Here is a 54180-nt window from a genome sequence, read left to right on the forward strand (position 1 = left end):
GTGAGTCTCAAGTTTACTTAGCGTCTAGTCGATTGTTGCTTCGCCAAATTTGCAATAATCAAGTTCGCTATAAATTAGCCGCTGGCTAGAAAAAAACTGATTTGCCAGTTTCTAGACAGCCTCTCAAGAAAAAATGAATTATTTATATTACGGCGATAATCTCGATATTTTGCGGACAAAAATTCCCACTGAAAGTGTTGATCTATGTTATATAGATCCGCCATTTAATTCTAAGCGTAATTATTTTCAAATTTATAATAATCAAGGTACTGAAGATCGCGCACAGTCACAAGCATTTATTGATACGTGGGAATGGGGTGAGGAAGCGATTGCTGGATTTGATTATATTAACGATATTAGTAATCAAACAAAATTTACATCACAAACAGTCGCGCTGATTCGTGGCTTAGAACCCGTTTTAGGACGTGGAGATTTGTTTGCGTATCTTGTTCACATGACATTGCGCATCGTTGAAATTCATCGAGTTTTAAAAAGAACAGGAAGCTTTTTCTTGCATTGCGATGCGACAGCATCACATTATCTCAAACTAATATTAGATAGTGTTTTTTGTGGAAATGGTGGCGAATATCGCAACGAAATTATTTGGGCTTACGATACAGGCGCTACTCCAAAAGGCACAAAATTTTTAAAAAAACACGATATTATATTCTGGTACTCGAAATCCGTAAAAGATGTATGCGTAAACGAACTATTCCGCAAGCATGTTATTCCACAAGAAGATTTAAAACGATATAAAAAAGATCAAGATGGCCGACTATGGCGCGACAACCCTGTTGGCGATTACAGTCAAAACAGCATTGAAGCACTAGAAAAAAAGGGATTGATTCACTATACAAAAAATGGAAAACCTCGGATAAAAATGTATCTTGAATGTGAAAATGGTGTGTATTTTAAATACAAGAAAATTCCAGATTATTGGGATGATATTGATGCGTTAAACGCTAATGCTGCTGAACGTTTAGGCTATCCTACGCAAAAACCAGAATTGTTGTTAGAGCGCATTATTAGTGCATGCAGTAATGAAGGCGATACCATTCTCGACGCCTATTGCGGTTGCGGAACAACTATAGCTGTTGCTCAAAAATTAAAAAGACGCTGGATTGGGATAGATATTACCTATCAAAGCATCAGTTTAATACTAAAAAGGCTACAGGATACATATCCTAAAAAATTGAAAAAAATCGAATCTTCACTAATACTAGATGGTGTGCCACGCGATCTAAATAGTGCTATCGCTTTAGCGAATCGCAAAGACGATAAAACGCGCAAGGAGTTTGAAAAATGGGCTATTCTCACTTATTCCAATAATCAAGCACGAATTAACGACAAAAAAGGCGCAGATGGTGGAATTGATGGCGTTTCTTTGTTTGTAGTTTATTCTAGCAAAAACGGTAAAGCTGTTTTTCAAGTTAAATCAGGAAGCGTTAATCGAGCTACTATTGCAACATTAAATAGCGATAGATTACGAGAGAAAGCTGAAATAGGGATTCTGATTTGTTTAAATTCACCGACAAAACCCATGCAGCAAGAAGCGATTGCCGCCGGTATATATAAGCATCCACTATTAAATCGTCAAGACAATTGCATTCAAATTGTGACTGTGCCGGAAATTTTAGCTGGTAAGCGTCTGGATTTACCAATGGGACGAACGGATACGATCAAAACCGCAATGGCTACAAACGATCAAGATCAACAAATAATCTCTTTCGATTAAATTAAAGATTTTCGTAGTTTAGCGCATAAAAAACCGCCGCATTTCAGGAAGAAGTACGGCGGTTTAATCAAAAAAGAAGATACGTAAAAAATACATATCAGCTTTTTATTGTCAAACAGCTACCACCCACCCGCCTTATTGCTGGAAGCTGGTGGCTGACCGCTGGAAGCGGCTACCGCCCCCCGATCCACCCACAGCATGGGCTGCGCAAAGCCCTGCCAGCCCCAGCGCAACCAATCAAGCAGGCGCACCGCTAACCACAGCGCCCACGCCAACATCAGGGCGCGATAGACCCACAGCGGCACCGAGATTACCCAGATTTCCGGTAACTGCGGGCCACCTCGATCCTGATACCAATTTAAGATCGTCGCGCTGGAACCGTGACCGCGAATCCACATTTCGGGATGGCCGAGTAAGCCTTGCTGCACCGCGCCGATCAACGCTGAGAGCGCCAGCAGCGTCAGCAGCACTAGCCCGATTTGCAGCAGATTGAACTGCCACCAGCGTAGCGGCGTGGTGTCCAAGCGTTGCCGCCAACCGAGCGCAAACAGCCAGCCGCCAATTAGCACCGCAACCACCACTTCCGACAGTGCCAGCCCAATACCTAGCAATAGCCAGTCGTACCAGCGCAGCGGCGTTAATTGCACCCGTCCGAGCAGCAGTGCGACCGCAATCAGCACGATCAACAGGCCCCAAAACAGCACCGCTGGCCCAATCCCCGCGCCGCTGGCCCACAGCACCCAGCGATCATCCGGCAGGCGCACCTGTTGCGTGAGATTGACGGCGCTCTGTCCCAGATCGGGACTCAGTGGTCGAAAACTGGTTAGCAATGGGGTCGGTGAGCGCCACGCGAGGCGCATGTCTTGCGTGCCCGGAAGCAGCGGCAGTTCAATCTGGATACTCTGGCTACTCGGCAGCGGCAGCGTGCGCCCATCAATGCTCAGGGAGCGCAATTCAGCGCCATCCGGTAGCGAAATCGTGTGTACACCACCCTGCGTACTGCGGGCCGTGAGCGTCAGCGTCGTATCGGTGCCGCGCCGTCCGGGGGCGATCTGCACGGCCACCCGATCTAACGTCAGCGTCGGCCCGGGTACACCTTCAGGACGGCTGATGCGCAGTCGTAACCGCTCGCCGGGCAGCGGTCGCCACTGCGGGAGCCAACGGCTACCCTGACCCTGATGATGCACTGGCGCGAGATCCATTGCGTCTAAATGCCACAGCGGACTGAGATCGAGCCACCAGGATTCAGTCAGACGCGGATCGCTGCTCGCGGTCAATTCCAGTTCATCGACTGGCGTGAGACTCGATACCCAGTGCAGCGCGGTTTGCCCGGGCGCAAGGACGACCTGCAGCCGTTGCCCGTCGCTTTGCAGTCCAGCGGTTTGCACCGATTCTCCGGGCAGCAGCGGTACCGCGATCAATACCGGAAATTCGGGCGCAGACAGGCGGCTAACTTGCGTGGTCACGCGCCAATCGCGGCCAAAGTCCAAACGCCGTTCGACTAACAGCAGCGGCGGCAGTGCTTCTTGCGTCAGTGGTTGCTCGCCGCTAGATTCGGTCGCGGCCAGCCGCAATAACTGAAGCTGTTGCCCGAGACGACCATCGGCATTGACCCCTTCGATCCGCCAGCCCTCGGCATCGGTCGTGAGCTGACGCGGTGGCAGCGCCAGTCGCACATCAACGCGGGTTTCAGTGCCCAGCGTGCCAGTGAGCTGCACCTGATGGCGACCGCGTGGCAGCGCGAGCAACAGCCGTCCATCGGGATCACGGCGCAGGGTTTCGAGCGCCACACCATCGACCCGCACCGCACTCGGCGACCAGCCGGAGCGCGTTTCCAGCAGCGGCGCAGCCAGTGCGGTCGCGGCATCGAGCGTGAGATCGAGCGTCAACTGTTCCGCTGTCGCCTGTACCGCGAGATCGGCCAGCGTCAGGCAATCGGGCAGACACTCCGGCGGAGCCAAGAGCCGCGTGCGCAAGTCATCGAGCAATTCTGGATTCGGAAATTCAGCAGCCAGCGTCGAGCGTGGCGTGAACAGTGCCGTGAGCGCGACGGCCAGCATCAGCACGGCGAGCGATGTCGGCAATTTGCTCGGCAGTTGGAGCGTCCAGCGCGATAGCGAGACATCCGCCACGCGCCAGCCGAGCGCCAGCAGCAGCGCCCCGCCGATGAGCACGCACACCAAGCGCCAACGCGGAGTCAGCCACCACAGCCGCGCCCCATCCTGCGGGCCAACCGGCGCACTCCAACTGAACTCGACCTGCCGCCACTGCCAATCGGGAATGCCGGGGCCGGTCTGGATCAAGGCTTTAGGATCAAAACGCTCCAGCGGTGAAATGGGCGCGGCGGGTACAGGTTCTGAGAGGCTGGATGCACGGGCTTTACGCTCAGGCTGCATCGCGCCCATTTCATCCATTTCCGCCGGAGCTGGCGCTTCCATCAGTTGCGCGTTGAAGGAAAAGTGCGGCGCTGACCGGGGCGGAGCTGCACCGACCCGCGCACCGGTGGCGCTCCAATACGGCTGCGCCAGTTGTGGATAGAGTCCGTGCCGCACTTCAGTGACCAAAAACGGCAAGCTGATCGTCAGCAGCGCCAAAATTGCCAGCCGTTGATACCAGCGCACCAGCCCGCGCCACCGCGCCAGCCCGCGTGCGTCGGTCTGTTGCGGTAGCAATCGCAACAGCGCCGCCGCTGCCAGCAGATGCAGCCACACCAGACGCGGTGCGCCGGGTTCGAGCCAAATCAACGTCAAAGTGACCAGCGCCAACGCGCCCCAGCCCACGCCCCAGAGTCGCCCGACGCCGAGCGTGAGAATCAGCACTAAAAATAGATCGAGCAGTGTCCAGCGCGTCAGCCAGGTATCGGGGCGATTATCGACGCCAGAGACAGCCAGTAACGCCCAGCCCGGCGGCAGATGCAGTCGGCTGGTCGCGCCGTCGAGCGTCAATGACCAACCCGAAGCCGGAATCCAATCAGCAGGCGCGGATTCGAGCCGACTATCAGCAACTAGGTTTAACTGTCCGCGTCGCACCTCGATGCCGGGCGGCGCATCGGCGGTCAAGCGCGTAATCAGCGCCGGTTGTTCGGCGATCCGCGCCTGACCGAGTGCCAATTCGGGCGCGGTTTCGAGCCGCCAACTGCGCGTCACCTCACCGTTGAGACGGTCGCGCACGCTGTACCCCTGACCATCGAAATCGAGCCACAATTCACGCGCCAAGCGCAGGCGATTCGGCTCAGGATCGGTCTCGCCGCGTCCCTGTTCATTTAATAGCAGCACCGCGCCCGGCCCAGCGGCATACACCGGCAACCGCGCCCAGTCGCTCGGAATGCCGGTTTGATTCGGGTCGAGGCGTTCTAAGCCGGTCAGCTCGACGCGCCGCCGCTCCGGTTGCGCCGCAAATGCCCAGACCTCGCGCTCCGGCCAGGGTGCGGCCAGTTCTTCGGGTCGCCGTAATTCGCTGATCGCGCCGACATGATGACTGGTGATTTCCACCACCCAACGCCCCGGACGCACCTGCACGCGCAAGGTTCCATCCAGATCTAAGCGGGTCGGCAACGGACTAACAATCTGTGATGGCTGACCACCGGGCAACAGCACCGGGCCGAGTTCCAGCGCCCGTGTGCGGCCCGAGACCTCTAATTCCAGCCGCGTCAACACGCGCAACGGTACCTCATCATCTAGGCGACGATAGACATCTAAACGCAGTTGATCGCCCTCGGTTGCGGTGCGTGCTGATCCGGGATCACGCAGCCATAATCGCGCCTCGCGATCCAAACGCGGCACCAGCGGTGCGCCACCATCGAGCGCCAGCGTGACCAGTCCGGTTTGCGGCGGTAGTGCCAGCGATTCGGGACGGTCGCGCCACTGAAAACGCCCGCTGAGTTGATATTGACCGGCAGCCAGTTGCACCGCCGGACGCCCATCCCGAAGCATCACCGGCAGCGGATGATTATCCGCCTGCACCGCCTGCGGCCAGTGCTCGACATCGCCGGGCAGCATCACCCAATCGGCGGCATTCAGCGTCCAGCGTTGCGTAAACCGCCCGCCGCTGGCATCGAGTTCAAGCTGCAAGCGTCCGGGCCAAGCGCACAGCCGTTGCGCACCATCAGCGGCCAGCGGACAGACGCGAGGATCGCGGCCCGGTGGTTCCTGCTCCAACACCCAGGGCACCCAGGGCGCGAGTGCCTCGGGGATGGTGTAACCCTCAGCCGTCGCGTGCGCCGCGAGCAGCGCCAACCCACCGCCCAACAGCCAAACCGCGAAGCGAATGCGCATGAAATGGGACATAACTGTGCCTCGTGAGTGGGAAAGGACAGCGGCATCAAGAACGACCCGAACGACTGGTCAGACGATCCGCGCTATATCGTCGATCTGCTCCGGCGCGTGGTGCAGATGAGTCTGAAAACTGTGCGGGATGAAGCCGACGCTTCCACCAAAAAAGCTATTCCTCAGCCTCTGACGGCACAATAACAGCGACTGTCGCCTGTACATAGCGAGCAATAGATTCCAAAGCGGTGGTGATGGCTGTCTGCAACGGTTCCACTGAACTATCACCGCCTTCCGCTAAATGCCTTTCTAAGCGACTCGCTTGCTCCGCCACCTCAAGCAGGCCCATATTGCCCGCCGTTCCCTTGAGTTTATGGGCGAGTTGTCGCGCGGCTTCCGGTTCAGCGTTCGCAATGATCTGCGCACTATCAGCATAGTCATGTGCGAAGCGTTGCAAATATTGGCAATACAGATCGGGTTTCCGCCAAATAGCCAGTCCCTGATCGAGGGCCAGACCGGGTAGCGCCGTGCAGGATTGTTGCGCATCCGCAGCCGCGTCCGTAGTCTGGGTTGACGCGATCACCGCCGCAGTTGGCAGCTTCACCAGCGAGAGAATCAAGGCCACCGCTTCCGTCACATCGAACGGTTTTGACAGAAAGGCGTTCATCCCCGCCTCAAGTGCAGCGCGGTGCTGCTCACCAACGGTGTCGGCAGTCAGGGCAACAATCGGTAACTGCGACAGGCCCGCGTGTTGCGAATCAGGCGCGTAGCCGTGCGCCCATCCATCACCGGCATCTGCACATCCATCAACACCAGATCGACCGCTTCAGGATGCGCGATCAGCCAATTCACCGCTTCCTGACCATCGCTGGCAAGCTGCACCGTCGCGCCCTCATCGCTAAAAATGCGTTGCGCAACATCGCGGTTAATATCACTGTCATCGACGACGAACAGACGCAGACCGACTAAACGACGGGCGTTGACCGGCGTCGCGGGGGTCTGCGGCAAGCGACCCAAGCGCCGCTGACGTTCACGGATCACCGCATCATAGAACGATGAAGGCGTCAGCGGCTGCGTGAGCACCGCGTCCATCGCCTGAACATGCGGCAGCTCTAATAAGCTGGTGCTGTTATGGGCGGTGAGCAGAAACAGCAGCGGTCGCGCCGCAGTCGGGAGCGCGTGACGAATCGTGTTTGCGATGCCAAAAACATCGGATCCGGGTTCGCGCCAATCCAAGAGCACCACCGCCTCAGTTCCCTGAAATGCCGCATCACCCAAAACATAGCGTAGTGCTTGCTGTCCCGACGCCACCTGCGTCGCCGTCCAGCCGAGTGCCGCAACCGTAGCGGCTGCCCCTCGCGCACAACGGGATTGTCATCGACGATGAGCACGCGAATCCGTGCGCTCTCATCTTCCGTGTACTGTGTGGGCGTGGTCTCTAGGACATCAAATATCAGCTCAAACCAGAAGGTGCTACCAACCCCCAGCGTGCTATTGAGCTTCAGCGAACCGCCCATCAGTTCCACGAAGCGTCGGGAAATCGCCAACCCAAGCCCCGATCCGCCAAAGCGCCGCGTGGTGGACGCATCCGCTTGCGCAACAGGTGTTTTGATGACCTGTACCCATTCACGGTGTCCATCACTGGCAAAAGTCAGCTCTTCTTCATTTGATCGCGGTTGACCAGCGGCAATCACCGCTTGATCATTAGCACGGAAAAAATCGGCCTGCTCAGATGAGGTAAAATCATAGTCAGTCCGACCGACGATCTGCGTTTTGCTTAAACCATAAAGGTTTTCAAAACGTCGATTACAGGTTATATAAACCCCGTCAGGATCTTTCAGCCAGACGAGATCGGGAATATTGCTAAACAGCGTTTCGAGCAGTTGTTGGCTATCGCGCAGTGCAATTTCTGCCAGTCGTTTTTCCGTGACATCCCCATCTAAACCGCGATAGCCAATAATCCGGCCGTCGTCATCATGAATGGGCATACCCGTGCTATAGACATAGAGTAAACGCCCATCGCGATGCTGATTGATATTCTCAAGGTCGCGGAATGATGCACCGCGTGCAACGATATCGCTAAATTCCGCCGCCACGCGCACGGCTTCATTCGCTGGCATTAAATCAAAAGCCGAGCGTCCGAGAATTTCAGCGGGTGTGTAGCCAAGCACGGTTTGCACGCCTTCGGAAGCATAGGTATAGCGGGCCTGTGAATCGACTTCCCAAACCCAATCGGCAGAGGCATCAACGATGTCTTGAAAGCGTTGGCGACTGGCGTTGAGTGCTTGCTCGGCTTTTTTGCGGGTAGTAATGTCTTGCACGGTGCCGCGCAACAGGATGACTTGTCCAGTCGCGTCAAATACCGGCTCGCCACGCGCCGTAATCCAACGGGTGCTACCATCGGGACACACAACCTCGGCATCACACTGATAAGCCGCGCCATGCGTCAGCGCCTCTTGAACATATTGCGTTAAATTGCTCCAGCTCTTCGCGGTGAAATACTGCATTACCTCTGGATATAAGGCCGCCGGTAATGTCGGATCGCGGCCATAAATTCGATAGACTTCTTCTGACCAATGATGGGTATTAGTGGGAATATCCCATTCCCAGTGCCCAATTCCGGCAATGCGTTGCGCTTCACGCAAACGCGCTTCGCTGTCGCGTAGGGCGGCGGTGGCGGCTTTATGGGCGCTAATATCCAAAGCATAAACAATCCGCATTGCCGAGCGACTATCATCGGTCTGCGTCACAGTCACATCTAATAGCACTGGGAAACGCTCACCATCCTTGCTCAGATGTTCGGTCTCAAAAACACAATGCCCAGTCGCATCCGCCTGCTGTAATGCCATTAGCGTTTCAGCCACGCGGTCAGCCGGAAACAATGCCGCGACCGGCATCCCGATTAGCTCTTCAGGACGATAGCCGCGCCGCTTGGCAAAAGCCGGATTGACCGCGACGAGTCGCTGATGTACCGGATCGCCGATGGCCAAATTCAATTCAGCTTTGATAAAGGCATCATTCCAGAGCGCCAGCCGTAATTCCGCTGCCTTGCGTGCCGAAATATCCTCAATAACGGAAATAAAATAATCCGGCGCACCGTTCGGCTGGCGAACCAGTGAAACGGTCAAATGCCCCCAAATCAGATCCCCATTTTGACGGATGTAGCGTTTATCGAGCGCATAGGTCTCAATATCGCCATTGAGCAAGCGTTCAACTAAAATCAAATCGTGATTGATGTCATCGGGATGACTGATGTCTTGAAAGCGCAAGTTGAGCAGTTCAGTCTCGGCATAGCCAAGTAAGGCGCAGAGCCGTTTATTGACCCGCAACCACTGACCATTCGGAACCACTAACGCAATACCAACGGCGGCTTGTTCAAAGGTCGCCAAAAAGCGTTGCTCGCTTGCATGTAATTGTTCTAGCGCCGCAAGGCGTTCAGTTTGAGCGTCATGAATGGCAGTCGCCAGTGCCATTTGCTGACGATGGCGTAATAATAATGAGCCGACGAATAGCGTGAGTAAAATAAATCCGCTGATCAATCCCAGCAGCGCAATTTTTGGTAAAGCCAAAGCGCGAATTTCCGCTTGATCGAGCTTGGCAATCAGGAACCAATCGGTTCCTGGAATGGCTTTAGCGACACCAAGAACCGGAACATCACGATAATCAACGCCCTCAATCACATCATTGGCGGCAACCTCACCGCGCAGCCATTGCGCCGCCAGCAGCCGGACGCTGGAAACAGGCCGACTGGTCTGGGTCGTATCGTCCAGATAACGCAGCGGACAGAGATAGCGCACATGCTCGCCATCACGACGAAATAGGAAGGTTTCACCGCTGCTAATGTTGCTTGACCACGCACTCAGCGTCGGGCACAGCCAATCCTGCGCATCAATGCGCAGAATGACCTAGGGTGACGGCCCCGCGCCGATGAGTGGAATTGCATAATCGAGATGGATATGCCCTAGCCGATCCAAATATGGATCAATTCGCTGGATGTGGTTTGCGGTAGGATTCGCGGCAAGTAATTGCGTTAATTCCGGCGGGATGTCATGGGAGACCTCATCGGTACTCCAAATCAATTGCCGTTCGGCATCATAAAGCGAAACACTCGCTACACTTTTTTTAACACTGAGCCGAGCCAATCGTGCCTGAAGCTGCTGTGCTGCCGCAAGATCATGTTGATTGATCCAGCGTTGATATTCATCCAACAAATTAGGATTGAGGCCGACGATTTCGGCATCACTGCGCCGCTCATCTAACCAATCGGTGATTTGGTGTGCCTGAAGATCAACAATGGCACGCAGACGGTCACTCTCATAACGCTTCTTTTCTTTCAGAACCGAGTCAATGCCAAATCCACATAGACCAATAATAATGAGCGTAATCAGTAGCTCTAATAGTCGGTGCATCCAGCTATAACGCACAAGCGTAATCACTTTATTCATGAAGTTGACCTCACAATCGTCAATCCTTACACTGAGCAGCGCAATCAGTTGCCGCTTTTATCCAGATTTACTACCGACGACACGGAGCGCCTGTTAGTCGCACAACGGGCTGCCGTAACCTTCTATTTCTAATCGAAATAATAGCTTAACCTGCAACGCTTTTAGGCGTGTAACGTTGGGGCGAGGCTGCTTGCAGCCAGACAATGAGAAACGCCAGCCAGCTTCGTGATTGCACGCAATCGGATGATCGCCGTGACGAAGTTGGTAGCTAAGGGGGGCGGGAGAGTGAAAATTCCAATTCATCCGCCCGTGACGGGCGGAAAAAAGGCTACTTCTTGACCATCCTGAATCTGGGTATCGGGTCGCGCCAGCTCTTGCGCAACGGCGGCCAGCACGGTTTGTTCCGCGCCGAGCGCCTCAGCCCAGACGCCCCCGCGTGTACACAACTGCTCGCGCAGTGCCGCGACAGTAGCGATCTCGGCTGACCATACAAGCTGTTCTTCGCTGGTGGCTAACTGTTCGCGTAGACGGGCGAAATAACGTAGGTGAATCATGGTGTTATCGTGTGATACGGCGTGCAGTGTCGTTAGATTATGTGCCAGCGGTAAGCTTGACGGTGAATGATCCAATTCAACTGGCACACAACCCAACGCCAGACTTAAAAGTGACGAAGCCAACGCTTCGTCACCAGATCAACGGAATTAACCGTCCGCCATCATCATATTCAGCATCAGCTTATTGAGCCGTCCGACAAATGCTGCCGGATCGTCAAGCTGACCGCCCTCTGCTAATTGCGCCTGATCGAATAAAATCGACGCCAGATCATTAAAATGCACGTCGTCCGACTCGGATTCCAAACGCCGCACTAATAAATGATCCAGATTGACTTCTAAGATCGGCTTGGTCGCAGGCGCACTCTGCCCGACCGCCTTGAGCACGCGGGCGAGATTGGCGCTCATGTCATCCGCGCCGACCACCAGACAGGCCGGTGAATCAACCAACCGCGTGCTCGGGCGCACGTCTTCGACCTGCTCAGCGAGGGCAGTTTTGAGCCGATCCAACAGCGGCTTGTGCTCGGTAGCGGCTTTTTCTTTGGCTTCCTGCTCGTCTTTGTCAGCCAATTCGCCGAGATCCAGATCACCCTTTGCGACCGATTGCAGCGACTTGCCTTTGTATTCGTGCAGATGACTGACCAGCCATTCATCAACCCGATCTGACAATAGCAGCACTTCGACGCCTTTTTTGCGGAACACTTCCAGATGCGGGCTGTGACGCGCTGCCGCCGGACTGTCAGCGGTGATGTAATAGATCTTGTCCTGACCGTCTTTCATGCGCTCGATATAGGCATCCAGCGATTCGCGCTGCTCGCTGCTTTCGCTGTGCGTGGTCGAGAAGCGCAATAAACCAGCGAGCCGTTCTTTATTGGCGAAGTCCTCGGCTGGGCCTTCTTTAAGCACCTTGCCGAATTCATCCCAAAAAGTCGCGTATTTTTCCGGCTCATCATTAGCCAGGGTTTCGAGCAGACCGAGCACGCGCTTGGTATTGGCTTGGCGAATAGTGTCGATCTTGCGATTATGCTGAAGAATCTCACGCGAGACATTCAGCGGCAGATCGTCGGAATCAACGATGCCTTTTACAAATCGCAGATAATGCGGCAGCAGCTTGTCGGCTTCATCCATGATGAAGACGCGCCGCACATAGAGTTTAACGCCATGTTTTTGGTCGCGGTCGAATAGATCCCAGGGCGCTTTACTTGGTACATAGAGCAGCGTGGTGTATTCGTTGGTGCCCTCGACGCGATTGTGCGCATAGGCTAACGGCGGCTGGAAATCGTGCGAAACGTGTTTATAGAAATCGTGGTATTCCTCTTCCGTGATGTCGGATTTATTGCGCATCCAGAGCGCGGTACCGCGATTAACTTGCTCAAATTCCGGTGGCTCGCCTTTTTTCTGCTCGGCCTCTTCGCCATAATAGTCTTTGGCCATTTCGACCGGAATCGCCAGATGATCGGAGAATTTGCCGATAATTGAGCGCAAGCGCCAGCTATCTAAAAACTCTTTTTCATCGTCTTTCAAATGCAGCGTGACATCGGTGCCGCGTTCGGCTTTTACGACGGTTTCGAGCGTATAGCTGCCGCGTCCGTCGGATTCCCAGCGCACGCCGTGTTCGGCTCCAAGTCCGGCGCGGCGTGAGGTCAGTGTGACGGTATCGGCGACGATATAGGCCGAATAAAAGCCGACGCCGAATTGACCAATGAGCGTGCTGTCTTTGGCTTGATCGCCGGACAAGCTCTCGATAAAGCGGCGCGTGCCGGAGCTGGCAATACTGCCGATGGTCTCGACGACTTCGTTGCGGCTCAACCCAATGCCATTGTCGGAAATGGTGATGGTGCCGGCGTCGCGGTCAACGGTGACGCGGATGCGCAGTGCCGAATCGCCCTCGTAAAGTCCATCGTCGCTCAGGGCTTCAAAACGGAGTTTTTCGGCAGCATCTGAGGCGTTAGAGACCAGTTCGCGCAGAAAGATCTCTTTGTTCGAGTAGAGCGAGCGGATCACCAGATCCAGCACCTGACTCACTTCGGCCTTGAACTCCAGTGTTTCCTTATGCGCTTCGACTGTCATCTTGAATCTGTACCCTGTGTAGAGAAAAAAGTATGGGAGAAGAGTGGATCAAACCCGCTGGCCGACGCAGCAGCGCCCGCGCAGCGGATCAGCTATTGTCGCACGGGCGACGGCGGCTACAATGCCGCGTTCGGTCTGGGTGTCTGCGCGGTCGGTTCCGCCGTCGCACGCTGGCCGCTGAGTGAAGACTATTCAACCATAATTCAAGGGTTTGAAGATGGAAACGATCCGCATCGCCACCACGCCATTCGACGGCCAGCGCCCGGGAACGTCCGGGTTGCGCAAAAAAGTGAAGGTCTTTCAGCAGCCGGGCTATCTGGAAAACTTTGTTCAAGCCATTTTTGACACCCTGCCCGAATTGCGCGGCGGCAGTTTGGTCGTCGGCGGCGATGGGCGCTATTTCAACCGCGAGGCCATTCAGATAATCTTGCGGCTGGCGGCAGCGAATGGCGTGCAGCGGCTGATTGTCGGGCGCGGCGGGTTGTTTTCGACGCCAGCGGTGTCGTGCGTGATCCGCAAATCTAAAACGCAGGGCGGCATTGTGCTCTCGGCCAGCCATAACCCGGGCGGGCCGGATGAAGATTTCGGCATCAAGTTCAACGCCGCCAATGGTGGCCCCGCGCCCGAGTCTGTCACCGAGGCGATCTTTGCCCGCACCCAAACCATCGACGGGTATCTGACGCTCGACACGCCGCCGCTCGATCTCGATCAGCTTGGGACGTTCCAGCTTGGCGCGGCTACGGTTGAGATCATCGATCCAGTGAGCGATTACGCCAATCTGATGGAAGCATTGTTTGATTTCGATGCTATTCATCAGTTGTTCAATTCTGGCCAGTTCCAGATGCGCTTTGACGCCATGCACGCGATCACTGGCCCCTATGCGGTCGAGATTCTGGAAAATCGCCTCGGCGCGGCTCCGGGCACGGTGATGAACGGTGTGCCGCTGGAAGATTTCGGCGGCGGTCATCCCGATCCCAATCTTGCCCACGCGCAGGAATTAGTCGCGCTGACGCAGGGCGCAGACGGACTCGACTTCGGCGCAGCCTCGGATGGCGATGGTGACCGTAATATGATTCTCGGACGCGACTGTTTTGTCACGCCGAGTGATAGTTTGGCGATTCTCGCCGCCAATGCGCATCGTCTGCCGGGCTATCGGCAGGGGATTCGCGGCATCGCCCGCTCGATGCCGACCAGTCAGGCGGCCAATCGCGTCGCGGATTTTTTGGGGATCGAATGTTTTGAGACGCCGACCGGCTGGAAATTCTTCGGCAATCTGCTCGACGCCGGACGCATCACGCTCTGCGGCGAAGAGAGCTTCGGCACCGGCTCGGATCATGTGCGCGAAAAAGACGGGCTGTGGGCGGTGCTGTTCTGGCTCAATCTGCTGGCGGTGCGGCAGCAATCGGTGGCAGAAATTCTGACCGATCATTGGCGACGCTTTGGGCGCAACTTCTATACGCGGCATGATTATGAAGGCGTGGATCTCGCCGCTGCGGAAGGGCTGGTCGATCATCTGCGCCGCTTGCTGCCCGATCTGCCAGGGCGTCAGCTTGGCGCGGAGACGGTGAGCTATGCCGACGATTTCGCTTACACCGATCCGATTGATGGCAGTGTGTCCGCGCAACAAGGCATCCGCATCGGCTTTGCCAGCGGGGCGCGGATTGTTTATCGGCTGTCGGGCACCGGCACCTCGGGTGCAACGCTGCGCGTGTATCTCGAATATTTCGAGCCAAATCCGGCACTACATCAGCAGGATACGCAGGACGCGATGCGCCCGCTGGTGCTCATCGCCCGTGAATTGGCGCAGATCGAAGCGCGTACCGGACGGGCGGAACCGGATGTGGTGACCTGAGACGGGGGCAGAGTGCTGGCCGCTGGCAGCAACCCCCTACTCCCCCCGCACTACCCGCCAAAACCCCTGATGCGTCTGGTGGCTGACATCACGAATAGCACGAATAGGTGTCTGACCCCTATTTCCTCCTATTTCCTACTATTTCCTACGGGACGCAACAGGTAATCAAGATATTCACAATACGAGGGTTCAGTATGTCACTCGACAATGTCTCTGAACGTATGATGGGCTGCTTCATTGGTTTGGTTGTCGGCGATGCCTTTGGGGCTCCTTATGAGTTTTTTCCACGCGGAAAGCTGATCGTACAAGAGACGTTCACTGAAATTGTGAATAGTAAATTGCAAATCAAAAAAGGTGAATGGACGGATGATTCCTCTATGGCGCTGGCATTGGCCGACAGCCTGCTCAGTTGTGGCGGTTTCGATCCGAAAGATCAGATGCAACGCTATCGTCGCTGGGTTTTTACGGACGAAGGATATTGTTCGTCTAGGGCGACGGCATTCGGTTTTGGTCAAACTTTTTTGCATGCTTTATGGTGCTCGAAAAAAAACGATATACCCTATCCCGGCAGCATCAATCCCAAGCGCCCCGGCAATGGATCATTGATGCGTCTGGCGCCGATTCCGATTTATTTTTTGAGTGATCTCGAACAAACCATAAACTATGCCGGTCTTTCAAGCATGGTGACTCACGGTCATCCTGAATCTGTTTATGGCGCGCGACTGTTTGCCCGTATTCTTCATCAAGCCCTCAAGGGGCGGGAGAAAGCCGAGATTTTGCAGCAAACGCCGGAGTCGGATGCGCCTGAGCGTATTCAGGCGATCGCTAATGGCGCTTATCTCGACAAGCCTATGGAGGAAATTGATGGTACATTTTTTGCTGCGCAATCTCTGGAAGCGGCTATGTGGTGCTTTGCGCGAACTGATAGCTTCAAGGATGCAATCCGGCTGGCTGTTGCGCTTGGCGGGGACACGGACAGTACGGCGGCCGTTTGTGGCCAGGTGGCTGGGGCTTACTATGGTCTTTCGGCGATTCCAGAGCCTTGGACAACCGAGCTGGTGAAGCGGGATGAGGTGTTTGCAGTAGCGGAGCGTTTGTGCCAGGCGGGATGCGCCGACAAGTAAACGGCCATGCCAGGCGTCCTTTTTTAGTGCAGATCAAATTGATCTGATGTCGCTTAGCGGAACCGCTCCGGCCTCAGTCCGTATCGCCCTGTAGGAAATAGGGGTCTGCCCCTATTTCAATGATTAGACAGGATTAACAAGATGGTTCAGGATTTACAGGATTCTTTTAAGATAGATAAATCAATCAATCAATCAGCATTTAAAATCTTGTTAATCCTGAATCATCCTGTAAATCCTGTCTAAATTCTAAACTTCCCCCCGCACCACCCGCCAAAACCCCTGATGCGTCTGGCGGCTGACATCGCCGTCAATCACCACCTCGATCAACCCTGCTGGCTGCTGCGGTTGCAGCGATTCAGCTAGTGCCTGCCGAAATCCCACGCCATCGGAGACTTGACGATGCGCCAGCCCGAATGTTCGCGCTAAGTCTTTAAATGCAATATCAATCGGCGTGCGCCACAGCGTCGTAAATTCGGGCAAGCCGTACTGTGGCAGATAATCGAAAATGCGCCCGCCACCATTGTTCAGCACAATGCCGGGCCGCTCCAGCGCCCGCCATGCCAGCAACCCGCTCAGATCATGCAGCAGCGAGAGATCGCCAAGCAGCGCCGTGGTTGGTGTGCCAGCGGCGTTGAGTCCGGCGAGTGTCGAAGCCTGACCGTCGATGCCGCTGGCCCCGCGATTGCCAAATAGCCGCAGTGACTGCGCCCGCGCTCCCGACCAAGTATCTAACTGACGAATCGGCATCGAATTCGCGCACAACAGGCCGTCATCTGCCGGAAGCTGGGCGATCAGCTCGCCGATCAATTGCCCTTCGCACCAGGGCGCGTGCGCGAGATAGTCGGCGGCAAGCTGCGCGATGTGCTGTTCAGCGGTGCGCCAAGCGGCCAGCCACGCACGATCCGCCGCGTTGATCTCCGATTCCGCTGCCAGCCACGCGCACACTGTCGCCGGATCGAGCGCAAGTTTCTGTTGCACATCGTAATTCGGATCGCTCCAACTGCCGCTGGTGCTGACCAACAGTGTCGGCACCTCAGCAAGCCAACTGAGCAGGGTTTTGGAAACCGGCGCTCGTCCGATGCGCAATACCCAAGCGGGTTTGAGCGCCGTTGCGGTGGTCGGATGACGCAAAAAGCTGTCATAACGGGTGATACGTGCGGGGGAAGCCGCCCCAAAACGCAAGCCTGAGAGTGGATCGCAGAGCACCGGCACGCCGAGTCGCGCTGCTGCTTGCCAGAGTGCCGCCGCGCCTGCGGCTGACCACTGGCCCGGCCCGCAACAGATCAGGCCGTGTCCACTATGTCGCGTGAAGTGTTGGAGCGCGTGGCGTGCTTGTGCTGGGATCGCGCTGGGCAGGCTGTCGGCGCTATCGCTGAGAGCGAGCGGCGGTTGCGGTTCGGGTGCCGCCTGACAGCTTGGCTCTGGCACCAATGGTTCACGAAACGGCAGATTCAGATGCACCGGCCCGGGCCACGCGCCCAGACTTTCCGCCGCTGCCCGTCGTCCGAGTGCGCGGATCTGTTTTAAGGCCAGCGGCGTGGCCTCAGGTGTGCCCGGATCGTAAAACGCCCGCACCTGCACCCCGAACAGGCGCGTTTGGTCGATGGTCTGATTCGCGCCCCAGCCGCGCAGTTCGGGCGGTCGATCCGCTGACAGCAACAGCAACGGAATCTCGGATTCCGCCGCTTCGATCACCGCTGGCAGCCAATGCGCCAGCGCACTGCCCGAAGTGCAGAGGACGCCGACCGGACGCCGCGAAGCCCGCGCCATACCGAGCGCCACAAATGCGGCACTGCGTTCATCGACAATCGGTGTCACGGTTACAGCCGGCTGACGCTGGGCGGCTAACACCAATGGTGTCGAACGCGATCCGGGCGACAGCACCAGTTGACGCATTCCGCCGGCAATCAGTCCATCAAACAGCGCCAGCGCCCAGCGTAGATTGACGCAGCCAAGATCAGTGGTCATCGTGTTTAAACAGTCGATTAGGCAAATTGCAGCGCCGTAGACATCGCCGCCAGCTTATGTTCAGTTTCCTGCCATTCGCTCTCAGGATCGGAGCCGCTGACCAGTCCCGCACCCGCGTACAGATCGGCCGTGCGGTCGAGAATCCGCGCACAGCGCAGCAGCACCCAGAGTTCGCCGGTCAAATCCGGTTCAATCAGCCCCGCCGCGCCCGTGTACCAACCGCGTTCGAGTGGCTCATGCGCATCGAGCCACGCCCGCGCCGCCGCACGCGGCTGGCCATTGGTCGCCGGTGTCGGATGCAGCCGTTCGGCCAGCTCAAACACATCGACTCCGGGATGCAGCTCACCGCGTAGCCGCGTCCACAGATGTTGCGCATTATTGAGTTGCAGAATACTCGGCCCCTCGGGTGGCTCCAGTCGCCGACAGCACTGACTGAGCGCCGTGCGCACCGCCTCGACCACGACGCGATGTTCACGCAAATTCTTCTCGCAACTTTGTAACCCCAGCGTGATCGCCGCATCGCGGTCGCTGTCCTCGGCGCGACTGGCCGTACCAGCGAGCGCATCGGCTTCCACGCGGTCGCGGCGCTGGGTAAACAGCCGTTCTGGGGTCGCGGCGACAAAGCTGGCCGCCTGTCGCCGAATGTTAATCACCTGACAGGACGGAAATAGATAGCTCAACGCGGCGTTGAGGCGGTCGAAATCAAAGCGCCGATGACCGAGCAGCCGTTGCCGACGACAGACGACGACCTTTTCTAAACGATTCTGCGCAATCTCGGCCAGCGCCTCGGCAACCAAATCGCGCCAAGCCGGACGATCTGGCGTGCTGGCGAGCGGATCGAGATGGGCTGAGGTCAGCGGCGCAAGCGTCGGGCGGTCGAGCAGCGGCACCCAGCGATCTAACCACGCCTCCCACCGCGCCAGTTGCGCCGCTGGATCGGTCGGACGGTGCGCCGTCAGCACCAGCGCCGCCTGTCCGCCATGCGCCCGCAGTGCCAGCTCCGGCAACCACAGCAGCGCATTAGGCAGATCGTCGGCAACGGCGTGCGGCGTGGCAGCAAAACCGAGCAATCCGAACCCATTGAAACCCGTTTCATCGGGGTCAGACTGCACCCAGGTTGCGCGAAGATCGTGCGCGATCTGTTGTAGGTTGCGCAAACGCGCTGGCCCCTCGGCTGTCCACTCAGCGGCAATCCCATAACCCGCCCGCAGCTCGCCGCGATCACTGTGCGCAAACTGAAAGCGCGGGCCGTCGAGATCGGGAGCACGCGCCAGCGCATACGGCAGTTCGAGAATCAGCGACGCAGGGCCGCGACCCGAAGCAAGCGGCAGCCGCCCGACGCTTTCGCGCAGTCGGGCCTTAAGCTGATCGAGGATTTGAAGCGATTGCAGCATGAGTCGAATCGTGGCGGGGCTGTGAATTGAGATAAACCGCCGTGACGGTGCAGAGCGGTTCGCTGACAATGCCAGTGATTATACTTAAAAATTTGCAAATGCTTAATCGAAAATTTATTATTGCAAATTCAATAATTCGAGATCCTGTTGAATCGGGAAATTAATAATGAACACATTATACTATGGCGATAATTTGAATGTCTTGCGCGAGCAGCTTAAAGATGAATCCGTCGATCTGATTTATCTCGATCCGCCGTTTAATTCCAATGCAAATTATAATGTGCTGTTCAAATCCCCGACTGGTGAAGATAGTCACGCTCAAATCGAAGCCTTTACGGATACTTGGCATTGGGGCGAACAGTCGGAGCGCGAATTTACAGAATTATTGTCACAACCGAATACGGATGTGGCAAATCTGATAACAGCTTTGCGCGGATTTTTGGGCGCAAATGATATGATGGCGTATTTAACGGCGATGGCAATTCGATTATTAGAATTGCATCGCGTGCTCAAGCCAACTGGCAGTTTATATTTACATTGTGATCCAACGGCGAGTCATTATTTGAAAATTGTATTGGATGCGGTATTTGGAAATAACAAGTATCGTTCTGAGATTAGCTGGAAACGTTCAAGTGCGCATAATGATGCAAAGCAAGGGCGCAAGCAGTACGGTAATATTAGGGATGTAATTTATTTTTACACTAAATCAGATGATTGGGTTTGGAATTGGCTTTATACTCCGTATGATCCAAAATATATTGAAACTGCTTATCGCCATATCGAACCAGAAACAGGCAGGCGTTATCGACTTGATAATTTGACTGGTCCGGGTGGAGCGGCAAAAGGTAATCCTCAATATGAAGTGATGGGCGTAACCCGTTATTGGCGCTACTCAAAAGAAAAAATGGAGCGGTTAATCGAAGAAGGGCGCGTCATACAAACTAAACCGGATACAGTTCCGGCTTACAAGCGTTATCTTGATGAAATGCCCGGTGTTCCATTACAAAACAACTGGGACGACATCAATTCAGCAAGTGGCAAGGAATTTTTTAATTATCCCACACAAAAACCGCTCGCGCTGCTAGAGCGTATTATTCAAGCCAGCAGCAATGCAGGCGATGTGATTCTTGATCCATTTTGTGGTTGCGGCACTGCCATTCACGCCGCCCAATCGCTCAACCGCCACTGGATTGGCATTGACATCACCCATCTAGCCATCAGCTTAATTGAAAATCGCCTCAAAACTGCATTCCCCGAAATTCAATTCGATGTACAAGGCACACCAAAAGACCTCGATGGCGCACGCGATTTAGCCGAGCGCGACAAATATCAATTTCAATGGTGGGCCTGTTCACTGGTCAACGCCCAACCCTATCAGGGGAAAAAGAAAGGCGCAGATGGTGGGATCGACGGCCAGATCTTTTTTCAGGATGAAAAACACAAACCTAAAAAGATCGTGGTGTCAGTTAAAGGTGGGAATACGGTCAGCGTTGCGATGATCCGCGATCTAGCGCATGTCGTCGAACGCGAGCAAGCGACGATAGGTTTATTTATTACACTGGCCGAACCAACTAAACCGATGCGCAAAGAAGCAACTGGATGCGGCTTTTATCAATCGCACGCTTACGGCAATAAACTTTATCCGAAGATTCAGATTTTAACCATCGCCGATTTATTAACCGGCCAAGCACGACCTGAATATCCAGCCGGACTCGAATTAGCGCCAAAATCTGCGCCGAACGATGCAACCCGTCAACGCAAAAAGCAGGAATCATTAGGGTTATAGGTTAGTATTTGAATTTACGGTCACGAAGCTAGAGCTTCGTGACCAGAAAAATCAGAACAGACTTTTAATTCAGCGCCGCCCAAAACAAACCAGCAGCCTATTTCTGTTGACGCAGCCCCCGCAACACCTCCCGTGCTGCCTGATAATCAAACTGCTTGATTTCCGCCTCTAGGCGATTGACTTGCGCCCCAAAGTTCTGCTGTAACAGTGCTTGATGCGCGGCAAAAAAGCGATTGGATTCCGTATCATCGGCGGCAAGCAAGGTAGCAAGCTGATCGAGAATCGCCGTCACATCCGCCGCCGTCAGAGATGACGCGGGCATCGCGCAGGTGCTAGAAACTGCTGCCGGGGTGCGCAGCCAATGACTGGCGTTGATTTCCGTCAACAGACCATCGAGCGCCTCGGCCAGCTCCAGTGCCAAACGCGGGGCGGCGAGATCGAGCGCCCGAGCGCAGGTCTCGGTTTCAGTGGCTAATTGATGCAGCCGATTTGCAAACAAATTGCCCGCCGTGCCTTTGAGCCGATGCGCGATAAACACCAAACGATCACGGTCGCCCTGTTGTGCCGTCTCGCGCAACATGGCGACTTGATCCTGATTAGATTCAAGCACCGCCTGCAACAGTCGCGGAATGAAATCCGGATTATGCGCATAGCGTGCTTCAAGCGCCTGCCAATCGATCCCAGTCGTCGGCGTCGGCGTTGCGGCGGCTATCGGCGCGTCCGTTACGGCTGCATCTGGCAGCGCAACAGCCGCGACAACGGCGGTGCTGGGAGCGGTCGTCGGGCAAGCGTGGCGCACGATCATTGCGATTAACGCCTCGACCTCGACCGGCTTGGCGATGTGATCGACCATTCCCGCTTGCAAACACAGATGACGCTCGGTGTTGAGCGCGTGCGCAGTCAGCCCCACAACCGGCAAGCGCGGGGCAAATTGATGAATACGCTGCGTGGCTTCCAGCCCATCCATCACCGGCATTTGAATATCCATCAGCACCAGATCAAAGGCCGTCGGCCCCTCGCGCTCAACGCACTCAACCGCTTGGCGACCATCTTCGACCAACGTCAAATCTGCGCCCTCGGTGCCGAGCATTTCTGCAAGCACCAGCCGATTAGCGAGATTATCTTCCGCTGCCAATAGCCGCACTCCACGCAGTCGCGCCCCGACCGGCGCACAGGGTTCGACCGGACAGGATTCGGCAGCGAGTCGCCTCGGGCCAATCACGCCCTGTGGTTCAATCAGCGGCAAGCGGGCTTCAAAGCGCGTGCCTTCACCAAAGCGGCTCCAAGCGTGAATTTCGCCGCCCATCAATTCAACCAGCCGTTTGCTGATCGCTAATCCCAGACCACTGCCCCCATACCGGCGCGTGATAGAACCGTCGGCCTGCTCAAAAGGGCGGAATAAATTAGCGAGATAATCTTCGCGCATTCCGATGCCGGTATCTGTGACGCTAAAACTAATCCAGCCATCTTCGCGCTGAATGCTCAAGGTCACAGCGCCTTGATTGGTGAATTTGATCGCATTCGACAATAAATTCGCCAAGACCTGCGACAGCCGTAAATCATCACCTAAAAACGATGCGGGCAATTCTGGCCCTTCATCGACATGGAAGTGCAAGCCCTTTTCGGTTGCTCGCGTGCTGAATAAATCGACTGAGCGTTCAATCAGGGCGCGTAAATCGACTGCGGTATGAGTGATATCGAGCTTATCGGCTTCGATTTTTGAGAAATCGAGAATATCATTGATAATCCCGAGCAATAATTGACCGGAATCGAGAATGCGCTGAAAAAAGGCGCGAATTTTCGCAGGATCGGTTTCGCGCACGCCGATTTGCGCAAATCCGAGCACAGCATTGAGCGGGGTGCGAATTTCATGGCTCATATTGGCTAAAAATTCGCTTTTGAGCCGCGCCAAGCGTTCGGCTTCGACTAACGCTGCTTCGCGAGCAGCTTCGGCCTGTTTTTGGGTCGAGCTGTCGATAAAGCTGACCACCGCGCCGACAATCTCGCCTTCGCGCCGGATCGGGTGCGATGAATACGAGACCGGCAGCGCGGTGCCATCGGCACGCCAGAATAGTTCATCATCGCCGCGCCGGATTTCATCTTGCGTGAGCGTTTTATTGAGCGGGCAGTCTTCCATTAAATAAGGACGCCCATCGGCGTGCTGATAATGAATCAGCTCGTGAATGGAACGCCCTAAGAGTTGTTCGGGGCGATAACCGAGCATCGCGCACGCCGCTGGATTAACAAAGGTTGTATGACCCTGAATATCGACGCCATACAAACCATCGGCGCTCGATTCGAGCAATAAGCGGCTGTGTTCTTCAGCCAAGCGCAATTCATGAGTGCGCGTTTCGACCAGTTCTTCGAGATGAACGCGATAACTGTTTAATTCGGCTTCGGTGCGTTTGAGGGTGCTGATATCCAGATGGGTGCCGGCCATGCGTAGTGGCTGATAATCTGCACCCCATTCGACGACCTTGCCGCGATTGAGCACCCAAACCCAGTGCCCGTCTTGATGACGCATCCGCACTTCGCAGTCGTAGCAGGGCACTTCGCCGCGCAGATGCCGCGCCAGCCGTTCGTCACTCAGCGCCCGATCAGCGGGATGACACAGATTGCGCCAAGTCTCAATCGTCAGCGGTTCGAGTTCGGCGAGTCGATAGCCGAGAATCGCCGCCCAGCGGGCGTTGCATTGAATGCGCCCGCTGGCAAGCTGCCAATCCCACATGCCCAATTCGGCCCCTTCCAGCGCCAGCTCAAGGCGCTCGCGGCTGGCTTCGAGCGCCAGTTCGAGCGTGCGCCGTTCGGTCACATCGTCATAAACGGCGACCAGTTCACCATGCGGTAGGCGATAGATGAAGTTCTCGCGCCAGCCCTGAATGCGAGCATCTTGATAGCGATGCGGCGGCAGATGTTCAGCACGTCCCGTGCGCCACACGCGCTGAAAAACATCGAGAAAACCGCCCGCCACTACTCCGGGAAAGGCTTCGGTCAGCCGTCGTCCAAGCAGGGCACTGGCTTCCAAGCCCTCGATGTGTTCGACCGAGTGATTGAGATCGCGGATGATGAAATCGCGCCCATTTTCAATCGCTTCGTAGATGCAGACACCGCTGCGCATGTGCTCAAACAGCGCATGAAACCGCGCTTCACTTTCGCGCAATTCTTGCTCGGCACGGCGCAGTGCTTGGCGCTGACGGGCTGTTTCGAGCACCCGTTGCAACGCATCGGGCAGGCGCGTCGGGCGATCTTTGAGAATGTAATCATTCGCGCCATTGCGCAGTAGCTCGACCGCGCCCTCTTCGCCGAGCGCCCCGGTGACGAAGATAAACGGCCAATCGGGATCACGTTCGCGCACCAGCCGCAACGCGGTGAGACCATCGAAATGCGGCAAGCCAAAATCGGCCAAAATCGCTTCGGGCTGAAAGTCAGCGAGTGCCGCGAGAAAATCGGCGCGGGTTTCCACACGGCGCGATACAAAGACCATCCCCGCCCGCTGCAATAGCCGTGCATTCAGTTCAGCATCGGCGGGGTTGTCTTCGAGAAACAGCAGACGGACAGGATGTTCACTCAAGATGGACGAATCTCCGGCGGGACACGATTGACCAGCACCCAGTACAGTCCTAAATCAGCGACCGTGCGGGCAAATTCATCGAAGGCGACCGGCTTGGCGACAAAGCTATTCACGCCCAGTTCATAGGTCGCCACCACATCGCGTTCCTCACGCGACGAGGTCAGCACCACGACCGGCAGTTCACGGGTTTCGGGCTGGGCGCGAATGGCGCGGAGCACTTCGAGACCATCGACTTTCGGCAAGCGCAGATCGAGCATCACCACTCGCGGCAGCGGTTTGGGCGGATGATCGGCATAGACCCCGCGATGAAAGAGAAAATCCAGTGCCGCTGCGCCATCTTTCACCCATTCCAAACGGTTGGCCAGATTGTGCTTGCGCAGAGCACGCAAGGCCAATTCCGCATCATCGGGGTTATCTTCCACGAGCAGAATATCAACCATCGATTCAGGCGCGACCATCATAAGCGTCCTCGATTTCGGTGTGTGTGCGTGGCAGCGTGAAGCTAAAGTGTGCGCCGCCATTGACTGCGCCGCTGGCCGCGACGCTGCCGGAATGCTTTTGGACGAAGCGTTTGACAATCGCCAAGCCCACACCCGTGCCCGCGAACTCGTCCATCCCGTGCAGGCGCTGAAACAACTGAAAGAGTTTTGACGCATAGGCCGGATCAAAGCCAGCGCCATTGTCGTGTACGCTGTAGCGGATCATCTCAGCCACCGTGTGCGCATCGCTTTCAAACTGTGCCGTGACCCGAATGCAGGCCGGATCGCGGTCGCGGGTGAACTTCAGGGCATTGCCGAGGAGATTGTGCCAGATTTGGCGCAGAGCGCGGGGATCGCCCCAGCCGGGCGGCAGCGCATCACGCTGAAACTCGACCGTGCGCTGTGTCACGCCGCTGGTCAGATCGGCCCAGACGGCATCGACTAGCGCGTTCATGTCGATCAGCGTCCAATCGAGCGCCAAGCGTCCGGCCCGCGACAGCGCCAAAATATCGTCAATCAACTGTTCCATTTTTTGCGCATTGGCACTGACCACTCCGAACAGCCGCAGGGCTTCGGCATCGAGTTGCGGGGCGTAATCTTCGCGCAGAATGCCAATAAAACCGTCGATGGCGCGGAGCGGAGCGCGTAAATCGTGCGAGACCGAATAGCTGAAATTTTCCAGATCGGCAATCGCGGTTTGCAGCTCGCGGGAGTGGGCTTCGCGGGCGGCTTCGGAGGCGACCAGCCGCGCAACCATCGCGTTGAAATCGCGGGCGAGTTGGCCAAATTCATCTTCGCCGCTGAGATCGAGCGGTTGCGGCAAACCATCAGGATCCAGACGGCGCGTGCCCTGACTGAGACTGTGCAGCGCCGTGCCGAGGCGGTCGAGCAGCGGATGCGTCAGCCACAGCACGAGCACGGCGGTGAGGGCGACAAGCCAAAATTCACGCCGCCAGAGTTGGTCACTGTGTTCGACCAGCGCGAGGCGGGCGGTTTGATGCAGCGCACGGAGGCGGCTGTCGAGGGCGTCGAGTTCGCTGCTGAGATTCTGCGCCACCGTGTTGATGTGCGGCACGGCGCTCCACTGCAATGCCGGAACCGTCAGGCCGTCGAGCATTTCGTAGTGAATCCGCGCCAAGAGCAAGCGCCGCTCCAGCTCGCGCACGGTTGCACCGACGCGGGGTTCATCGCGCCAGCCAGCCAGCCTTATGACGCCGAGATTGACGACTTCGAGCGCGTCATAGCCGTCATAACGAATGGCGTTCTCGCGGGTGGCGAAAATGCGTTGACTGATGTCGCGCACGTCGCGCACGGCTTCGCGCATCGCTTCGGTTTGAAGCGCCAACTGACTGAGGGCGTTGAGGCGATCTTGTCCGCGATAGATGGTGACGCCGAAGAGGATGGCGACCAATAGCGGTAGCAGCCCAATGAGCTTGAGTTTGGTTTGAATGCTCATCTGCCGTGCGCCTCGCTGGTGGCTGGGGAGGAGTCCCCCGCCTAGCTTAACGGGCGTTGGGCAACAAAACTGCGACTGAGTTGGCGAATTTGTGGGGGGGAAAATGAGCGTGATGCAATATTGACAGCATTATTTGGAGAATGTGATGATTTCATCATGCCAGCAATTGAGTCAATGCCACTTTTATTTTTCGCGTGATAAAGCTTTCGCTTTATGGCCAAAAAAACATGAGGTACCGGATCATGGAAACCACGACTGTTAATACATTCCAAAACAATCTAAAAAGCTTTGTTGAACAGGTTGTTAATCAACACATTCCGCTGCGCGTCATCCGCCGTACTGGTTCGGATTTTGTGGTAATGAGCGCCGAGGACTGGGAGCGCGACCAAGAAACCTTGTATGTGCTGCAAAATACTAGCTTGATGCGCCAGATCGCTGATTCCAGTGTGACTCATAACACTGGTACTGGATATAGCCCAACCACAGAGCAGTTAAATGCGATCACTCGTATTTGAAGGAAAAACATGGGAGGTGTATGAGCATCTACGCCAATGCGACAAACGGATGCACAAGAATCTGTGCGCTATTTTGAAAGAACTAGCGAAAAAGATCGTATTGTGTATAAATTTGATAGCACGTACATCTATATTTTTGCCATAGGCGGCCATTACGATTCTTCTGAGTCTTAATTCTCTCGTGACGAAGTTTTAGCTTCGTCACAAAATTCATGTTTACAACAGTTAAAACGCTTTAACTTCCAAGCTACGTTGTTCATGCACGGTTAAACAATGGCCAGCAGCTAAAGCAGAAAAATTAACCCGTGATCGAAACATGCTTTGAAGTACGCGAGTACTTTGCGCATTTGTCTTAAAACAAACAGGTAAACCGATATTTTCTAAATAATCATCTGCTGCGCCGTCGTAATCATCTGGAGATTGCGATGCCAGCATGACCATCAATCCTTTTGCGCGATGTAAGCGGATATTGTCAGAAAGAGCCGGATGTTGCGCGGAAAGCACCGGACGCGCTTCATCAATTGCTAAAATCAATCTCAGCGCACGATGTCCCGCTTCATCGCGTGCTGCTTCGCCAGAATTACGAAGCCAGACATTGAGTGCATCAAGCAATATAAAAGCAGCAAGATTTCGGACTGTTTCGCGTGCTGATCCAAACGTAATAATCCAACTTTGTGAAAAAAACTGCGCTGGCGACTGCTCAGGAACGAATAGCTGTCGTTCTGTTAGATCGTTCGCTGTAGCAATTATGCTATCAGTGCCTAATCCTTGTGTCTCATAATAACGTCGTAATTGTTCGCGGATTTGCTCTAGCGTAATTTGTGATGACTGCGCGAATAGCGGCTTAAGTGCAGCGCGAAAATGATCGAGTTGTTTTGCGCCGGGCTTACTTTGCATAACCCGTTTGAAAGAATCACGAAATCCCAACACTAAATCTGATGCCTGACTATCTGCGCGGTTAGAGCTATAAAACATATCAAGCGGAATCGGCATTTCTGGGACATTTAAAACTGTTGCCCCAAGATCGCGTACCAGTTCAGTGTTATTCGCTAAATCACCTTTTCCGAGATCAAGTAGAATAATCGGTGCGCCGGATTGATGATGCAATTGACGTAACGACGATAGCATCGTGCGAGTTTTACCAGATCCCGCTTGCCCCATAATAGCCATATGTGGCGCATAGCCGATGCCATTGACCAACCAGCGAAACGGATTGTTATCTTGAGTTGAAATACCGAGTTCAATATGCAGCGGACGCGCCGGGCCGACGCGAGCTACAAAAACTGAATCTTGGTTTTCTTCGTCATCAGCAATTTGCTCAGGAAGTGTAGCGCGTCGTGTGACTAAAATTTCAACGAACCGCTTATAATCTTCACCTGCTTCATCCCAATCAGATCGAAGCAATAGAATACCGCGATGCCAATGACGCCTGACCAAATCCTGTAAATCAGCGAGTTGAATATCTTGCTTTTTTCCTTCACGGATCAATTGGGTTACTAAAATCCCAATCCAAAGCGATAATTCGCGACCCTCAAATAAAATATGACCGCGAATCCCTTTACCTAAGCGATCCGGCGCATCAATTGCAATATCTTCATTGCCGAGCGAACGCCCGATAGCCAGCCGAGCAATTTGAGCGCGTGTTTCAAGACCAAGTAACGAGCGTAATTGATCTGTATCTTGCCATGCTTTCCCTGAAGTATTGGTAGTGCCCCAATCTAAAGGATTTAGGATGCTAATCCACTAGCACAATTGATCCTAAGAATCGGGGCACTACCCGTTCAGCCTTAGCAAAAATGAATCGTCATCAGCCGCACGGATTTCGTATTCGCAATCGCCGATGCCGGATCGGTTTAATGGAATGCAGGCTCGGCACTCCCGAACGACCATCATCAATTGCGCATTCGGCAATGTTAAATTCCAGTCCTTGATTTGTGTCTGTTACACGCAGATAGACGGCAAGAATTGGGATGTCGTCGGGGATGTTGGTGCGCACTGCCCAGACAGCATAGGCCAGCTTGTGTTTGGCGATGCTGTCGAAGGGGCCACGCTTGGCCTCGGTGACAATGACGTAGTTGCGGCCATTGCGCACGCCGATGCAGACGGAGTCGATCTCGACTTGACCAGCAATGTGTTCAAGGTGGTGCGGCTGGTCGGAGCCGACGGTGAAGCTGAAGCTGTAGGTGCCGGCTCCGGTAGCTGGAATCATGTGAATGCTGCTGTCATCGCAGTCGAGGGCTTCAGTCATGAGGCCGGAGGCATGGGCGAGAGTGAGCAAAGATGTTTCGGAGAGCTTTGGCAGGAGACCGAACGGGAAGAGCACGCGCATGGAGCGGTTGGGAATGAAGGTTTCAGGGGGATCTGTGAATATCTGTTCGTCGATGAGGAAGAATGGGGCGAGCGAGCATTCTTCGTGCCGGACTAGCGCGAAAGCAGTTTGGCCGCGAACTCCGTCGTTGCCGTGACCTGTGCCTAGACGCAAGATCATAGTCTCTGCTTCACGCAGCTCTTTAGAAAGCGTCCTTATGTGATCGACGGAGATGGTGCTGGCAGTATCGGCGTGCAGTCCGTTGCGGCGGCAATAAGTCCGGAATACTTCGGGGCCATAGAGCCAAAATCCGGATTTAGGTTGGTTTACAAGAGCTTGGCTGAAAGTCGGCATTCAGAATGCGATCCATAAACTAGCGCATGATTTTATTCGGCGATGAATGGCCGCGACCAATTAGTCGATGTCCCGTGCGGTGCCGCGTGTGTGTTGTCGTTATATGAAAACATAGCGGCGAATTTTAACACATCGCTACATAACCATGACCGCCAGCGATGCCACGCCGATCCTGTTCAAGCCCAACAACGCCGAATCTGTAGCACTATCCCAAATGCCCAACACGATCCGCGATGCGTGTGGATTCGTCACGCGACTTTCGTTTGCCGCCGCACGGTGTTTTAAGTTTAGCGTTTAAGAAGTTTAGGCACCGAAATAGCGTTATTTTTCAGATACTTGCGCTTGTATTGTGCTACAGATCCGGAGTCTCGTGCTACAGATCCGGCGTTTCAAAGCTACAGATCCGGCGTTTGAGAACTACAGATTCGGACTATGATGCTACATACTAAAACGCTAATTTGTAGCACTATGAAGCGCGACAAACGTTCGGCCCCAAGCTCGACGGTCGTCAAAGCCAACGATCTGATCGAAGCACGTTTCGAGATCGACTTTTCCTCGTACCGACTGATCCATGCGATTGCCACCAAGCTCAATAGCTGGCCGGATGCGCCGTCGATCACGCCTGAAACGCCATTCACGATCCACGCAGGCGAGTTTGCTCGACTGTTCGGCCTGTCGAGCAATCGCGCTTATGCGTCGCTGCAAGAAGCCGTTGATCGGCTCGCTGAACATTGGGTTGTGATCGAGCGGCCGAGTCCCGAAGCGCCCGCGACGCCCTGCACGAAAACACGTTGGGTTTCTGCCGTGTCCTATCGTGAGAACACCGGGGAAGTCGTGTTCTATTTCGCGCCGCTGATCATTCCGTATCTCACCCAGTTAGCCTTACGCTTTACGCGCTACGAACTCAGACACATTGCGCCACTGACATCGGTCTATGCGATTCGGCTCTATGAGCTGCTGGTTCAATACCGTGACATTGGTCAGCGCGAGATGCACATTGATTGGATCAAGGACTGTTTTCAGCTTGGTGAAAAATATGCGCGAGTCACCAATCTCAAGGCGCGTGTGATCGACCCGGCTGTCGAGCAACTTAATACCTATAGTGATTTGTGGGTGAAGTACGAGCAGCGGAAACGGGGGCGAAATGTCGAAGCTTTTATCTTCAGCTTCGGTTCCAAAACAGCAGACTCGTTTAAACAGGTCGATGCTTCAGACGCTTCTCGTCCGAACACACCTCAGCTTACACGCGAGTATGTGCAACAACATGCCCAGCCGGGTGAAAGTTGGGACGAAGCTTGGGAGCGTTTGCGGCGCAAACACGGGGCGGGGGGGCTTTGATCGTGGCAACGATGACCAGCGACTATTACGAAACCCACGCCGCGACCTTCTTCGCTGAGACCTGTGCTGTGGACATGGAACCGCTCTATCGGCGCTTTCTGCCCTATGTGTGCCCTGCTGGTCATCTGCTTGATGCTGGGTGTGGTTCAGGACGGGATGCACGCGCCTTCCGCGAACGCGGCTACACCGTGACCGCCTGTGATGCCTCGCCGACCCTTGCTGCACTCGCCGCGACCTACATCGGCATTCCTGTTGCCGTGTGTCGCCTTCAGGATGTCGCTTGGTCTGAGACCTTTGACGGGATCTGGGCCTGTGCCAGTCTGTTGCATGTCCCACAGCTTGAACTTGCGGCGGTGATGCAGCGATTAGCCCGTGCGCTCAAACCTGCTGGTGTGCTCTATGTCTCGTTCAAATACGGTGTCGGAGAACGCGAACAAAACGGGCGGCGCTTCACCGACCTTGATGAAGCTGGACTGACCGCGCTGGTCGATAGGATCACAGGACTAGAGCTTCAGGAGATCTGGATCACGGCTGACCGCAGACCGGAGCGAGCATCTGAGCAGTGGCTGAATGCGCGGCTCTATCAGTGTTGAGTTTTTTCACCATGCCGCTATTTTCTCACGCGCATCTGCTGTTATTTCTGCTGATCTTAATTGCGAATCATGCCCAAGCAGATTTAATCCCCGACTCAATCCCGCGCATTACCTATCGTGTCCTGGCCAGCTATCCGCATGATCCCCAAGCATTTACACAGGGATTAGTTTTAATCAATGGTCAGCTTTATGAAAGCACCGGCCAATATGGACGCTCGACAGTTCGGCGCGTTCATCTTCAAAGCGGACAGATCGAACAATCTATTCCACTCGCTGCCAAGCTATTCGGTGAGGGACTGATATTTTGGCGCGGACGCTTAATTCAACTGACCTGGCGCGAACGACTTGGAATCATTTATAACGCCCAGACATTCGAGCAATTAGCAACCTTTAGCTATCAGGGCGAAGGCTGGGGATTGACGCACGATGAACAGCACTGGATTCTAAGTGATGGCACGGATCAATTACGCTTTCTCGATCCCGAAACGCAGCGCGTCGTGCGACGTTTATCCATTCACGCAGATTCGCGCCCGATGCGTTGGCTTAATGAATTGGAATATATCAAGGGCGCAATTTGGGCGAATGTGTGGCGGAGCGATGACATATTGCGTATTGCGCCGGACACTGGGGCAGTGACGGGTGTGCTAAATGTAGCGGCGCTTTATCCGCTCAATCAGCGCACAAGTGCAGAAGCGGTCTTAAATGGCATTGCTTATGATGCAGCGAGCGGACAGGTATTGATTACAGGTAAATACTGGCCTCGGTTGTATGCCATTGCGATTGACTCAGAGAACTGACTGACGTATCAGCGTTAGCGTTCGATAGCCATCTGATAAACCGCATGGCGCTCGCGTTTACCGATAGCCACCACGAGCACAATATAGACCAGTCGATAACCAACCGTTCGTAATTTGATTTTATAGCGGTTGCAATGCCCAGCAAGTTGAGCGGCTGGCACACGCGGATTCAGTAGGCGTTCAGCGAGTTTCTTTTTAAACTGCGTGCGTATCGTAGTATCCAGCTTGGCCCATTCTTTGAGTGCGGCGGGATGAAAGGCCAGTTCATAGCTCATCCAAAGTGACTTTAACCAGCGCCTGCCCATCGGCCAGCCGAACATCTGCCAGTGTATTCAGTTCTAGGTCTTCGTAAGCCCGCGCTGGTACACAATAAAATGCTGGCTCATTCCGGTTAAGGATGGCAACCGGATAGCCCTCACCAGCCGCTACAGTTTTTATCGGATTACGCTTCAATTCCGACACGCTGGCCGTCACGTCTGCAAGGATGCGATGCGCCATATCACAAGCTCCGTTTGAAAACAAGCAGTTAGAATAGCATTAGCGATCAGTCTACAAATAGGTCGGAAACAAAAAAGCCAGGCAGAGTGCCTGGCTTTTTCCCCCGAAACAGCCGTTAGGCTTTACTTCGACTCAGCTTGAGCCGGAGCAGCCGGAGCGACTGGTGCGCCATAGGGAGCGCCATACGGGAAGGCATAGGGAGCGCCATACGCACCATAGGGTACGCCATAGCCGCCGTAGTAGGGATAGCCGTAGCCATAGTACGGATTACCGTAACCATAGCCGCGACCGTAGCCACGACCGTAACCGCGACCGCCGCCACTCATGCTCACGTTGAAGTCGCCGTAACCGTCGCCGAAGAAGTCATCCATCATGTCGCCCATACCATAGCCGGGGCCACCCCAGCCCGGCCCCCACCAAGCCGAAGCGGTTGCGGAAACACCGAGCAGCGCAGCAATGGCGGCAGCAGTCGCAAGCTTTTTCATAACAATCTCTCCAAATCAGTTTGTCGTTGGCAGTTAGAGTGGTCAGCACTGCATCGACCACAGAAATGAGTATATAAGAAAATAATTAAATATGAAATTTCATTTAACGATTGATCATGCGACTTCCATCGGCGGCATAGATCAATCTGGTGTCGATGCAGCGAGCGACAGCGGCGCAACATGCCGCTGTGCGGTTTTTTGAGTGTGAAGCGCGGGCGAGCGGCCAGTTAGAGGGTGAGCAATCGCCGCTTGACCTCGGTGAGATCGGCCCAGGCTTTATCTTTATGTTCCGGCGAGCGCAGAAGATAGGCGGGATGATAGGTTACGCGCAGTGGAATATGCGTCGGGCCATAGTCAAACCAGCGTCCGCGCAACTGACCGACGGGCGTTGCGGTTTGGAGTAGATGGTGCGCTGAGATGCGCCCGACTGAGAGGATGATCTTGGGTTCGATCAAGGCCATCTGCCGCTGTAAATACCCCTGACAGGCCAGCGCCTCGTCGGGTTGGGGATCGCGGTTGCCGGGCGGTCGGCATTTGAGCACATTGGCGATGTAGACCTGTTCGCGGCTCAAGCCAATCGCGGCCAACATGCGCGTGAGCAATTGTCCAGCACGACCGACGAAGGGTTCGCCCTGGGCGTCCTCATCAACGCCCGGCGCTTCGCCGACGATCAGCAAACTAGCGCGACGGTCGCCGGTGCCGAATACGGTTTTGGTGCGTGTTTCCCAGAGGCGACAGGTGCGACAGTCGCGCACGGCTGCTTCCAGCGCGGGCCAGTCCATTTGCGTAATCGGATCGACAGCCTCGGCTGCAAGCACGGGCGGTTCGTCTAAGACTTCCCAATCTGCTAACGGCTCCAATGCCGCATCCGCTGCGAACGCTTCGGCCCAGTCATCGGCAGCGTTCCACGGCCCCGGGTCGATCTCGGGTGCTGTCTCCGCGACGGTGATCGCGGGAGCCGAAATCGGAGCCGAAGCTGGCGCTAGATCCGCCTGCACAGTGCTGGCGTGGATCGGTGGTTCTGGTTCGGCGGTAGCACGAGCGGTGTCAGGCTCAGGCGCGGCGCTGACATCGGCGCTCGGCAGCGGTGCCCGCGACTCCCAGACGCGCACGCCCAGTGCCTCCAAATAGGCCAGCCGCCGCGCTTCATCCAGCGGCTGGCGCTCTCCGGTCAAGTGCGCCTCAGACATCAGCCGCCTGCGGATGGGCGCGTTCAGCCGGATGAAGGATTTTGTTGCAGGCGTTGATATAGGCCTTCGCCGAGGCGACCAAAATATCCGTATCCGCACCCTGACCGTTGACGATGCGCCCGCCTTTTTCCAGCCGTACCGTGACCTCGCCCTGCGCATCAGTGCCGCTGGTGATGGCGTTGACCGAGTAAAGCTTGAGCGTTGCGCCGGTTTGCACCAAGCTTTCAATCGCCTTAAAGGTCGCATCCACTGGGCCGCCGCCGCTGGCCGTGCCCGCGCATTCTTCGCCGTCGAGCGCCAGCACCAATGCCGCGCTTGGCGTTTCGCCGGTCTCCGAACACACGCGCATCGAAACCAATTTGACGCGCTCATTCGCCGTTTCCAGCGTGGTTTCAGTCACCAATGCCTGCAAATCTTCATCGAAGATTTCATGTTTTTTATCGGCGAGATCCTTAAAACGCGCAAAAGCGGCGTTCAAATCTTCTTCGGAATTAAGCACCACGCCCAATTCCTGCAATCGCGCCCGAAATGCATTGCGCCCTGAATGCTTGCCGAGCACCATGCGGTTTTCACTCCAGCCGACATCTTGCGCCCGCATGATTTCATAGGTTTCACGGTGCTTGAGTACGCCGTCTTGATGAATACCGGATTCATGCGCAAACGCATTAGCTCCGACCACAGCTTTGTTCGGCTGCACTGCAAAGCCGGTAATTCCCGAAACCAAGCGCGAGCAATTCATAATCTGCGTGGTATCAAGCCGCGTGTCGCAATCAAATAAATCTTGACGGGTGCGCACCGTCATGACGATTTCTTCTAGCGCCGCATTACCCGCTCGCTCGCCGAGACCATTGATCGTGCATTCGACCTGCCGCGCTCCATTGCGCACTGCTGCGAGTGAATTAGCGACCGCCAAGCCTAAATCATTATGACAATGGACAGAAAATACCGCTTGATCGGCATTTGGAATGCGCGTGCGTAAGGTAGCAATCAGCGAGCCGAATTGATCGGGAATATTATAGCCGACGGTATCGGGGATATTCACCGTGCGTGCGCCAGCCGCAATCACCGCCTCCAGCACGCGGCAGAGAAAATCCACTTCTGAGCGTCCGGCGTCTTCGGGTGAAAATTCGACATCATCAGTATATTGCCGTGCGCGTTTAACCGCATGAACGGCTTGCTTTAATACCTCGTCGGGTTGCATTCGCAACTTCTTTTCCATATGAATCGGCGAGGTGGCAATAAAGGTATGAATGCGTCCAGCATTCGCGCCCTTGAGGGCTTCGCCAGCGCGGTCGATGTCGGCATCGAGCGCCCGCGCCAATCCGCAGACACGGCTGTCTTTCACGGCTTCGGCGACGGCTTTGACCGCCTCGAAATCGCCTGGGCTGGCAATTGGAAATCCCGCCTCGATAACATCGACGCGCAGTTTTTCGAGCGCCTTAGCAATGCGGACTTTTTCATCGCGGGTCATGGATGCGCCTGGGCTTTGCTCGCCGTCGCGCAAGGTGGTGTCGAAAATAATCAAATGGTCTTTGGCGCTCATGGTATCGGTCTGCTCAACAGCGTGGGTTCTAAAGTTGATTGTGGTGTGACAATACACTTGGGTCAACGTTCGGCACGTAACCAGTTTTCTACGCGCAGTCCAGGAACGCGCTTAAATTCGTTTTCATTGTCTGTTGCATAGTGCGTACTCACCTTTGCAGCCAGCGGTACTAATTCCAAGTGCGCGATCACGCTTTGTAAGCGTTCAGAATTTTTAATTGGTGCGTTGCTTTTAGCGACACCGACTTACAATTCGCCAAGCACAATCGGTGATAAAATCAGAGCATTGAGCGGTGTTTGCGACAAGCGTTGACGAACGGGAATAGCTCCCTTAATCGCCGCAATAAACACATTGGTATCAAGCAAATAACGCACCCTAAAGTGGCTCCACAGGTTCAGGACGGACATCGGTAGGCGCTATAAAATCAATCGATTCGCCATCATTCCACAGTTGCGCAAACGCCTCTGCCGCCATTATGGGCGTATCGGGTACCAGTCGCGCAATAACTTGATTGCGTCGCATAATTAACACTGTCTCACCAGCTTCGACGGCTGCTAATAACCCAGAAAAATGGGCTTTGGCTTCAGTAATTTGTACACTTCGCATCACAGTTCCGTCATGGCATGACTAGATAGTCAGAAAGAATAGGGCGCAGGTTGCATCAAAACAAGCAAGCGCCGTCAATTCTGTTTTGACATGCACGCAGTATCTTAGGATTGTGTGGTCGCCTGACGCCACGCCCGCCGTCGCTGAAGCTGACGACTGACCACGGCTGACACTAGGTAGACGCCACCTGCCAGCAAGATCATCGTCGGCCCGGCGGGGAGATCCGGCCCAAACGAAAGGGCCAGACCCAGCGTCGTAAAGAGCGCACCGAGTCCAGTCGCCACCACCATCATCGCCGCCAGCGAATGCACATATTGTCCAGCAATCGCCGCCGGCAGCGTCAGCAGCGCAATGACCAAAATCAGCCCGACGACTTGAATCAAGAGCACCACAGTCACGGCGACTAAACACAATAGCAGCAAATAAAACAGCGCCACCGGCACGCCGCGCAGTCGGGCAAATTCTTCATCAAAGGTGACAGCAAGAAATTGCCGATAACCAAGCGCCACCGCGACGATCAGCACCACATCCAGCCCCGCCATCCACCACAGTTCGTGCGTCGGTACCAGCAAAATGTTGCCAAATAACACGCTCATCAGATCCGAGGTATAGCCGGGCGTTTTGGCAATAAACAGCACGCCAATCGCCATGCCAATCGCCCACAATGCCCCGATGAGCGTGTCTTCTTGGGTTTTCCAGCTCAAGCGTACCGCGCCGATTAGCAAGGCCGCGACTATCGCAGAGAGCAGTGCGCCAACAAAGGGGTCAAAGCCAAAATAGAGCGCCGCGCCCATACCGCCGAGCACAGAATGTGCGATTCCACCGGCCATAAACGCAATGCGCTTGACGACAACAAAGGTGCCGATCACGCCACAACCGACGCTGGCCAGCAGTCCGGCGAGCAGGGCGCTTTGCAAAAATCCATAGGTTACGAGTGCCGTGAAAAATTCAGCCATGCTGGTGCTCGACTTGGCGGATATGGCCGCCGTAGAGATGCTGAATGGTGTCGTCGCTGACGGCGCTGGTGTTATGACAGGTCAGGGTGCGATTAAGACAGGCCACGCGGCTGACATATTCGGAGATAAAGGCGATATCGTGCGACACCAGCAGGATCGTCAGCCGCTGGTTGAGTTCGGCGAGCAGATCGAAGATGTCACTTTCGGCGCGTTGATCGATATTGGCCGTCGGCTCATCGAGAATCAGAATCTGCGGTTCAGCGACCAGCGCCCGCGCCAGCAGTACGCGCTGCAACTGGCCGCCTGAAAGCTGACCGATGGGCCGCCGCGCTAAATCTGCCGCCTCAACCTCAGCGAGTGCCTGCCGCGCCGCTGCCCGATCAGCGCGACTCGACCAGCCCAGCGCCCAGCGTGAACCGCGCCCGATGCGGCCCATTGTGACCACTTCTTCAACACAGATCGGGAAATCCCGCGCAAAACTTGGAAACTGCGGCACATAACCGATAGCGCGAGCGGCGGTGCGTGGTGGACGACCGAGGACGTGAATTTGCCCAGCTTGTGGTTCAAGCAAGCCTAAAATCAGCTTAAGCAGCGTACTTTTGCCGCCGGCATTGGGGCCGACCAGTCCGACAAATTCCCCGGCGACGATGCTCAAGTTAATACGTTCGAGCACCAGCGTTTCGCCATAGGAAAAGCTGACAGCGTCCACGCGGATCACGGGCGAGTCGGGCGACAGTGTGCGCGGCATGGGATTGGGTCGAAGGTGGAGAAATGAAGTAAGACAGACATTACAGTATAGCGAGCTAGATGCCGTGCCGCCGTATTGGGCGACACGCTCCCGATACAATCAGCTTGTGAACCGGCCGCATTGTGACCAGCACACCCAAAAACGCTTCGGGTATCATGTCGCGCCAACTTCTTGACCTTGACGCGGATGTAACGCCTGATGACGCTCGACCCACCATTTTTGACCCAGCTTTACTGGGCGGCCGGATTAAGCCTCTATGTGCTGGCCGTGCTCAGGCTCACCCGCCTGCCCTATCAAGCGATGGTGCGGCGCGGCATGGAGCCGATCCGCGCTGTGTATTACAACCGCAAAATCGTTCATATGCTTGCCGGTGGTGTCGGCTCAATCGCCGTGCCATTGGTGTTTGTTGATCCCTGGTTTCCGCTGATCTGCGGCCTGCTGCTGACACTGCTGACCAATTTCACCCATGTAACTGGATTGCGATTTTATTGGTTCCAGACTGACGAAAATCGCAACGATGTGAAATTCGCGCTCATGTGGTCGCTGTCGATTGCTGGGCTATGGTGGTTATTAAATGATCCCTGGCTGGCTATTTTGCCCGCACTTTACATGGCATTTGGCGATGGCGTGACGGGAATTGTGCGCAATGCTGTTATTCGCCAACGCTCAAAAAGTCCAATTGGCAGCGTATTTATGCTGATTGTCAGTGCGCCGCTAGGTTGGATCATTGGCAGCTTGGCGCAACCGGCTATTCCGGTGTGGGGCGTGATTTCAGCAATCATAGCGACGATTGTTGAACGCTATGAATTTGGCCCCATCGATGACAATATTTTAATTACTGTCGCCGCATCCGCAGTGCTGCTGTTTGGGGTTTATTGGGGGCCGGTGTTTTGAGGCGATAGCTCACTGTTGTGTCAGCTATGCTGACACAACAAACCGCTGCCGCACCACCGCCCCCCAATATTCATCTTGATAGACATCTTCTTCAAAAGCAGTGCCAGTCAATTCGGCAAGCGTTTTGCGCCAAAACGCTGTCGCATATTCAGCACCGCTGATTTGCTTAATCTCCCAGCATCCTGGGTAGCGCTTAAATAATTCCAGTGCAAATTGTTTGCCGAGTCCCTGTTTTCTGGCGCTTGGCACAATATAAAACTCACAAACTTCCCAAGCTTGTCCGCGATCTTTCATTTTCACGGCAGCTAAACCAAGCGGCGTGCGTTCGTCATACAGCACATAACCCAGCACATCCCCGCCAAGCTGGGTATCCAATTCAAATACGCCCTTTTCATTGGGTTGTTTTCCAGTGATCGCTGAAAACTCACCCTCATAACTCTGGCATAAGTTTAAATACACCGGCAAATTATTGCGCTCGACTGGGACAAGTTTCATTGGTCTAGCTCCGAATCCTCACGCGCCCCCATCAGTGAGTTTACGCGCTGCTGCGCGTTGCCGTGCCGCCTCAATCAATGCGTGCTTGGAATCCTCACCGGCATCCGTTGATTTAGATGCTGTCGCTAACGTCTCTTTTTGTTTACGTAATCGCGCCTGCTTTTCCTGCTCTTGCCGTTCTAAACGCGCTTGTTTTGCGGCATGACGCGCCCGCGCCTGCTCAGATTTGCGCTTTTCTTGCTCACGCGCCCAAATCTCGGTTTTGGCATAGCGATAATATTGCACTAATGGAATATGACTCGGGCATACCTGCGCACAGCAGCCGCATTCAATACAGTCGAAAACATTGTAATCCTGCACGCGGTCGAGATCTTTAGCGCGAGCGTGCCAATATAATTGTTGTGGTAATAATTTCGCGGGGCAGACTTCAGCACAACGTCCGCAGCGAATACAGGCTAATGCGGGTTCGGGATCTGGTGCTTCTGCCGCTGAGAGCGCCAGCACGCAATTGGTTGCTTTGGTAATCGGGGTGGCGGATTCGCGCAATTCAAAGCCCATCATTGGCCCGCCACAAATGAGTTTGCGCGGTGGCTCACGATAACCGCCACACTGCGCAATTAAATGCTCAATCGGGGTGCCAATCGGGACTTCTAAATTACGCGGGCTGGTAATGGCACGTCCGGTAATGGTTATGACGCGCGTAATCAATGGTCGGCCTTCCAATACCGCATCAGCAACCGCTGCTGCGGTGCCGACGTTTTGACAAACAATGCCAATATGCGCCGGAATGCCACTGCTCGGCACTTCTTTGCCAGTTAAAATCCGAATCAATTGTTTCTCGCCGCCACTGGGATAGAGCGTCGGAATCGCAATAATATCGGTATAGCTGGCTAGATCAGTTGCGGCCAATGCCTGTTGCATGGCGGTTATTGCTTCGGGTTTATTATCCTCAATGCCAATTAAAACCGAATGCACCGCTAATAAATGATGCAGGATGCGCACGCCGTCGAGAATGCGGGTTGCTCGCTCGCGCATCAGGCGATCATCACAGGTGATATACGGCTCGCATTCGGCCCCGTTGATAATCAGCGTGTGAATAGCGCGTTCGCTGCCGGGCGTGAGTTTGACGCTGGTCGGAAACGATGCACCACCCAAGCCGACGACGCCGGCCCAGCGGATGCGCTCGCGGATCAGTGCCGGATCGAGCTGTGGATAATCAGCCAGCGGCGGCGGTAATTCGGCCCAAGTCTCCAGACCATCCGGTTCGATCAGCGCACAGGGCGCGGATAGTCCCGACGGATGCGGCACCGGATGCGGTTCCAGCGCCAGCACGCGGCCCGAGGTCGGCGCGTGAACGGGCGCACTAATCAGGCCGGTCGGCTCGGCGATCATCTGGCCCTTGCGTACGCGGTCGCCGACAGTGATCAATGGGCGACCGGGTGCGCCGATATGCTGTTGCAACGGTACCCACAGCCGGTTGGCGAGCGGTAGGCTGGCAATCGGGCTGGCATTGGCGAGTGCTTTTTCGTCCGGCAGATGAATGCCGCCGTGAAAGCGCCACAGCCGCTGCGCGGTGTTCGGGGTTGCTGATGCGACGGAAGAAGCCATGAATCCGGTACTCGTGCTGATCGTGCTTAGGCAGCATCCTGCCGGGGGACGCTCGGGCGCTCAGGTGACACGGCCTGCCGCTGCGGATACGGCCAGCGCCAGCGTTGAATCTCGGCGGGTAATGGGCGCATCTGGATGCAGCCGACCGGACAGGGCGCGACACAGAGTTCGCAGCCGGTGCATTCGCTGTTAAGAACGGCGTGTAATTGTTTCGCCGCGCCGATGATGGCATCCACCGGACAGGCTTGAATGCAGCGGGTGCAGCCGATGCAGCCTTCGGGATTGATGAAGGCGACTGAGGGAATCTTTTCTTTAATCTCCATCGCCACCGACTCGCGTCCGAGCAAATCGGCGAGGGCTAAGACCAGTGCTTCACCGCCGGGCAGACAGCGATTGATGTCGTCCTCACCTTTGGCTAGGGCTTCGGCATAGGGACGACAGCCCGGATGACCGCATTGACCGCATTGGGTTTGCGGCAAGAGCGCGTCGATTTGATCGGCGATGGGATCGCCTTCGACGCGAAAGCGAATCGCGGAATAGCCCAGCAGAATCCCAAAAAATCCCGCGAGGGCCGCAAGGGCCAAAATGGCAGCTAACATACTGGCAAACCGGTTATAGCGCGTTGATATGAAATACGATGCCGAGGCGACTGATTCAACTCAATATTCAATTCAATGCGCGACCAAACCGGCAAAGCCCATAAAAGCCAGTGACATCAGGCCGGCGGTAATCAAGGCAATCGCACTGCCCTGAAATGGCTCGGGCACATCGGCTACCGCGACGCGCTCGCGGATCGCAGCAAACAGCGCCAGCACCAGCGAAAAGCCCAGCGCCGCGCCAAAGCCATAGAGCGCCGATTCAATAAAAGTATGTGCGGCCTGTTGATTGAGCAAGGCCACGCCGAGCACAGCGCAATTGGTTGTAATCAGCGGCAAAAAGATGCCCAGCAATTGATAGAGCATCGGACTGGTTTTGCGCATCACAGTTTCGGTGAATTGCACCACAGCGGCGATCACCAAAATAAACGAGATGGTGCGCAAATAGCCGATGTCGAGCGGTTCGAGCACCCATGCGTTGACGATCCAACTGATGACAGCGGAGAGCGTCATCACAAAGGTGGTTGCCAAACCCATGCCGGTCGCGGTTTCGAGCTTCTTGGACACGCCCATAAACGGGCACAGTCCGAGGAACTTGACCAGAACGAAATTATTGACCAGCACAGTGCCGACCAAGATGAGCGCGTATTCGGTCATGCGGGGCAGAGAACTCGTGAATGCAGACGGGTGAGCGGGGCGGATACGGGCGGGCAAGCATACGCTGGCGAGCGTTTGGCGACAACCGACATTCAGTGGGGTTTAAGCTTTTGGAGCTTCCAGCCGCCAGCCAGACTCAATCGTTTTTTGCCGCGCATCAAGCGCTGTTGCAACAGACCTTTGGGACGCAAGTCAATCGCTTGGAGGCGGACATCAAGCAGTTTGATTATCAGGCAGCGCGGGAGGTGTTGCGGGGGCTGCGTCAACAGAAATAGGCTGCTGGTTTGTTTTGCGCTGCACTATCAAATTCTCTGAATTACAAAAATTTGGAGATAAAGCTATTAGATCGTCTGTTTTCGTTTAGTAATTTGCGATCCAAGGCAACTGACTGCTTAACTGTTTTTCTATAGAAATTACAAAGCTATCCGTAAGATGTTGAGAATCACGAAAGACCGGAATACCCATCTGGGATAACGCACGGCACTGATTTTCTGGACAAACAAAGTTAGCTGGGTTTAAAACTTGAACATTATTTAAACCATTTGCAGCTTGATTTAACAATTCCGCAACATGGTTAAATTTTTCTATAGAAAGATCGCTTACACAGTCATCTGATTTTATTGTATGCGAAGACTGTAACTGACGAGCGATACAATTCGGCCCATCGAACCCTAAAACGGGTGTACCAGCTACTACTATTACTCTTTCAGCAATTTTGCTGAGTGGATCCAAAACTCGCTTGCTACCTTCTACCCATTGATTTGGCGAAAAATCATAGGTTGCTGCGTTACCAACTATAATAACAGTAGGGTCAAAGCTGGTAATTTGCGTTAATACCGCTTCACGCCACTGTTTACAAACATCGTAAACTTTGCCAATACGCGGATAAAAGTAATCTTCATCTACCATCGCGCACGCTGATTTAGTCAATACAACAAAACGCCATTTTGGTGGAGCAAAAATCTTTGACCAAGCACTAAACCACTGTGCTCCAATGCTATCTGCAAGCAAGACAACAGTCTGTGGTGCATCAGTTTTTCCAAAGATACAAGGCTCAACTTTGGCATGATGATACCAAGCGTCACAAGGCATTTGATAGATTACAGGCAGATCACTGCGAATAGATTCAGCTAAATCAATTTGCGGCTTACTGACATTAACCGGAATTCTTTGCACATGAAATCCGATAGCTAAAATAAGTAAAAAAACTGCACTTGAACCGAGTAAAAATGTTTTTGAAGGTATTGATGCCAGATTATTTTTCCAAAATGGCAATTCGACAAAACGGTAACTAACAATAGATAAGAGTAAAGTTGAAAGAAAAGCCAACCCAAAATAGGCGTAGTTGCCATATTCTTTAACACCTAACATTCCGATTACAATAATCACGGGCCAATGCCATAAATACAATGAATATGATCTATCGCCAATCCATACTAATATTGGATGCGCTAAAATTAGAGCGCTGTCTTTTTTGGTGCTTCCAGAAAAAATTATAAATGCAGCGCCAATTGATGGTAATAGTGACCAATAACCAGGATAAGTCATTTGCTTATTTAAGAAAAAAGCTGAAGCAAAAATAATCATTAACCCTAAAACCAGAAAAATATTAGATTGATATTTGGAGATATTACTTTGAGTTTGGCGTTCCGAGTAAACATAAACTAAACAGCCTAAACCAAACTGCCAGATGCGAGAGGGCATCATGTAAAAAGCAGAAACTGGATATACATATGACCAAATCACAGAGATAATAAAAGATAAAACAATAAAAATCAGCAGGATTTTCTTTAAACTCAATATCTTTTGAGCAATTAACAGTGCTAAAAGCAGCAGCATAGGCCACAATAAATAAAACTGCTCTTCAACGCCAAGCGACCAAGTGTGGAGAAAAACATCTTTCTCACCTAACTCGTTAAAATAATTTTGCTCTTTAAAAATAAAGAAAAGATTACTTGTCCAGCTTATAGCAAATGGTAGTGAAGCCAAAATTAAACGACCATCTGCTTGAGGAAATAGCCAACCAACAACTAAAACCGTCACTATTGACACAGCCAAAAGAGCTGGAAATAATCGCCGCAATCGGCGTAAATAAAATGCACTTAATGATAATCGACCATTTTTCTCATATTCCTGTAATAGTAAGCCAGAAATCAAAAATCCCGATAAAACAAAGAAAATGTCTACTCCAACGAAACCGCCAGAAACCCACGGAATACCCGCGTGAGTGAGAATAACTAATAATACAGCAATAGCGCGTAACCCTTGAATATCAAGACGAAATTTTATAGGTAAATGTGTGTTCATATTGATATGCGTCAGTAAAAACAGTGAATTAGACCAAAATTTATCTTATCATCTCACGTCGAGTCAAACTCCCCCATACCGCTCCCGCGTTGCCAACCACCGTTCAATCAGCGGCATCACTAATTCCGGATAAGCGACCAGCAATCGATCTGCCGCCCGCTGTGCTTGTGCAATCAACGATTGATCGCGCAAGGGATCGGCAATGCGAAATTGCACACTCCCAGTCTGGCGCGTTCCTAATACTTCACCGGCACCACGAATCGCTAAATCGCGCTCGGCAATTTCAAAGCCGCTGGTGGAATCCCGAATAATCCCTAACCGTTCCCGCGCTATAGTTGAGAGCGGCGCATGATAGAGCAAAATGCAATGACTCTCGACCACCCCGCGCCCCACGCGCCCGCGTAATTGATGCAGTTGCGCCAAGCCTAATCGCTCAGGATTTTCAATAATCATTAAACTGGCATTCGGTACATCAACGCCGACTTCAATTACCGTTGTTGCGACCAATAAATCCAGCGCCCCCGAAGCAAATTCGGCCATCACGGCATCGCGTTCTTGACTTTTGAGCCGACCATGCACTAAACCAACACGCAAGCCAGTTAAACAGGCGCTTAATTGTTGTGCGGTGTCTTCTGCCGCCTGACATTCGAGCATTTCGGATTCTTCAATCAGGGTACAAACCCAATAGGCTTGGCGTCCCGCTAAACAGGCTTGGCGCACACGCTCAATGACTTCATCGCGCCGCGTATCGGGTACGGCTCGCGTTAAAATAGGGGTGCGGCCGGGTGGCAGACCATCAATCACGGATAAATCTAAATCGGCATAGAGCGTCATTGCTAATGAACGCGGAATCGGCGTCGCCGTCATAATTAATTGATGCGGTGCGCCATTAACACCGCCGCCTTTTTCGCGTAATTTCAGCCGCTGATGCACGCCGAACCGATGTTGTTCGTCGATCATCACCAGCCCTAAATCTTGAAAAGCAACAGTATCCTGTAACAGTGCGTGGGTGCCGACAATCATTCGCGCCGCGCCGGATGCAATCGCCGTCAGCCGCTCTTCGCGCTCGCGGCCTTTGTGCCGCCCTGCCAGCCACACGGGTTCGAGACCCAGCGCCCCAAGCCAGCCGCTTAAATTGCGCTGATGCTGTTCAGCGAGCAATTCGGTTGGGGCCATGAGCGCGGCCTGACAGCCCGACTCCAGCGCCTGTAACGCAGCGAGCGCCGCGACGATGGTTTTGCCGGCCCCGACATCGCCCTGCAACAGCCGCTGCATCGGGCGGGCTTGCGCGAGATCGGCGGCAATCTCAGCGACCACGCGCTCTTGTGACGCGGTGAGCGTAAACGGCAAGCTGGCGCGTAACTGTTGCCGCAATCGACCATCACCAGCGAGCACTGGCGCACGAATCCGCCGTTGTTCAAGGCGCATCCGCCGCAAGCTGACCTGATGGGCAACCAGTTCTTCAAATGCCAGTCGCACACAGGCCGGATGACGGCCTTCGGTCACATCCTGTAGCGGAGTGCCGAGCGGCGGGCGATGGAGAACGCGCAGCGCCTCAGTGAGCGTCGGCAAGCCAAGCGCGGTGAGTATTTCGGGCGGGAGTAATTCGGTCGGCGCGGTGCGGGCCATGAGCGCCAGCGCCTGATCGGTCAGACTGCGCCAACTGGTTTGTTGCAGCCCTTCGGTTGAGGGATAGATCGGCGTGAGCGCGGCGGCAAGCGGCGCATCGGTGTCGGTGTGGGACAGAATCCGATATTCAGGATGCACCATTTCGAGCGATTGCGGCCCCTGACGCACTTCGCCATAACAGCGCACCCGCTCGCCGGACTGGAATTGCGCGGCCTGTTGCGGTGAAAAATAAAAAAACCGCAGCAGCAGCCCCGCGCCCAGTGCATCGCCGATCCAGACTTTGAGCGACCGCCGCCGCCCATAGCTGATTGCCGCATCACGGATTTCGCCCTCAACCCAGGTTTCCAGCCCGACGCGGATCTCAGCCAGCGGGGTTAGGCGGGTGCGATCCTGATAGCGCAGCGGCAGATGAAACAGCACATCCTGAACCGTGCGAATCCCAAGCCGTTCAAGCCGTTCGACGAGCTTCGGCCCGACCCGCGCCAGTGCGCTGACCGGCAGGTGGCGCAAATCGTCTGGCTCCGCTGCGTGATCTTGCACACCTAGTTCAGGCATTGTGCGTGACGCCGCTCATAATCCGCTGTCCACACGCGCTCGGATCGCCCGCGCTAATTGATGCACCGCCATCGCGTAGTAGGTGCTGTGGTTGTAGCGGGTAATCACGTAAAAATTCTTCAGACCGAGCCAATATTCATAGCCGCCCTGCGCATCAAGTTCGAGCAGGCTCACCGCGCTGGCGCTCCCGAGCGACCGCGTTGGCGTGATGCCGCGACTTGCCAATTCGTTCAGGCTATAGCTGGTGTTAAAGCCAGTTTTGAGCGCATGGGCGCTGGCCGCTGAGTGCACCTGCGCCGGCACTGCGACCGCTTCGCCGACCTGCCAGCCGTGATGCCGAAAATAATTGGCGACGCTGCCAATCGCATCCGCTGGATTCCACAGATCGCGGTGGCCGTCACCATCATGATCGACGGCATGATCGCGAAAACTCGACGGCATAAACTGACTCAAGCCCATCGCGCCCGCAAACGACCCACGCGGCCCGAAGGGGTCGAGGCGCTCTTCTTGCACCATGATGAGGAAGTTTTCGAGCTCACTGGTGAAATACTCAGCGCGACGCGGATAGGCAAAGGCGAGCGTAGCCAGCGCGTCGAGAATGCGCGTTTTGCCGGTAAAACCGCCGTAGCGCGTTTCAACACCGATGATGGCGACCATGTATTCCGACGGCACGCCATAGCGGGCTGTGGCGCGTTCCAGTGCTGCCGCATTGCGCCGCCAAAAGGCCACGCCATTGTTGATCGAATCCTCGCCGAGGAATTTGGCCCGATAGCGCGTCCAAGCGCCGTTCGGCCCAGTGCTTTTGCTCGGCGCTTGTTGATCCATCAAGTTGATAATCGACTGCTGGCGCTGTGCCCGCGAGAGAATCGCGGCCGTGCGCTCGGGCGCATAGCCGTGCTGCTGCATCGTTTGAATAAAGGTGGTCACGCCGGGCGCACCGGCAAAATCACCGCTCACCGGCGGGATGACGGCATCACGGGTCGGCACCGCGCTACAGCCGGTGAGGAACAGCAGCGCCAGCACTGACAGACGACGTTGAACGAGTGTGATGATTGGATTCAAGCGCATGAGTTCGTCACCATCACGCCGTCCATTTCGACCGCCGCGCCCTTTGGCAATGCCGCCACGCCTATCGCTGCCCGCGCCGGATAGGGTTCGACGAAATATTCGGCCATGATTTGATTGACCAGCGCGAAATGCGCGAGATCGGTCAAAAAGATATTGAGTTTCACGATGTCGCCCAAATCGCCACCAGCGGCTTGCGCGACCGCTCGCAGATTGTCAAACACGCGGCGAATTTGGGCGCTCATGTCGCCGCTGACTAATTCCATCGTTTCGGGCACCAGCGGAATTTGCCCCGACAGATAAACCGTCTGACCAACGCGAATAGCCTGTGAATAGGTGCCAATTGCTTGCGGTGCTTGATCGGTGCGGATAGTGTGTTTGTTCATACTCTTAGGTGCTCGCTGTGTCTGCCATTTCGTTCAGCGTATTTAGGATAACGTGGCGTTCAAGATCGTCGAGTGCTTGATTCAATGCGGTCTGGTTTTGCGCATGTAGCAGTTCCTGTCCGGTGGGGCTGTGCAGAAATTGGTGCAGCGCTTGTCCAAGCGGGTGGCCTTTGTGAGCAGCTTTATCGAGCCACTGCACGCCGGTTTCCAGATTGAGTTCGACGCCTTCGCCGGTCAGATAAGCGCGTGCAAGCCAACACATCGCGTCAGGGTAGCCACTACGGGCGGATTGGGCAAACCAGTCGCGGGCGAGGGTGAGGCGTTGGCAGTCGAGCAGCCAGAGGGCGAGTTCGCATTGAGCAATGGCATCACCACTGTCGGCAGCAAGGGCGAGGCTGATCTGTTCGGAAGTGAGTTGGGTGGCGTTGAGCGCGAGGGCGTCGGTGAGTTCGACATGGGTTTTTGCGCCACTGAGATCGCACGCTGTTTTGAGGCGTCCGTCTTGGATATAGCGCCAGAGGGTGCGTTTGGCGATGCCAGTGAGGGCGCTGGCGGTGTTGAGGCTAATCAGGTGCATCGACCGACACAAAGCTTGGTCAATTTGAGATGTTTGCAGTATAATTACTATCTGCATTTCTGGAACGCCTTAGCGTGTTCCAACCTCGGAGAGATGGCTGAGCGGTCGAAAGCGGCGGTCTTGAAAACCGTTGACTCGAAAGGGTCCGGGGGTTCGAATCCCTCTCTCTCCGCCAATCCAATCAGGCACTTGCAAGCGTTTCACCCCGCCGCGCCTGATACCAAATCGCAGATTCAAGCGCACTACCCAAAAAACGACGCTCCACTAGCACCCAACGCAACACACTAAACGGGGCGCAAGGGTCAGCGATTCGTCGAATATTTCCGCACCAAGAAAGACATCGTTGGCCTTCGCTGCCACGATGGAGGCTAATTTCGACCGCTTTTGACCAGTTTTTTTAAAGTAGCAGTCTGGACAAATGCATTGAGACAAACTCCTTAAGCGTCAAATTTGATACAGTCTATCGCAATCAATAATTCCTATCGATTAGGGCGCTACCAATTATTTTTCTTGTCACGAAGCGCCAACTTCGTGACGAGCTAATTACCATCACACGCGCTCTTATCCCACCATCGCCCCTGCATTCAGCAACGCCACCGCTACCTGTACCCCGACTAATAACGCGGCTGCTGCGACATTTCCCGATTCAATCGCCGTGCGCAAATCTCGAAATAGCAGCGTAAAAACGCCAAAGGTGAGCAATTGCATCAGCACTGCGACACTCCCCCACAGCACAATATCCAGCCACACGCCGCTTGTCGCTAAGGTGGCGGCTAATGGAATCGCTAATGCAATCCACGCACCGCCGAGGGTTAAACCAGCGGCGGCATTGCTCTGTTTAATCAATTCGCGCTCGCGGAAAGGTGTAATCAGCGCGTAAATCACGATGCCAAGCACTAATAGCGCCAGCGTGATGAAAAAATGCAGCAATAAAATCGGCAGGCCGCTGGTGAGCGTCTCCCATAATAATGCGAGTGTTTCAAGCATGGTTAAATACTCCAAGTCAGTTGCCGACAATTAACTTAAATTCAAACTGGCAATCGGAATATCAATTCCGAGATGCAACGCGACCCAAGCGCGATCACCCTGTTCCTGTGCCATCACCAAGAGATATTCGGTTGTGGGCGCAGGTGGCGCGGCTCCAGTGGTGCGGGCGTAGAGCATCGCCTGTTGCTGTGCGGGCGCAGCTTGCACGCCGTTGAGCGTTTCTAGGGTTTCGCGCAGGGCGTAGGGTTCAATGCGTGTTTGTCCGGGCGACCACAGCCGCGCATAGCGGTGCCCGTCTTGGGTCTCAAATTCGGGCCAGCCGATCAAGCCTTCATCCCGATCTAACCACACGCCCCATTCCGCTGCGTCCGCCGGTTCGACGACATCGAGCGGCGCAAAATAGCGGCACTCGTCCGGCTGGCCGTGCGCGTCGCAATGCACCTGAAAAAACCTTTCATCATCAGCGACATAGAGCCGATGCCAGGTGACGCCCGCGCCGCTGACTGCGCCGAGGCGCTCGACCGATAGCAGACCGCTGTTGCTGGCGGCGGGCGGCGCTTGGATCTGTGTCCAGGGCGCGGCCAGAATGAACAGCGAGGGATCCAGTGGCAGCGTCATGCCGAGTCGGAACCAATCAGGACGATAGCCGCTCCGCGAGGATTCACCGTGTTGCGAGCGTCGCGCTTTAGTGGCTGGTCGGGCGAATCGCCGCCACATCAAGATCAGCAATACGGCAAGCAGCAGCACTATAAACAGTCCGGTGAGCAGTGCCGCGAACGGAAAGCCAGTGGTTGCTGTATTCATTGTTGGTTCCGATTCCGTAGCAAGATCATCGGTCTCTATCGCCAAGTTGGGCGCGGGATACTGGGTATCACGCGGCCCGGAGAAGGTCGCTAATTGTTGATCGAGCGCCGCCAGTTGCTGCGCCAGTTCAGCATGTTCACGCGCCAGCGCCTCAGCTTCCGTGCGCCATTGGCGATAGGCGGGATCCTCGGCATGATGATAGAAAAACTCAGCGTGTCCCGGACTTGACAGTGTTTGGAGCAAACCAAATAGCAGCACCGCGCTCCAGGGGCCAAAACTCGGCGCAGTGTGTCCACGATAATATTTCGGCAGCGTGTAACGATTGCTTGGGCGGTGGCCGTACCAGTTGACCGAATGCGTTGATGGACGACGCGGCGGCGGGGCGGTGCGGGCAGTTGAGGGGCGCGTTGTCCAGCCGCTCCAACTGCTTGAATTACTTGAAGTGCTTGAATGATTAGAACTATGCGCGTTATTCGAGTGATTGGCGCTGCCGGAACTGGTTGCGGTCGCTGCTTGGCGCTGGCACTGAAAGTCATCGAGCGCCCGTTTTGAGGCTTGGCGCGACAGTGCTTGATCGGTCGCACTGCCCGAGGGCGCGGCGCGGGCGGTCGAGCTAGTCGCCGAACTGCTGGGACGGCTATAGCCACCGCTGACGGACGGTGTGCGCACAGTACGACTCGGGCGCGTCGTCGGGGTGCGCTGGCTGAGGCTCGACGATGGGCGCGAGTAACCGCCGGAAGAGCGGCTTTTTTTGGCCCAACTGTCCAGCGGCGTAAGCAGGCCCAGCGTCAGCGTTAAAATCAGGATCAAACCGAACGTCGGTGTCAAGCGTGGCGGCATCATGCGGCAACCCCGGCGGCCTTCAGATGGCAGACATTATCAGCGCATCTGGTTAAGCTGACCAGAACGATCCAGCCGTTGCGTGCTTAGGACACGCTCCAAATTCATGTCAACCAACACCCCCGACCGTCTGATTACCGCCGACGCCGCCCCCGATGATCGCGCCTTAGATCGCGCCATTCGCCCGCGCAAACTTGCCGATTATGTCGGTCAGCCAGCGGTGCGCGAACAGCTCGACATCTTCATCAACGCCGCACGCGGGCGCAAAGAAGCCCTCGATCATGTGCTGATTTTTGGCCCGCCCGGACTCGGCAAAACCACGCTCTCGCACATCATCGCCCACGAAATGCAGGTTAATTTGCGGCAAACCTCGGGGCCAGTGCTGGAAAAACCCGGCGATCTGGCCGCACTGCTGACCAATCTTGACCCAGGCGATGTGCTCTTTGTCGATGAAATCCACCGCTTGAGTCCAGTCGTCGAAGAGGTGCTTTATCCGGCGATGGAGGACTATCAGCTCGACATTATGATCGGCGAGGGGCCGGCGGCGCGGTCGATCAAACTCGATCTGCCGCCCTTTACGCTCGTCGGCGCAACCACCCGCGCTGGGCTGCTAACCTCGCCACTGCGCGACCGTTTCGGCATCGTGCAACGGCTCGAGTATTACTCGACTGAGGATTTGACCACAATCGTCAAACGGTCGGCGGGGATTCTCGGCATTGAGACTGACCCCAATGGTGCCGCCGAAATCGCCCGCCGCTCGCGGGGCACACCGCGCATTGCCAATCGGCTGTTACGTCGCGTGCGTGATTATGCGCAGGTGCGCGGTGATGGGCGCATTACGGCGGCCATTGCCGACCGCGCATTAGCTATGCTCAAAGTTGATGCGCTCGGTTTCGATCACATGGATCGGCGCTTACTCGCGGCCGTGATTGAGAAATTCGACGGCGGCCCGGTCGGAGTTGAAAGTCTCGCGGCGGCCATTGGTGAAGAACGCGGCACCATTGAAGATGTGCTCGAACCCTTTTTAATTCAGCAAGGGTTTTTAATGCGCACGCCACGCGGTCGGATGGCCACTGAATCAGCTTATCAGCATTTTGGTCGCACCCGTCCCGCGTCCCCGTCATTGCTCTAATCAATGCTTTAATCAATCGGCTGATACATTAAACAGCGGCGTTTAAGCGTTCTAAGTGTTCCAGCACGCGCATTAAATCCTCGGCTGTATCGACCCCCGGCCCGGGCGCTTCTAATGCACCCTCGACATGAATCGCCATGCCATGCCAGAGCGCCCGTAATTGCTCAAGTGATTCGGCTAATTCAAGCGGAGCCGGTTCTAAATTAACAAATTGCTTGAGTGCTACGACGCGATACGCATAGATTCCGATATGTCGCCAATAAGTAATTGAAGCGGGGAGCTGATGCGGATGTGCGGCAAATTCATCACGCTGCCAGGGAATTGGCGCACGCGAAAAATACAGCGCCTCACCAGCATGATTAAACACCACTTTAACGCAATTTGGATCAAATAAGCTGGCGCTGTCAGTGATTGGATACGCGAGCGTCGCCAGACCGAGATGCGTACGAGCAGCGAGATTCGCGGCAACTTGATTGATTAAGCTCGCCGGTAATAAGGGTTCATCGCCTTGCACATTGATAATAAGCGTCTCATCATTCCAGCCGCGTCGCGTAATGACTTCGGCAATGCGATCTGAACCACTGCGATGCGTGGCGGCGGTTAATTCGGCGTCGATATTCAAGTGCGCACAGACATCGAGAATGCGTTGATCGTCAGTAGCGACAATTACGGCGCTGGCGGCACTGGCGCGAGCGCATTCGACAACGCGCTGAATCATTGGTTGACCGGCAAGATCGCACAGCGGTTTACCGGGCAAACGGGTTGAGCCATAGCGGGCGGGAATGATAACTTTAAAATCGTGGGTCATAATAGCTTAGGTCGGTTGATTAGAGAGCGTGACACGCGAAGCAGGCAACATAGCAAAATATGGCTATGCTGCCAAATGATTATGATGCGGTGATGCGGTGAATATGAGGATTGATGCGATGACAGCCGATGAATTTATTGCCACTTGGCAATCCAGTCCGCTCAATGAGCGGCAAGGTGCGCAATCGTATTTTAATGATTTATGCGATCTGTT

Annotated in this window: 47 protein-coding genes, 1 tRNA gene and 1 pseudogene; 14 read left to right on the plus strand and 35 right to left on the minus strand. The window is 54.9% G+C overall.

From position 1 onward, the window contains the following. Positions 1-133: 133 nt before the first annotated feature. A complete protein-coding gene (locus BLW10_RS07045) occupies positions 134-1735 on the plus strand; it encodes a DNA methyltransferase (RefSeq protein ID WP_091333428.1) in 1602 nt (533 codons plus the stop codon). Positions 1736-1854: 119 nt separating this feature from the next. On the opposite strand, the gene BLW10_RS07050 is transcribed toward BLW10_RS07045, so the two are convergent. The 7 genes from BLW10_RS07050 to htpG form a co-directional block, all read right to left on the minus strand. Further along, on the minus strand, positions 1855-6021 hold the full coding sequence (locus BLW10_RS07050; RefSeq protein WP_177169011.1) for a hypothetical protein: 4167 nt from the start codon (positions 6019-6021) through the stop codon (positions 1855-1857). A gap of 154 nt (positions 6022-6175) precedes the next feature. After that, positions 6176-6667: an Hpt domain-containing protein gene (locus BLW10_RS07055; RefSeq protein WP_091333430.1), complete on the minus strand. Its 492-nt coding sequence runs from the start codon at positions 6665-6667 to the stop codon at positions 6176-6178. Between the two features lie 47 nt (positions 6668-6714). Next, complete coding sequence (locus BLW10_RS13980; RefSeq protein WP_091333431.1) at positions 6715-7092, minus strand: response regulator; 378 nt, start codon at positions 7090-7092, stop codon at positions 6715-6717. Between the two features lie 20 nt (positions 7093-7112). Then, a complete protein-coding gene (locus BLW10_RS14110) occupies positions 7113-9797 on the minus strand; it encodes a PAS domain S-box protein (RefSeq protein ID WP_091333433.1) in 2685 nt (894 codons plus the stop codon). Between the two features lie 108 nt (positions 9798-9905). Beyond that, the gene (locus BLW10_RS07070; protein WP_091333434.1) at positions 9906-10445 is read right to left on the minus strand and encodes a cache domain-containing protein; all 540 of its coding nucleotides are present in this window, start codon (positions 10443-10445) and stop codon (positions 9906-9908) included. Positions 10446-10744: 299 nt separating this feature from the next. Further along, the gene (gene moaD, locus BLW10_RS07075) at positions 10745-10999 is read right to left on the minus strand and encodes a molybdopterin converting factor subunit 1 (RefSeq protein ID WP_091333496.1); all 255 of its coding nucleotides are present in this window, start codon (positions 10997-10999) and stop codon (positions 10745-10747) included. Positions 11000-11146: 147 nt separating this feature from the next. Further along, positions 11147-13066 (minus strand): molecular chaperone HtpG, encoded by a 1920-nt coding sequence (gene htpG / locus BLW10_RS07080; protein ID WP_091333436.1) that lies wholly within the window; start codon positions 13064-13066, stop codon positions 11147-11149. Positions 13067-13283: 217 nt separating this feature from the next. Between htpG and BLW10_RS07085 the strand changes: the two genes are divergently transcribed. Together BLW10_RS07085 and BLW10_RS07090 are read left to right on the plus strand one after the other, a co-directional pair. Continuing rightward, positions 13284-14918, plus strand: coding sequence for an alpha-D-glucose phosphate-specific phosphoglucomutase (locus BLW10_RS07085; protein ID WP_091333437.1), 1635 nt, complete (start codon positions 13284-13286; stop codon positions 14916-14918). Positions 14919-15112: 194 nt separating this feature from the next. Continuing rightward, positions 15113-16042: an ADP-ribosylglycohydrolase family protein gene (locus BLW10_RS07090; protein WP_091333439.1), complete on the plus strand. Its 930-nt coding sequence runs from the start codon at positions 15113-15115 to the stop codon at positions 16040-16042. A gap of 246 nt (positions 16043-16288) precedes the next feature. Here the strand turns inward: BLW10_RS07090 and menD are convergent, their stop codons facing one another. Together menD and BLW10_RS07100 are read right to left on the minus strand one after the other, a co-directional pair. Then, complete coding sequence (gene menD, locus BLW10_RS07095) at positions 16289-18010, minus strand: 2-succinyl-5-enolpyruvyl-6-hydroxy-3-cyclohexene-1-carboxylic-acid synthase (RefSeq protein WP_091333441.1); 1722 nt, start codon at positions 18008-18010, stop codon at positions 16289-16291. A 17-nt stretch (positions 18011-18027) separates the two neighbouring features. Then, a complete protein-coding gene (locus tag BLW10_RS07100) occupies positions 18028-19404 on the minus strand; it encodes an isochorismate synthase (RefSeq protein WP_091333443.1) in 1377 nt (458 codons plus the stop codon). Positions 19405-19570: 166 nt separating this feature from the next. Here BLW10_RS07100 and BLW10_RS07105 point away from each other — a divergent pair, with 166 nt between their 5' ends. Next, the gene (locus tag BLW10_RS07105; RefSeq protein WP_091333445.1) at positions 19571-21190 is read left to right on the plus strand and encodes a DNA methyltransferase; all 1620 of its coding nucleotides are present in this window, start codon (positions 19571-19573) and stop codon (positions 21188-21190) included. 97 nt (positions 21191-21287) lie between these two features. Here BLW10_RS07105 and BLW10_RS07110 read toward each other — a convergent pair whose 3' ends face one another. Genes BLW10_RS07110 through BLW10_RS07120 form a run of 3 tightly spaced genes read right to left on the minus strand, consistent with a single transcriptional unit; the run spans position 21288 to position 26696 of the window. Next, positions 21288-24761 (minus strand): response regulator, encoded by a 3474-nt coding sequence (locus BLW10_RS07110; protein ID WP_091333447.1) that lies wholly within the window; start codon positions 24759-24761, stop codon positions 21288-21290. Further along, positions 24758-25222, minus strand: a complete 465-nt coding sequence (locus BLW10_RS07115; RefSeq protein ID WP_425425890.1) for a response regulator — start codon at positions 25220-25222, stop codon at positions 24758-24760. Before BLW10_RS07115 ends, BLW10_RS07110 begins: the two co-directional genes overlap by 4 nt. Beyond that, positions 25206-26696 (minus strand): sensor histidine kinase, encoded by a 1491-nt coding sequence (locus tag BLW10_RS07120; RefSeq protein WP_091333452.1) that lies wholly within the window; start codon positions 26694-26696, stop codon positions 25206-25208. The genes BLW10_RS07115 and BLW10_RS07120 overlap by 17 nt, the downstream gene beginning before the upstream one ends. A 242-nt stretch (positions 26697-26938) precedes the next feature. On the opposite strand from BLW10_RS07120, the gene BLW10_RS07125 reads away from it, so the two are divergent. Then, positions 26939-27211 (plus strand): type II toxin-antitoxin system Phd/YefM family antitoxin, encoded by a 273-nt coding sequence (locus BLW10_RS07125; RefSeq protein WP_091333498.1) that lies wholly within the window; start codon positions 26939-26941, stop codon positions 27209-27211. Continuing rightward, positions 27192-27385, plus strand: a pseudogene (locus BLW10_RS14245) (hypothetical protein). Before BLW10_RS07125 ends, BLW10_RS14245 begins: the two are co-directional and overlap by 20 nt. 51 nt (positions 27386-27436) lie before the next feature. Here the strand turns inward: BLW10_RS14245 and BLW10_RS07135 are convergent. After that, positions 27437-28699, minus strand: coding sequence for an ATP-binding protein (locus BLW10_RS07135; protein ID WP_091333454.1), 1263 nt, complete (start codon positions 28697-28699; stop codon positions 27437-27439). Positions 28700-29018: 319 nt separating this feature from the next. Next, on the minus strand, positions 29019-29873 hold the full coding sequence (locus tag BLW10_RS13760; protein WP_143117029.1) for a DUF6997 domain-containing protein: 855 nt from the start codon (positions 29871-29873) through the stop codon (positions 29019-29021). A gap of 145 nt (positions 29874-30018) precedes the next feature. On the opposite strand from BLW10_RS13760, the gene BLW10_RS13985 reads away from it, so the two are divergent. The 4 genes from BLW10_RS13985 to BLW10_RS07155 all read left to right on the plus strand — a co-directional run bounded on the left by BLW10_RS13985 (position 30019) and on the right by BLW10_RS07155 (position 32601). Beyond that, positions 30019-30171 (plus strand): hypothetical protein, encoded by a 153-nt coding sequence (locus tag BLW10_RS13985; RefSeq protein ID WP_177169012.1) that lies wholly within the window; start codon positions 30019-30021, stop codon positions 30169-30171. Between the two features lie 170 nt (positions 30172-30341). Continuing rightward, positions 30342-31211: a RepB family plasmid replication initiator protein gene (locus BLW10_RS07145; RefSeq protein WP_177169013.1), complete on the plus strand. Its 870-nt coding sequence runs from the start codon at positions 30342-30344 to the stop codon at positions 31209-31211. An 11-nt stretch (positions 31212-31222) separates the two neighbouring features. Continuing rightward, positions 31223-31804 (plus strand): class I SAM-dependent methyltransferase, encoded by a 582-nt coding sequence (locus tag BLW10_RS07150; RefSeq protein ID WP_091333499.1) that lies wholly within the window; start codon positions 31223-31225, stop codon positions 31802-31804. An 11-nt stretch (positions 31805-31815) separates the two neighbouring features. Continuing rightward, a complete protein-coding gene (locus tag BLW10_RS07155) occupies positions 31816-32601 on the plus strand; it encodes a glutaminyl-peptide cyclotransferase (protein ID WP_091333501.1) in 786 nt (261 codons plus the stop codon). A 14-nt stretch (positions 32602-32615) separates the two neighbouring features. Here the strand turns inward: BLW10_RS07155 and BLW10_RS07160 are convergent, their stop codons facing one another. From BLW10_RS07160 to BLW10_RS07200, 9 genes are all read right to left on the minus strand, one after another. Then, positions 32616-32876, minus strand: a complete 261-nt coding sequence (locus BLW10_RS07160; protein WP_091333459.1) for a type II toxin-antitoxin system RelE family toxin — start codon at positions 32874-32876, stop codon at positions 32616-32618. Next, on the minus strand, positions 32866-33099 hold the full coding sequence (locus BLW10_RS07165) for a type II toxin-antitoxin system Phd/YefM family antitoxin (RefSeq protein WP_091333461.1): 234 nt from the start codon (positions 33097-33099) through the stop codon (positions 32866-32868). The genes BLW10_RS07160 and BLW10_RS07165 overlap by 11 nt, the downstream gene beginning before the upstream one ends. 122 nt (positions 33100-33221) lie before the next feature. Continuing rightward, entirely contained in the window at positions 33222-33584 is a 363-nt protein-coding gene (locus BLW10_RS07170; protein WP_091333463.1) for a sulfur globule family protein, read from the minus strand. A gap of 227 nt (positions 33585-33811) precedes the next feature. Next, positions 33812-34774, minus strand: coding sequence for a uracil-DNA glycosylase (locus tag BLW10_RS07175; protein ID WP_091333464.1), 963 nt, complete (start codon positions 34772-34774; stop codon positions 33812-33814). Next, the gene (locus BLW10_RS07180) at positions 34767-36317 is read right to left on the minus strand and encodes a 2-isopropylmalate synthase (RefSeq protein ID WP_091333466.1); all 1551 of its coding nucleotides are present in this window, start codon (positions 36315-36317) and stop codon (positions 34767-34769) included. Before BLW10_RS07180 ends, BLW10_RS07175 begins: the two co-directional genes overlap by 8 nt. 245 nt (positions 36318-36562) lie before the next feature. Then, positions 36563-36691 (minus strand): PIN domain-containing protein, encoded by a 129-nt coding sequence (locus tag BLW10_RS14420; RefSeq protein WP_281241128.1) that lies wholly within the window; start codon positions 36689-36691, stop codon positions 36563-36565. A 1-nt stretch (position 36692) separates the two neighbouring features. Continuing rightward, entirely contained in the window at positions 36693-36923 is a 231-nt protein-coding gene (locus tag BLW10_RS07190) for a type II toxin-antitoxin system Phd/YefM family antitoxin (RefSeq protein ID WP_091333467.1), read from the minus strand. Between the two features lie 104 nt (positions 36924-37027). Next, positions 37028-37879, minus strand: a complete 852-nt coding sequence (locus BLW10_RS07195) for a metal ABC transporter permease (protein ID WP_091333469.1) — start codon at positions 37877-37879, stop codon at positions 37028-37030. Next, a complete protein-coding gene (locus BLW10_RS07200) occupies positions 37872-38627 on the minus strand; it encodes a metal ABC transporter ATP-binding protein (RefSeq protein ID WP_091333471.1) in 756 nt (251 codons plus the stop codon). Before BLW10_RS07200 ends, BLW10_RS07195 begins: the two co-directional genes overlap by 8 nt. Positions 38628-38825: 198 nt before the next feature. On the opposite strand from BLW10_RS07200, the gene BLW10_RS07205 reads away from it, so the two are divergent. Next, positions 38826-39521, plus strand: coding sequence for a hypothetical protein (locus BLW10_RS07205; RefSeq protein WP_091333473.1), 696 nt, complete (start codon positions 38826-38828; stop codon positions 39519-39521). A 24-nt stretch (positions 39522-39545) separates the two neighbouring features. Here BLW10_RS07205 and BLW10_RS07210 read toward each other — a convergent pair whose 3' ends face one another. The 4 genes from BLW10_RS07210 to rsxA all read right to left on the minus strand — a co-directional run bounded on the left by BLW10_RS07210 (position 39546) and on the right by rsxA (position 42877). Beyond that, positions 39546-40016 carry a GNAT family N-acetyltransferase gene (locus tag BLW10_RS07210; protein WP_091333474.1) on the minus strand — a complete coding sequence of 157 codons (471 nt, stop codon included), beginning with the start codon at positions 40014-40016 and terminating at the stop codon, positions 39546-39548. Between the two features lie 18 nt (positions 40017-40034). Then, complete coding sequence (rsxC, locus tag BLW10_RS07215) at positions 40035-41624, minus strand: electron transport complex subunit RsxC (RefSeq protein WP_091333476.1); 1590 nt, start codon at positions 41622-41624, stop codon at positions 40035-40037. Positions 41625-41650: 26 nt separating this feature from the next. After that, complete coding sequence (gene rsxB / locus BLW10_RS07220; RefSeq protein ID WP_091333478.1) at positions 41651-42223, minus strand: electron transport complex subunit RsxB; 573 nt, start codon at positions 42221-42223, stop codon at positions 41651-41653. Positions 42224-42295: 72 nt separating this feature from the next. Further along, positions 42296-42877 (minus strand): electron transport complex subunit RsxA, encoded by a 582-nt coding sequence (rsxA, locus tag BLW10_RS07225; protein ID WP_091333479.1) that lies wholly within the window; start codon positions 42875-42877, stop codon positions 42296-42298. A 95-nt stretch (positions 42878-42972) separates the two neighbouring features. Between rsxA and BLW10_RS13765 the strand changes: the two genes are divergently transcribed. Continuing rightward, the gene (locus BLW10_RS13765) at positions 42973-43152 is read left to right on the plus strand and encodes a hypothetical protein (RefSeq protein WP_143117030.1); all 180 of its coding nucleotides are present in this window, start codon (positions 42973-42975) and stop codon (positions 43150-43152) included. 85 nt (positions 43153-43237) lie between these two features. On the opposite strand, the gene BLW10_RS07230 is transcribed toward BLW10_RS13765, so the two are convergent. The 5 genes from BLW10_RS07230 to BLW10_RS07250 all read right to left on the minus strand — a co-directional run bounded on the left by BLW10_RS07230 (position 43238) and on the right by BLW10_RS07250 (position 49396). After that, a complete protein-coding gene (locus tag BLW10_RS07230; RefSeq protein ID WP_091333481.1) occupies positions 43238-45184 on the minus strand; it encodes an acyltransferase family protein in 1947 nt (648 codons plus the stop codon). A gap of 63 nt (positions 45185-45247) precedes the next feature. Continuing rightward, on the minus strand, positions 45248-47368 hold the full coding sequence (recG, locus tag BLW10_RS07235) for an ATP-dependent DNA helicase RecG (protein WP_091333483.1): 2121 nt from the start codon (positions 47366-47368) through the stop codon (positions 45248-45250). A gap of 15 nt (positions 47369-47383) precedes the next feature. Beyond that, positions 47384-48430 carry a lytic murein transglycosylase B gene (gene mltB, locus BLW10_RS07240; protein WP_245709187.1) on the minus strand — a complete coding sequence of 349 codons (1047 nt, stop codon included), beginning with the start codon at positions 48428-48430 and terminating at the stop codon, positions 47384-47386. Next, positions 48427-48819 carry a RidA family protein gene (locus tag BLW10_RS07245; protein WP_091333486.1) on the minus strand — a complete coding sequence of 131 codons (393 nt, stop codon included), beginning with the start codon at positions 48817-48819 and terminating at the stop codon, positions 48427-48429. The genes mltB and BLW10_RS07245 overlap by 4 nt, the downstream gene beginning before the upstream one ends. A gap of 4 nt (positions 48820-48823) precedes the next feature. Then, positions 48824-49396 carry a tetratricopeptide repeat protein gene (locus tag BLW10_RS07250; RefSeq protein WP_091333487.1) on the minus strand — a complete coding sequence of 191 codons (573 nt, stop codon included), beginning with the start codon at positions 49394-49396 and terminating at the stop codon, positions 48824-48826. 87 nt (positions 49397-49483) lie between these two features. Here BLW10_RS07250 and BLW10_RS07255 point away from each other — a divergent pair. Continuing rightward, positions 49484-49571 (plus strand) — tRNA-Ser (locus tag BLW10_RS07255). Positions 49572-49957: 386 nt separating this feature from the next. Here the strand turns inward: BLW10_RS07255 and BLW10_RS07260 are convergent. After that, positions 49958-50383 (minus strand): DUF350 domain-containing protein, encoded by a 426-nt coding sequence (locus tag BLW10_RS07260; RefSeq protein ID WP_091333489.1) that lies wholly within the window; start codon positions 50381-50383, stop codon positions 49958-49960. 30 nt (positions 50384-50413) lie between these two features. After that, on the minus strand, positions 50414-52027 hold the full coding sequence (locus BLW10_RS07265) for a DUF2491 family protein (RefSeq protein ID WP_177169014.1): 1614 nt from the start codon (positions 52025-52027) through the stop codon (positions 50414-50416). Positions 52028-52133: 106 nt separating this feature from the next. On the opposite strand from BLW10_RS07265, the gene ruvB reads away from it, so the two are divergent. After that, entirely contained in the window at positions 52134-53159 is a 1026-nt protein-coding gene (ruvB, locus tag BLW10_RS07270; RefSeq protein ID WP_091333493.1) for a Holliday junction branch migration DNA helicase RuvB, read from the plus strand. 28 nt (positions 53160-53187) lie between these two features. Here ruvB and kdsB read toward each other — a convergent pair whose 3' ends face one another. After that, entirely contained in the window at positions 53188-53967 is a 780-nt protein-coding gene (gene kdsB, locus BLW10_RS07275; protein WP_091333495.1) for a 3-deoxy-manno-octulosonate cytidylyltransferase, read from the minus strand. Positions 53968-54180: the final 213 nt, after the last annotated feature.

This window comes from Allochromatium warmingii, from assembly GCF_900107145.1.
Classification (GTDB): domain Bacteria; phylum Pseudomonadota; class Gammaproteobacteria; order Chromatiales; family Chromatiaceae; genus Thermochromatium; species Thermochromatium warmingii.

Coding starts and splice junctions, on each gene's coding strand:
- ruvB (WP_091333493.1), top strand. CDS start 52,134: ATGTCAACCAACACCCCCGACCGTCTGATTACCGCCGACGCCGCCCCC.
- BLW10_RS07265 (WP_177169014.1), bottom strand. CDS start 52,027: ATGCCGCCACGCTTGACACCGACGTTCGGTTTGATCCTGATTTTAACG.
- BLW10_RS07105 (WP_091333445.1), top strand. CDS start 19,571: ATGAACACATTATACTATGGCGATAATTTGAATGTCTTGCGCGAGCAG.
- BLW10_RS07205 (WP_091333473.1), top strand. CDS start 38,826: ATGACGCTCGACCCACCATTTTTGACCCAGCTTTACTGGGCGGCCGGA.
- moaD (WP_091333496.1), bottom strand. CDS start 10,999: ATGATTCACCTACGTTATTTCGCCCGTCTACGCGAACAGTTAGCCACC.
- recG (WP_091333483.1), bottom strand. CDS start 47,368: ATGCCTGAACTAGGTGTGCAAGATCACGCAGCGGAGCCAGACGATTTG.
- BLW10_RS07260 (WP_091333489.1), bottom strand. CDS start 50,383: ATGCTTGAAACACTCGCATTATTATGGGAGACGCTCACCAGCGGCCTG.
- BLW10_RS07045 (WP_091333428.1), top strand. CDS start 134: ATGAATTATTTATATTACGGCGATAATCTCGATATTTTGCGGACAAAA.
- BLW10_RS07175 (WP_091333464.1), bottom strand. CDS start 34,774: ATGTCTGAGGCGCACTTGACCGGAGAGCGCCAGCCGCTGGATGAAGCG.
- BLW10_RS07145 (WP_177169013.1), top strand. CDS start 30,342: ATGAAGCGCGACAAACGTTCGGCCCCAAGCTCGACGGTCGTCAAAGCC.
- BLW10_RS07160 (WP_091333459.1), bottom strand. CDS start 32,876: ATGAGCTATGAACTGGCCTTTCATCCCGCCGCACTCAAAGAATGGGCC.
- BLW10_RS07180 (WP_091333466.1), bottom strand. CDS start 36,317: ATGAGCGCCAAAGACCATTTGATTATTTTCGACACCACCTTGCGCGAC.
- rsxC (WP_091333476.1), bottom strand. CDS start 41,624: ATGGCTTCTTCCGTCGCATCAGCAACCCCGAACACCGCGCAGCGGCTG.
- BLW10_RS07070 (WP_091333434.1), bottom strand. CDS start 10,445: ATGAATAAAGTGATTACGCTTGTGCGTTATAGCTGGATGCACCGACTA.
- kdsB (WP_091333495.1), bottom strand. CDS start 53,967: ATGACCCACGATTTTAAAGTTATCATTCCCGCCCGCTATGGCTCAACC.
- BLW10_RS07090 (WP_091333439.1), top strand. CDS start 15,113: ATGTCACTCGACAATGTCTCTGAACGTATGATGGGCTGCTTCATTGGT.
- BLW10_RS07100 (WP_091333443.1), bottom strand. CDS start 19,404: ATGCTGCAATCGCTTCAAATCCTCGATCAGCTTAAGGCCCGACTGCGC.
- rsxB (WP_091333478.1), bottom strand. CDS start 42,223: ATGTTAGCTGCCATTTTGGCCCTTGCGGCCCTCGCGGGATTTTTTGGG.
- BLW10_RS13760 (WP_143117029.1), bottom strand. CDS start 29,873: ATGCCGACTTTCAGCCAAGCTCTTGTAAACCAACCTAAATCCGGATTT.
- BLW10_RS07085 (WP_091333437.1), top strand. CDS start 13,284: ATGGAAACGATCCGCATCGCCACCACGCCATTCGACGGCCAGCGCCCG.
- BLW10_RS07190 (WP_091333467.1), bottom strand. CDS start 36,923: ATGCGAAGTGTACAAATTACTGAAGCCAAAGCCCATTTTTCTGGGTTA.
- BLW10_RS07155 (WP_091333501.1), top strand. CDS start 31,816: ATGCCGCTATTTTCTCACGCGCATCTGCTGTTATTTCTGCTGATCTTA.
- BLW10_RS07195 (WP_091333469.1), bottom strand. CDS start 37,879: ATGGCTGAATTTTTCACGGCACTCGTAACCTATGGATTTTTGCAAAGC.
- BLW10_RS07170 (WP_091333463.1), bottom strand. CDS start 33,584: ATGAAAAAGCTTGCGACTGCTGCCGCCATTGCTGCGCTGCTCGGTGTT.
- BLW10_RS13980 (WP_091333431.1), bottom strand. CDS start 7,092: ATGGACGCGGTGCTCACGCAGCCGCTGACGCCTTCATCGTTCTATGAT.
- BLW10_RS07125 (WP_091333498.1), top strand. CDS start 26,939: ATGGAAACCACGACTGTTAATACATTCCAAAACAATCTAAAAAGCTTT.
- BLW10_RS07210 (WP_091333474.1), bottom strand. CDS start 40,016: ATGAAACTTGTCCCAGTCGAGCGCAATAATTTGCCGGTGTATTTAAAC.
- BLW10_RS07230 (WP_091333481.1), bottom strand. CDS start 45,184: ATGAACACACATTTACCTATAAAATTTCGTCTTGATATTCAAGGGTTA.
- rsxA (WP_091333479.1), bottom strand. CDS start 42,877: ATGACCGAATACGCGCTCATCTTGGTCGGCACTGTGCTGGTCAATAAT.
- BLW10_RS07050 (WP_177169011.1), bottom strand. CDS start 6,021: ATGTCCCATTTCATGCGCATTCGCTTCGCGGTTTGGCTGTTGGGCGGT.
- BLW10_RS07250 (WP_091333487.1), bottom strand. CDS start 49,396: ATGCACCTGATTAGCCTCAACACCGCCAGCGCCCTCACTGGCATCGCC.
- BLW10_RS07115 (WP_425425890.1), bottom strand. CDS start 25,222: ATGATGGTCGCGCCTGAATCGATGGTTGATATTCTGCTCGTGGAAGAT.
- BLW10_RS07150 (WP_091333499.1), top strand. CDS start 31,223: ATGACCAGCGACTATTACGAAACCCACGCCGCGACCTTCTTCGCTGAG.
- BLW10_RS07055 (WP_091333430.1), bottom strand. CDS start 6,667: ATGAACGCCTTTCTGTCAAAACCGTTCGATGTGACGGAAGCGGTGGCC.
- BLW10_RS07245 (WP_091333486.1), bottom strand. CDS start 48,819: ATGAACAAACACACTATCCGCACCGATCAAGCACCGCAAGCAATTGGC.
- BLW10_RS07200 (WP_091333471.1), bottom strand. CDS start 38,627: ATGCCGCGCACACTGTCGCCCGACTCGCCCGTGATCCGCGTGGACGCT.
- menD (WP_091333441.1), bottom strand. CDS start 18,010: ATGACCACTGATCTTGGCTGCGTCAATCTACGCTGGGCGCTGGCGCTG.
- htpG (WP_091333436.1), bottom strand. CDS start 13,066: ATGACAGTCGAAGCGCATAAGGAAACACTGGAGTTCAAGGCCGAAGTG.
- BLW10_RS07165 (WP_091333461.1), bottom strand. CDS start 33,099: ATGGCGCATCGCATCCTTGCAGACGTGACGGCCAGCGTGTCGGAATTG.
- BLW10_RS07120 (WP_091333452.1), bottom strand. CDS start 26,696: ATGAGCATTCAAACCAAACTCAAGCTCATTGGGCTGCTACCGCTATTG.
- BLW10_RS13985 (WP_177169012.1), top strand. CDS start 30,019: ATGACCGCCAGCGATGCCACGCCGATCCTGTTCAAGCCCAACAACGCC.